Raw genomic sequence first — 55,922 nt, 5'->3', positions numbered from 1 at the left:
CGGGCCGAGCGGTGCGAAGGTGTCGCTCGAACTGCGAGCCAAGACCTGAGAAAGCAGAGACGAAATCAGAGATTTCGACCGGCTCCGACAGGTCAAGATTGAAAACGATTGCGATGCCTTCTTCACTCATAAGGCGAGCATACGGGTGAAAATTCATTTGTCATCACCCCCAAAGCGAATGCCCGCCACCCGTGGTTTGGCTGACACACAGCGCAAGACGAACCTAGTTATGTCGTGGCGTTGACTCGTTGTGCCCCACTTCCGGTGATCTGAAAAACATAGGGAACACTGTGGCACCAACGATTGCGTTGAGAGAAGCCGCCCCCCCGTTTGCGGTGCGTGCAAAATCAGAAAAACGCCGCTTCATCAATCTATTCCTCTGCCGGACGACTTGGGGCGAAGGGTTTCAAGTAGCGCCTGCAAAGTCGAAAGATCGTCGGACCCGCGTTGCTCGCACACGGAGCGCTGTTGTGCCTGACCAATCGAAGCGTCGCGGATAAGACTTCGCCGCTCCGACCGCGGTACGCCGCATTGCGCAAGCAAAGAATCGAGACGCCGGCGCGCGTTGATCTCGGGGTGCGCGCGCGCCTTCGTTTTGTCCGAGGTCAACCCGTCAACGATGGCATCCGCGAAACCAAACGCGACTGCCTCCGATGCGCTGAGGTAGGTTTCAGCATCGAGCAGCCTCTCGATCTCGCGTCGATTTAGACCAGTTCGGGCCGAGAAGATTTCAATCTGAGCCCCGTCGATCTTCTCGAGGATACCAATCGACGCACTGAGATCGTGGCGATTTCCAATCACCATTCCCCACGAGTTGTGCACCATCATGAAGGATGCTCGCGACATGGTGATCTTGTCGCCGGACATCGCGATGTACGCGGCAGCGCTAGCGGCGATGCCCATAATCTCGACATGGATCCTTTCGGGATGCTTGCGCAGCTCATTGTAGATCGCGAAGCCTTCAAATACGCTGCCTCCCGGGGAATTGATCTTCACGGTAATCGGACCGGGATCGGCGGATGCGAGCGCGGATGCGACCCGTTTTGCCGTACACCCCTCCCCCGACCAATCGCATTCTCCGATCACGTCGTAGACCTCGATCGTATTGAGCCCGCCATCACTGGCGACGGGCAATTCCGACCACCGGGCAAGCGCGTCAGACGGCACGTCCCAACGAAACCCGGCAGGCTGCTTAAGAGCCTTGATCTCTGGCAGATTTCTCAGCGTCATGGTGATCTCCTAATCCTTCGTTGCGATCGCCCCGCATGGCTGAGACCAAGCGGGGCGATGTTTCGTCAGGGCTCGGTTCCGAAGACGATCGCCTTGAGCGCTTCGCTATCCGAGAGCGCGCCGCCAACGCGCTTGTACGCGTAGAAGATCACGTTCGGCTTGTTCGTGTAGGGATCGCGCAACAGCCGGATCCCCGGCTTCTCCACGATCAGGTAAGCCGAACTGAAATCGCCAAACCAGATCGCGCTGGCGTCGGCGCCAATGTCCGGGACATACTCGTCGATCTCGACAGGATATCCGAGAAGCAACGGCGGTTGACCGGCTGCCAATGCATCGGCCCAGAGGAACCTGCCAACCGAATCCTTGAACTTTCGTACAACTCCAGCCGTTTTCGAGTTCATGACCCACTTTCCGGCCCCGCGGAACTGCGCTTGCAGGCTGTAGATCGTGTCGACAAGAATGTCCGCCGGATCGCTGGCCGCGAAGTCACCAGAAACGCCGGTGTAGTGAGCCTGGATAGTTCCGAACGGCCGCGTGTCATCGTCTGCCGACGACATCGGATAGGTCGTGATGCCGCGCGGCTTGTTCACGCCGTCACCGATCATGAACGCTTCACCCGACTTCCGGCCAAGCTTGTCGGCAATACGCTCCGACAGCCAGGCGCCAAGATCGTATAGTGAGTCGTCAAGGAGTCGCTGCGTGATGGTCTGAGATGAGTAGACCTCGTTGGCGTACACCGACAGCAAGCGAAACTTCGCTGTTGGCGTTGCCGGCCGTGACTCCCGCTCTCCGACCCAATCCGCGCCGGGCTCCCCGATATCCATCGGCTCTTCAAAGCTGTCGCCCGTATCGATATCTACCCGCCGCGCAAGACGCGCGAGAGCGGACTGCGCAAACTGTCGAACACGGATCGTCTCCGAGACCGCCGGGAACACCGTGGCGCCACCATCAGGCAGCGAGTCTCCCGAAAGTGCCGCGCGAAACTCTCCCGTCCGGCCAAACTCCGCGAGAGCCCGGTGCTCCGCCGCAACGTCAGAGACTTCCGTCGGCAAGCCGCCACCGCCGAGGCGGAGCGCCGCAAGGCTGCCCTGCAGCGACCTCACATCCGAGCTGAGTGTCCTGATCTCCGCTTCCTGATTGCCGCGGATTTCGGCGATCTCCGAATTGATCTGCGCGACGATGGAAACGACGTCGCTATTGGCCCCCGCCGCGAGAAGGCCGCGCCGCCGGGTCGGCTTGGTAGCAGGAATATTCATGAAAGCGTGATGCGTCATCGCTCACTCTCCTGGTTCACCCAGATGGGCAGTTGTGGATTTGGTGGACAAAGACGCAGCGTCATGCATGCGCGGCGCTCGGCCGATCGCCGAGCCTGGCTCAATCGCGCAGCGCTAGGCGTACAAGATCGAGCCGGGATGAAAGGATAGCGCGTAGCATATCCTGCCATCATGAAGATCGTAGCCACCAGGTATTGCGATGTCAATTTGGTCTTTGCTCCACAAGCAGAGGCCGCTCGATCTCATCCGCCACGTACCTCAACCATTCGACGGCCATTGCGCGCCCGTTCTGCTCCCGCGCGATTTCGGCTCCGATCGAACAGAATGCAGAGGCGATCTGGCGAGGTGTGAAGCCTGCTTCCTGTAGCATCCCCGCAGCCTTTCGCAGGTTGTTCACCATCTTGACCTCCTTAGGAGTCAACTCGTCTTCTACCGACGCCTCGATCTCTTTACTCATGTTCAGGTTCTCCTTTGCTGGTTTCAGGCGCTTGCCGTCTCGGGCCTAGGCCGTGCGGGTTCCAATGAGGCGAGGTAAAAAAATACCTCTTTAGCGTGGATATCGAGATGCCGAGACGTTTCGATATTCCCACTTGCGTAAAGCCCTGCCTTAGCATCGCATCAACAACCCATTGTTTTTGTGTTGTTTTATCAAATGATGGGCGACCTCGCCCTCGGCGCGGCGGGATCACGTCGGGTGGGAATAGCTCCATCTGTCCTGCAGAACGCTCAGCCATGCCCGGATTTCCCCTGCCGTGAGAAAAAAATCCGCACGTGAGAGGACCGCGGGTCTAGCGGCGACCGACCTTCAAACTTTTGACCCACCCCCCTCACCGCTGATCCTCCCAGGGCGGAAAGCCGGGCCGCGCACAGTGTCGAGCTAGCTCATCCAGCATGCATCTCTCGGCGCGCCGTCGATCGGGGATCGTGCGGCCCTCAACGTCCAGGTATCGCAGGCAGTAGGTCGCGCTCGCCGCCGCATCCAGCCCCACCGCCAACCAGGGAAAGCCCGTGATCTCCTGTGCCGCAGGTTGGCGTGGGAATGCGCTCGCGGCATCCACCGTCAGCCGCAGCACCTGCGCTTGGCCACGCGCCCGCATCATGCGCGCAAAGCCGCGCTCTAGGGCCTGCACGGCACGCGGATCCTTCACCGCCCGCAGCTGGCCTTGCCTGTCGTAGTCGAGACAGCATAGCGCCAACGTGCGCGCGACCTGATCGGCCTTCGCCGCCATCCTGCGCCACTGGGATCGGTTCAACCCTGTCAGCATCTCGGCAGCACCCGCGAAACCGATGTAACCGTTGTTACCCATTTTCCTGATTGCCCCCATACGCGCGCGCGCACACGTAAGAGACATACGGAAATTCCGGTTACATGCGTTACACGGTTACGCCGTGTCATAAGTCCACCTCTCGCAGTGCAATTCCGCGCCAAACCTTTGCCACCTTGCCGTTGACGCGCTCGGGCCCGTTCTCGAGCCCTTGACGCCGCAGTCGAGCTCCGAGTGCCTTCGCAGTCCCTGGGCGCTCGCCAGCCGCTTCCGCAAACACTTTCCACGACGCGAAGAGCTGAGACGCAGGCGTAGCGTCCCCTGTGCCGCCTAGGAGGCACTTTTCCGAAAGCCATTCCCCAAACAGGTCCATGTCGGAGAAGTAACTGTCCGTTGCAGCGCGGATCGCCGCCGGTCGCGGCAAGCCCTCCTCCTGCCATTCCAGACAGCCGCGGATAGCCCACTGCAGGATCTGTGGCGCCTCGGCCCAGAGTTTTTCCTCGAGGTCCGGATCGGGGCGCGCCGGAGTCCGCGTGAAGGGCACGATCAGGAACCGACGGCGTATCGCCGGGTCGACGTTGCGGAGCATCGGTTGATGATTGCCGCTCAGGATCAACTTGAACTGCGGCCGGAAGGTGAAGTTGTCCTGCCGCATGAACCGCGCCGTGATCGGATCCCCACCTGTCAGCGACTTGATGCGTGGCTCGTCCCAAGAACGACCCTCCTGCGTCTCGCTTGCGGTCACCAGACGCGCCCCTGCGAGCATTGCGAGCTCAGTCAGGTGCCGTTCACCGCGCGCAGCGACGAACGTATCCATCGCTGACGTCACGCCGTACTCGCCGAGCATCCGCGTCACGATGTTCAGGAACACGGACTTCCCATTGCCACCCGGTCCGAAGAAAAACACGAGCACATGCTCAGAGGTTCGGCCCGTCAAGATGTAGCCGATCAGCACCTGGAAGAAGCGCAGCATGTCATCATCGCCCCCGCTGGCCTCGAGCAGGAATTGAATGAAGCGTGGGCAGGGACCGTCTTTCGGAGCGACGCCGGCTTTTCGAGTGATCAGAGCGGTCGGGTCTGGAGGTCGTTGCCGCCCTGTCTCCAGGTCGACGTAGCAGCCTGAGCAGGAGAGGATCATCGGATTGGCGTCAAGCATGTCCGCGGTGACAGCGACGCGAGTGTCGGTCCTCGCCAGGCGCTCCACACCTGAGACGAACGCGGCCTTTCGCGCAGATCGCCGCTCGTTGCCCTTGCTCTCGGCCGACGCGGCCCGGACAACGCGCTTGATCATCTCCATGCAGAGACCCGTCTCGTCGCGCCGCCAACGATCGCTGTCCCAGGCCAGCCAATGCCCCGCAGTGCAGTTGTACCGAAGCCGGTCATGGAACGCGTTGACAAAGGCGTCCGCCACGCTGACCTCAGTCAGGTCGACAGCGCCGAACGTAGCGGTGCCGGCCGCCATCTCATCTGGCAGGTCAACATACTCTGCCCGACCCATCAGGCTGCGAACCTCTTCGAGACTCACCGCGCGACCTCCCGAAATGGCGGTTCGAGCAGCTCGACGGCATGCGTCTCGCGCGACCAGTGGAAATCGGTCCGGATCGGCGCTGCAGTATCCTGCACGCCCGAATCCTGCCCCTCTGCCTCGTCTGCGGGATTCTCGCCCATCTCGTCAGCTGGCTGCATTGTCAGGCCTTCACCTCGGCCTTGGCCTTTTCCCAGGCTTCGATATCAGCCAGCTTCCAACGGGTTACGTTAGCCGACAGCTTCACGGGTTGCGGAAAGCCCTCGACGGATTTCGCCAGTCGCCACGGAGTGACGCGGTGAACGCCCCACCTCTCGGCGATCTGCTTGTCGGAGATGTAAGTCATCGACGCATCCTTTCGCTTCCGGATGCGTCCGTTATCACTCCGTAACGCCTTGATGTCTAAAGACATTACTAGGGGTCATGCGCCCCCTACTTTTGTCCAACGGCCCGATTGATCCATTTTTCGAGCGCCTGGCGGCTATGTTCGCCGTGCACTCCGAGCGCCTTGATCAGATTGGCGAATTTCGAACAGTCGACATCAGACAAGGCGTGCCAAATTTCGTTGGCTAGCATCCGCCGCGACTCTGCTTCAGTCGGGATCTCGCGTAATTCTGGCGCCGCACGCTCTACGATTACGAGCGCATTCAAGATGCGGATATATGCTTCCTTCAGCATCTTGTTGGTATGCGGGGTGGCGACTAAGCCCTGCTGGCGTCCATAATGATCGCTTGCCTCGCGCAAAAACTCTCCGTGCTTCTTGGCGCGATCAATTCGCTTCAAAGCCTCTTCCAGATCTCGCACAACGCTGGACTGGCGCGCCGACCAACTTTTGGCATCATCCTTTTTCGCGGAGGCCTTGGAAGCGTTCAGATCGTCGCGGCGCCGCCCCCACTTGGCGAAGGCCTGGTTAATGCTGCGCCATGCTTCATCTGAAACTGCCGAGCCCAGAACGATCTCGACCTCTGATCGCGGAATGGGGCACTGCTCCACGAAACCGCTGAGCGCCCGTGATGCGGTCTTGATCCTGCTCACCGCAGCCCCTCCATGCTGATCACGATCGGCGCCGCCTCGCCACGCAGGAACCGGCCCCATGCCGCCATCATGGCCCGGCGCTTCTCGACCATATCCCCACGCCGGTACGCACGTTCGACTTCGCTGCCGATGTTGTGGGCCAGCGCCATTTCTGCCATGTCGCGCGGATAGTCAGTCCTCTCGGCCGCCCAGTCTCGGAACGTCGAGCGCAGTCCGTGCGGCACCGCCGCGCGACCGGAGCGCGCGTCGACGTATCCCGTCTGTCCTGCCGCGACTTCAGCCTCGTGAATGCGTTTCATCGCCGCCGACAGGCTCATATCACTTAGCACGCCACCGCGCGCCGCGGGAAAGACGAAGTCACTGCCCGCCATTTTCGGTAGTCGGCACAGGAGCTCGACCGCCGCATCAGTTAGCGGTACGCGGTGTTCGCGCGCCGCCTTCATCCGTTCCTTTGGAACAACCCATAGACGGCCTTGCAGGTCTATCTCGTTCCATGTCGCGCCGCGAACCTCGCCGGAGCGCGCCGCTGTCAGAGCGGCGAATTCCAGCGCCCGAGTCGCCATTCCGGATCGCTTGCGAAGATCCGCGAACCATCGCGCCGCGTCGGCGAGCGCTAACGCCGGGTGATTGTCGCCGCGCGCCACCTTCCCGGGCTTAGGCAGTATTGCGTCTAGGTTGCCCTTCCATCGAGCCGGATTGTCGCCCGTCCGATGCCCGGCGACGGTCGCCCAGGCCAAAACATTCTCGATCCGCCCCCGCAGCCGCGATGCCGTCTCGGTCTTTTCGGTCCATATTGGTTGCAGGGTGCGAAGAATGTCGTGCACGTCGATCTCATGCACGAGCATGTCGCCGATCGCCGGGCCGGCGTACATGTCGAGAGTCGACCGCCACTGCTTCCGGTGCTTCTCGTTGCGGAACTCATCGAGCTTGCCAGCGAGGAACTTGTCGACGGCCTCGGAGAATGTCAGCCCGCGCTTCTGCGCCGCCACCAGCGCCGCCCGGGTCGCCTTGCGCTGCTCCACCGGGTCGACGCCCTGACGGATCGCGTCCCGTGCGTCGCGGGCCCGCTCTCGGGCCATGGCGAGCGTCACGTCGGGATAGCCCCCAAGACCGATCCAGCGCCGCCTGTCGCCCACCGTCGCCCGCAGGAGCCATGACTTTGCGCCGCTCGGCGTTACCTGCAACATGAGCCCGGAAACGCCCCCGACGGCAAAGGAGACCGGATTATCGCCGCCCGGATGCGCGAGGCGCTTGACCTCGATCGGCGTCAGTTCCTTGGCCTGCCTCGGCATCTGTTCCCCGAAAAGTTCGAATCCGATCTTTTTCTACCTGCCATCCTATAGGCCAAAAGAAATAGCATTGGAGGGCAAGGCTAGCAACGCCCTGCAACATGCCATTTGCAACTTATTGCATTATTTCAGATATTTCCGAACGGCGGGCAACGCGCTGCAACAGCGCGTTGCCCGTCTGTCTCTCCGCCATATCACCTAAATATCTCTATTAAATTCAATGAATTGCCCCTGACCGGCTGCATTCAATCCGCCATTTTGACCGCCATTTTAATTCCGCATGACCTTGGACGCGGCGATAAAATGTTGCGGGTTATGCTCGCCCAATTCCCGCACCGGTCCCAAGCCAGCAGGTCACAGGGATTGACCCCACCCCCGGTAGTCCATAGTCACCCCGCCACTGATTTCCTCTGATTGTTTTGGCCATGCCTGCAAACCGTGCCCGTCAGCCTTGCGGACAAAGCGGACCTTGACGGTCCAGGTCTGCACGGAACCTCGCCATGATGGTCCAACCACGCACGGGCGGCATGGGCGCTCGGGGTCAAATGAAGCAGCCGGACTTGCCAGATATGCCAGGCCGTGAAATCGTCGGCCCATGGATGATCCTGCTTCAGTCCTTGCACCCGCGGGTCGGGAATATCGTGGTTCGACCACCGATCCTTTGCGTTGGACGACCTGGAGCCCAAGAAAAGGCGACATCCTTGTCTGCACGCCGCCCAAGTGTGGAACGACCTGGACACAAACCATGCTTGCGATGCTTGTCAATGGCAGTGCGGATCTGCCGGACAAGGTACCGGTGCTGTCTCCGTGGGTTGACGCGGACCTTGGGGTTTCCGCCGATGAAGTGGCGACGACGCTGGCGGCACAAAAGCAGCGGCGGGTGGTGAAGACGCATACACCGGCAGATGGGTTTCCGATCTGGGAGGGTGTAAAAGTCATTGCTGTATACCGACACCCACTGGATATCTTCTTTTCCCTACGCAAACACGAAGCCAACAAAAGAGTTGTCACGCCGGATCACCCGATGAGCTTGCCTGTCCCGGATTCCATCCGTCGGTTTATCAATGATCCAGTGGACCCGGACGATTTTGACAAAGACACATTGGCGTCCTTGACGCTGCACTATTCCGAAACGGTCCTTTCAGGACGCTATCCAAACCTGGACGTCTTTCACTATTCGGACATGTTGCGCGACGGTCACCGCACTGTGCAACATCTGGCCAAGGCTGCTGGCATTGAGGCCAGCGCAGAATTGATTGATCAGGTCGCAGCAGCCACGGTTTTCGGGGCCATGAAGGCTAGAGCAGTCGACTATGCTCCCGTGGGCGGTACCGGCTACTGGAAATCCGACGCCGGATTTTTCGACTCCGGTAGCTCTGGCAAGTGGGAAGGCCAGCTCTCGCCAGCAGAGATCGACCTTTTCAATACACGCCTTGCTGAACTTGTGCCCGACGAAAAGGCGCGAACTTGGCTGCTCGCGGGCGGCAGTTAGAGAGAACAGCCGACTCGGTTGCTCTGAGCTCGGCGTGGTCAATGACGCGGTCGAAAACTGGTAATCGCACTTCCAGTGATCATGTGTCCGATGAAACGTCCGCTCCGGGCTCGAAGCGGACCAACACGGTTTCGAGACATGGCCATTATTCTGGTGCTGCCCGCTCGGCCCGCCATCGCGCCCAGCGCAATCGTTGGGCCTCGGCAATCCGGGCCACCCCCTTCGATGGTCTCGGCCCCGTGCTCTTGCCCCCGTGGAACCGGCATCGCTTCCGGCCCGGCTCAGACTTCGCCCGGCACGGCGTGCCTTTGCGCGTCTTGGCGCCGCAGATGACGCGGCGGTTGACCATCCGGCGCAGCCGTCGCCGCAGCGCCCCCGCGAAATAATGGTCTATGGCGGCAAGCTCCGCCTCGCGGTCTAAGACCCCATATCGCGCGCGTGCTTAGTGGTGCGGGGAAATGCGCCAGCCGAACGCCCGCGCGATTGCCTGGACGGCATGGGCGAGTGGATCGATTTCCGCTTGCCCTTCCCAATACTGCACCGAGCGATGATGCAGCCCGGCGCGGCGGGCCAGGTCGCGCTGCTCCATCCGCGTTCAAGCCGTTCCCGTTTCAAGTCATCGCCTGTCATGCGTGCCTCGCCTTTGCATTGAACCTCGCCCGCTCTGCCTATGGCTAGATGTAGATATGTCCCAACTATCCGGACAGGCTCGCGGCCGAATTGGCCGAAAGCGTGCGGAAATCTCGGACGGTTGAGCCGCCAGAAGCCCCGTTGACGCTGTCACCGTCCGAAATTTCGAGGCGGGTCGTGCGGGACTTTCGGACGGGGTTCTGTTTTTCCTCCTGCCAGCGCATGAACGATTTGGTCGCGGGTTTGCCATCCCGCGTCGGTTCCTCCTCCAACGCCCACTTCGCCGCCTTGCCGATGCCGGACGGGCCGAGGTGCCCGCCCTCCGTCAACCGGATGAAGCCGCGCGCGATCAGGTCTCGGAACGCGGCGTGCGCCGTGTCCTTGCTCACGTTGAGCGCCCGCGCGGCGCCTCGCACCGAGAGGAAGATGTCGCCGTTGTTCGCGCCGTTGAAGCGGCGGCGAAGCTCGATGTAGAGCGCGCGCGGCGTCGGCTTCATCGTCGCCCATCGGTCAGTGTCCCTGCGGAGGCTGAATCACGTCGCAGATCCAAGATCAATGGGTCCTGACCCAAACGTGGACATATGCGCAGTTGCGGATTACAGAACTTGGTCTTGAACAATTGCCGTCAATTCGCTCAAGGAAAACGGCTTCGGTAGGAACACCGAGTTCGGAATTCGCTCCCTTGTTTCGGTCAGGCTCTCTTCCGAGTAGCCGGAAACGAACACGACCCGTGTGTTCGGTCGCGCCTTCAGAGCCTCCCGTACCCATGTCGGACCATCCAAACCCGGCATGATCACGTCCGTAACAAAGACATCGACTGCGAGCGTTTCATCCTCGAGCGTTTTGAGGGCGTCTTCAGCGCTCTCTGCCTCGATCACGGTATAGCCACGCATCCGAAGTGCCCGGCTGGCAAACGCGCGCACGGGCGCTTCATCCTCCACCAGGAGAACGACACCTTCCCCCGATTGCGAACGGCGACGTGGAGTGGGTGTCAGCTCCGTCGCCGCAACCTCCACCTCCTCTGCCTCGAGAGCAGGAAAGTAGAGCGTGAACGTCGAACCCTGCCCCACCACGCTGTCGCAGAAAATGTATCCTCCGGTCTGCTTGACGATTCCATAGGCTGTAGAGAGACCTAGACCGGTTCCTTCGCCCTGCCGTTTCGTCGTGTAGAAAGGCTCGAAGATCTTCTGCAGCTTGTCGGGGGCGATCCCGACACCGGCGTCGGTCACCCGCACCGCGACGTAGTCGCCCGGAGGAATGGTGGCGCGGTCCCGCTGGAACTCATCGATGATCGTCTGCATCTCGGTTTCAATCCGGATCTCGCCGCCGTCCGGCATCGCGTCCCGGGCGTTCACGACAAGGTTCATGATCACTTGCTCAAGCTGCCGCTTGTCCGCACGGATCGTACTCAACGATGGGTCGTGAATCAGGCTCAGGTGGATCCGCTCGCCGACAAGACGGTTGAGCAGATGCGCGAGGTCGGACAATGCGTCGCGCAGGTCGATCACCTGCGGCTTAAGTGTCTGCTTGCGGGAAAAAGCGAGAAGCTGACCGACGAGACTCGCCGCGCGGTTCGCGTTCTGATTGATCTGAACCAGATCCGCATAGTCGGGGTCGCTCCGATCGTGGCGCAGAAGCAGCAGGTCGCAATGCCCCGATATCGCCGTCAGCAGGTTGTTGAAATCATGCGCCACGCCGCCTGCGAGCTGGCCGATCGCCTGCATCTTCTGGCTTTGGACAAATTGTGCCTCAAGCGTCTTCAACTGTGTAGCGTCCGACAGCACCGCCACCAGCGCCGGGCGTCCGTCCTCGATGGTCCGCGTGAGCGTCACTTGCAGGTAGACATCAGCGTCGGCATTCCGCACGCGCAAGACCTCCGGTCGCCGGTCGGCGCGCCCCGCCAGAGCGTCGGCGAGCCAGTCGTCGACGGGGCGTCCCAGTCCTTCAAGCAGAGCGGCAAATCCGGTTCCCGGCGCGATCTCGCCCAGGAGATCGCGGGCTTCCCGGTTGGCCTCTCGCAATTCCCCCGCCGCGCTCAAACGCAGGAGCGCGACCGGGACGGTCTCGAAGGCCGTCGGATCACTGGTTAACGACGGGGTCCCGTCCGACGCCGGAAGCAGGTAGATCTCGCGCCGCCCCCCGGCGCTCTCGATCTGCGCGGCGACCGCGCGGATCGGGCCTTCGGCGCCGGCGACCACATGCTCCTGCCCCGGGCGCACGGGCAGGTCGCTGAAGATCCTGTCGATCGTCTTGACCCTGTCACCGAGCAGCCGCCGCAGCGCGTCGTTCATGAAAAGAACCGTCCCGCTCTTCGATACCGTCATCATCGGCAGGCTGATCGTTTCCGCACCCCGACCGCCGACCAATCGCTCGGCCATGTCTTCGAGCCGCCACAGGAACGCCCCCTCGCCGATCCGATGTACGGCGAGACGCACATGCCCCCGCCGGGTCACCAGATCCTCGCGCGCCGAACCGAGAGCCTCGGCCCGGTTCTGCATCCGGTGCAGGAGCGCGGCGGGGTTTGCGATGACCTCGCCGAGGGTTCGGGTCAAGGACTGGCCGCCGCGGCTACCGAACCGTTCCAGCGCGGCACCGTTCTGCGTGCCGATCTCGCCGTCGCCGTCGGTGGTGAAGCTTGGCGAGGCGTCGTTGGCAATGAAATCGGCGATCTGCTGATGCAGGTCAGACCGGGCATGGCCGTGACGCAGCGCAAGGCCGCCGATCAGGGCGGAAAGCGCGGCGAAAGCGCCTGCGGCGGAAATGACGGCGATACCCGCGACGTGATCGGCGACGAGCCAGGCGATGACGGACGACAGTGCGGCAGCGGCGACAAGATACGCGTTGCGCGGCGCAAGCCGCAGCGCCGTGCGGGTCAGCGGATGCGGAGAGAGCGCCCGATGCGACACAAGCGTGACTCCTTTCAGATTCGGTTCCCGCAATTGGGGTCCGAAATGCTTAAGTCGCAATTAATCGGCACAGAACACAACCATTAAGTGTGTTTTGTTGCCCTCAGTCGCGCATTAGCAAGGCGCCGAAAAACCCGTCGCTGTCGTCCAGTGGCGAATAGAGACGGTTCGTGACCAGCCGCCATCCGGGCGTGCGGGCGAGGAATGCGGCGACCTGCGCCCGGTTCTCTGCGCCCAGCAACGAGCAGGTCATGTAGGCCAGCGATCCGCCGGGCGCGACATGGCGGGCGGCGGTGTCGAATATCCGGGCCTGAAGGCCGACAAGCTCCGCAAGCCGATCCGGCCCAAGCGTCCACTTCGCCTCAGGCGCCCGGCGCCAGGTTCCACTGCCGCTGCAAGGCACGTCGATCAGCACGAGGTCGAACGCGCCGGTCGCGAGCTGCGCGCTGTCGCGGATCTCGATCCTCGCACCGGCGCGGCGGGCGCGCAGCGGCAGATCCCGCATCCGGGAGGGGGCGGCGTCATGGGCGACGTAGTGCCCGCGATTGCGCGCCGCCATCGCGAGCGACTTGCCGCCACCGCCGGCGCAGAAGTCGAGAACGCGCATCCCCGGCTTGAGCGGAAGCGCCTCGACGGCCGCTTGCGGGGCCGCGTCCTGTAATTCCACAAGGCCGTCGGAATAGGCACCTGAATTGCGGATTTTCTGCGCGTTTCCAGTCACTTTCAGCGCATGGTTCGCAAGCGGATGCGGGATACTCTCGATCCCTTCGCGTGCCAGAGCCTCACGAATCTCGGCGCGGCTGCCGCGGGCCGCGTTGGCGCGGAGGATCACAGGCGCGCGGTGGCGCATCGCTTGCATCACTTGCGCGAAATCCTCGCCGAGCGCATCGCGGAGCGCGGGCGCGAGCCAGTCCGGGCAGTCGAGTGCCACGAGCTCCGCCAGTGCTTCGTAGGATGGGGCCGAGGCGAGGTTGGCCGCTTCCTCCGCACTGAGCGGAGCCGGTGCGTAGCCGTCGCCGGAGAACACTTCACCGACCGGTCGTCCCTCGGCCCTGAGCGCGCCGATCATCAGCGCCCGGCCGCTTTCGGCGCCCCCGGACAGGGCCACGAAGGACCGCCGGCAACGCAGCGCGTCGAAAACCTGATCGCGGATGGCAGCACGGTCACCGGAACCGGCGAAACGGTTCGCCCGCGCCCAGCCCGTCAGCGCCTGCTCGGCCGCCGCACCGCCAAGGATGCGGTCGAGGATCTCGATCGCCGCGCCGATCCGGGCCGCAGGGGTCATCGCCGTCCATCCGCTTCGCTGTGGGACCGCCGCTCGAACGGTGTGCCCTGGAAAATGCCACGGCCGCAGGCTCGGGCCGTCGCGCCGCATCGGCGCGGGCGCAACCTATCGCGGTGCTCGGCCGGAGGGAAGCCGCGCCGGCCCGACGGTGCACAGCGGGCGGTCATCGACGTGTGGTGCGCCGAACCGGGATCCGCAATCCCAACAGGCTCGCGGTCGCGAAGCCCATTCTATCCATGAGGGAGAGGCAGACGCTGTCCCTGATGTCAGAGATCCCGGACCCTGTCGGCTCGAAGCGGGCAGCAAAGATAGACGCCGAACTCCCGGCCGATATCGGCGCTCACACGGGCATGGACGCGCCCCTGCCGGTCGAGGAATCGCTGCTCGTCCTCCACCGGAAACACGCCTTCGTGCCAGATGCCGGCATGGATGTAGATGCCCTTGGAGCCGTCGCCCCAGAAGGCGACGACCTTCTCGGGCGAGAGGTTGTCGCCGGGCAAGGCCGCGGGCACGATGAACGGCTTGCGGTCCAGGGGATAGAAGAGCTGCCCGCCGTCGGGATGGTAGTTCATGTGCCACAGCAGCACCTGGTCCCGCGCGGCCGTCCGCCGGTCGGTCCGCGCCTGTTGCGGATCGGCCGACCAGCCGAGGACGTAGTGCCCGTTCACGGCCTCGTTCTCGCCGTAGAGCACGTCGCCCCGCCAGTCGCATCTGAACGTGCCCTCGACATACCCGCCCTCGTCGCCGGTGCCCTCGTCGATCGGCCGCCAGCCCTGCTGCGGCCAGCGGGTGATCCCGATCTCGAAATCGTCGGGATCATCGACGAGGCAGCCGTAGCCCCTGAGCGAGACGTCGGTCGCCCGGATGAGCGGCACTTCGTGCCAGGGCAGCGAGGGCTTGCTCGACGCTTCGAAGATGTACTCGGGCTTGCTCACGCCCCGGCTCCGCAATGGGCATCGACGATGCGCTGCACCATCGGCGCGAAGTGACGGAAGGGCGGCGTCGCCATGTCCGCCCGCTTGCCCGCCTCGTCGAGATAGCGGACCTGGATGATCTGCTTCAGGTTCGGGTTCTTCTCGAACTCGGCGACCTCCTCGGGGCTCATCGGGCCGCCCTGAAGGTTCAGCGAGTGGATTGAAGCCTCCGACAGGCGCTTGAAATACTCCGGCTTCGTCGCGCAGAGATAGCGCTTGGCGGCGACGTGGTAGCGGACGCAATCGGTCACGACGGTCGGGAAGAACTGCTCCAGCACCTTCGCGCCGGCCTCCTCGTGGTAGCGGTCCTCGGTGTCCTCCATCGTGAAGGTACCGAATTCGCTGGTGAAATGGCCGATATCGTGAAGGAGTGCGGAGACGATGATGATCTCGTCCTGGCCGTTCTCCTCGGCTATCGTCGCGCCCTGCAGCATGTGCTCGGCCATCGTCACCGGCTCGCCGAGATACTCCTCGCCGCCGCGGCGCTCGAAGATGTCCTCGAGGAACGCGACGATGTTCGCAGGCGTGAGCGTGGAGAAATCCGGCCGGGTCATTCGGCGGCCTCCGCGAACGAGCCGCTGAGTGCGGCGAGCTTCGACAGGAGCCCGTCCTTGTCGGCGTAGCAGCCCTGAAGCCAGCGGGTTCCGGTGCCGGAATAACCCTTGCGGGCATGGAGGACGCGGGTGTTGTCCACCACGAAGCTCTCACCGGGATTGAGCCGGAAGGTCACCTCCATCGTCGGGTCGTCGATGATCTCGCCGAAGCGGCGATAGGCGGCGTAATAGGTTTCCATCTCGTCGAAAGGCACGTCGGTGATCGCGGCGGTGGAGCGGTTGTTGAAGCGCACCGCGACCAGCTCGCCATCCGGTGCAAGCTCGATCATCGGTCGGCGCGAGCGCAGCACGACGCCCTCGGAGCCGGCATATTCGAACCGGGCGCAATGGCGCGAGAGGACGTCGAACCAGTCGGGGTTCTCCGCCTTCAGCCTCTCGGCCGCACGGAAGCCGTCGACGACCATGTTCTCGCCGCCCGCAGCCGAGCTTTCGAGGCAGTAGAGCACCTGCACCGAGGGCACCGGATCGCGGTACGGGTTGTCGGTATGGGCCTGCAGCCCGAGCCCGGTATAGGCGAGATTGGTCGGGTTGACCTCGGTCCGGACCTCGAAATGGCGGCCGTAATTGGTCTCGCGCACATAGCCGAAGAGATCGACCACGTCGAAGAGCGCGCCGTCACGAACCGGGCCGTTCGTGAGCTTGCCGAAGCCATAGCGCGCGACTTGGGCGAGCCAGCCGCGCAGGGCGGCGGGGTCGGATTTCACGACGGCGAAGTCTGCGACCGGAACGGCGCTCATCAGGCCGCTGTCCCAGGTCTCGATCCGCGGCGCGGCCCGGCCCCTGCCCTGCGCATGGGCGCGGTCATAGGCATGAGCAAGAAGCCAGGCGATGTCGTAATCGACCGTCTTGCCCTCGGGCGTGAAGGTCACGCGCAGCTTGTTGCCCGCGACCTCGGCCGATGCGATCGCCGTGTCGGCGGGAATGTCGCGGAGCGCGATCAGCCGCTGGCCATTGCCCGGCGAGCGGGTCTCGGGATCCCAGGCGTTGTCCCTGAGCCAGATCGCGTGGAAGCGGACGGGGGCGGTGGTGCCAGCGGACAGCGCGATGGAACGCGCGTCGGCGGCAATGGTGACGTCATACATGGCGAAGCTCTCTCGTGTTCGCGGGGAGTGTTTCCGCTGGCACTGTCCCCGGTTTCATGCATAAACACAATTAAGCTGTTTCCGCACCAAGGGAACGTTTTCGTTATGCCTTCTGCCGCGCTCGACAACTTGCCGCTGGAATGGATCCGCGCCTTCGAAGCCGCCGGACGCTCCGGCAGCTTCACCGCCGCAGCTCAGGAAACTGGCCTCACGCAGGCGGCGATCAGCCAGCGCATCGGCCATCTCGAGGAGCGGATCGGCGCGCGGCTCTTCACCCGCAAGCCGCGCGGCGTGGCGCTGACCGTCGAGGGCGAGGCCTGGCTGCCCTATGTCACCAATGCGCTGACCATGCTCCGGCAGAGCTCCGACGATCTCTTCGGCGTGCGCCACCGCAAGATCGTGATCCTGGCCAGCGCCTCAGTGATCCAGCTCTGGCTCGCGCCCCGCCTCGCGGCGCTCGATCCCGGCGCGCGGCTCGATATCTCGTTCTCGACCATGATCCTGCAATCCGATTTCGACGAGCAGGACGCAACGGTCGAGATCCGCTACGGCGACGGCAACTGGCCCGACCGCTACCGGGTCCGGCTCTTCGCAGAGAGCCTGAGCCCGGTCGCCGCGCCCGCGCTCGCGACCGGGGAATCGTGGCATGACCTGCCGAAGATCGCCCTCTCAGGCCCGCGCTCCGGCTGGCAGGAATGGGCGCGCCAGACCGGCGATCCGGCGACACCGGTGCCGACGCTCCGGTTCGACAGCCACGCGGCGGCGCTGGCGGCCGCCGGCTGCGGCCTCGGCGTGCTGCTGGCCTCGCTGCCGCTCGCTGCCGAGGCGCTCGCGGCCGGGCGGATCGTGCGGTTGAGCGAGCGGACGCTCGCGCCGCGGGAAAGCTACTGGATGACCGCCAGCAAGAGCGCCATCAGCAAGCGCCAGTGGGAGAGCCTCGCGACGGCGTTCGGAAAACCCGGCTAGCCGACGAACTACCCCGCCATTCGGACCGTGCAAAGGAAAAGGGGGCCAGCTGGCCCCCAGTTTCGCCGTCCAGGCTCATGATTGATACCGCTCGGTTTTTTGCCTGCGTCCTGAACGTCGGTGAGGGGCGAGCGCACCCGCCCCGGAAGAGAGTGGGAAGGGCTTATCCGCCCCCCCCTATTTGAGCCTATCCCTTCGGAGGATAGGGGTCGTCTCCATACGTGTTGCGCTCACGAATTCGACCGTTGCGACCCTGGAGAAAGGCCTCTCCGCCAGTCTCCCGAGCACGTTCGCGGGTATAATCCCAAGCTTCCTGTTGGGTATCAAAGACTCGGGAAGCTCGCTCGCCTCCCTCCCTTTGCGCTTCCCAGCGCCCATCGTCTCGGGGCGACGTCCAGAAGTTGTCTTTGTTGGGCATATCCCAACTCCTCTTGTTCACAGGTTAGTCCAATTTGCTGTGGACATCCCTGTTGGTAAGTCAGCACACCATTGAACCCGTCACCCGAACGTTGTCTTTGGTCGCCATCGACCCAATGGGCCGAGTTTCGGTTGTCCCGCACGGTGCTGATCAGATGCGGGGCGGCCGGGGCGCGGAGTTGCACCTCCGCGCCCCAACCCTCAATTCCTCAGCTACACCCGCTCGTACCGCCGCAGGTGTTGCACTTCATGCAGGTGCCGTTGCGCACCAGCGTGTAATTGCCGCATTCGCCGCAAGGATCGCCCTCGTAGCCCTGCATCTTGGCCTTGGTGCGGGCGTCCATCGACACCGTGCCCGTGGCGATCGCCGTGGTGGAGGCCGCCAGCACCGCCTGCCCTCCCGGCACCAGCGTGTTGAGCGCCGCGACCGGATCGCCGGCAAGCGCAGTCGCACCCATGCCGCCCTGCAGCACGATCAGTTCCTGCGGCAGGCGCTTCCTCAGATACCCGGTCGAGGAGATCTGCTTCAGCACCTCGAGCGATTTCGACGCGGTCTTCTCGCTCACCTCGGCGAGGTTCGACTGGCCTTCGTCATTGCCGCCGCCGAGATCGTCGAAGCTGGCACCCTGCGGCTTCACATGGGCGAGGTCGGTGCGGTCGAGATAGCTCACCGCCAGTTCGCGGAAGATGTAGTCGAGGATCGAGGTCGCGTTCTTGATCGAGTCGTTGCCCTGGACCATGCCCGCGGGCTCGAACTTGGTGAAGGTGAAGGCGTCGACGAATTCCTCCAAGGGCACGCCGTATTGCAGGCCGACGGAGACCGCGATGGCGAAGTTGTTCATCATCGCCCGGAAGCCAGCCCCTTCCTTGTGCATGTCGATGAAGATCTCGCCCAAGGAGCCGTCCTTGTACTCGCCGGTGCGCAGATAGACCTTGTGGCCGCCGACGATGGCCTTCTGGGTGTAGCCCTTGCGGCGCTCCGGAAGCTTCTCGCGATGCGAGCGGACGATCTCCTTGACGAGGATCTTCTCGACGATCTTCTCGGCGAGCACGGCGGCCTTTTCCTGCGCCGAGCCGGTGGCGAGGATCTCCTCGGCCTCCTCGTCATCCTCGACCAGCGCCGATGCGAGCGGCTGGCTGAGCTTCGAGCCGTCGCGGTAGAGCGCGTTGGCCTTGATGCCGAGCGACCACGACAGTTCGTAGGCCGCGAGCGTGTCCTCGATGGTCGCGTTGTTCGGCATGTTGATCGTCTTGGAGATCGCACCCGAGATGAAGCTCTGCGCCGCCGCCATCATGTAGATATGGCTGTCGACCGAGAGGAAGCGCTTGCCCTTCTTGCCGCAGGGATTGGCGCAGTCGAAGACAGAGTAATGCTTGGGATCGAGATGCGGCGCGCCTTCCAGCGTCATCGTGCCGCAGACATGGTCGTTCGCCTCTTCGATCTGGCGGCGGGTATAGCCGAGGTGGCGCAGCAGGTCGAAGGTCGGATCGTTCAGCTTTTCCGCCGGAATTCCAAGGGTTTCCTGGCAGAACTTCTCACCGAGTGTCCACTGGTTGAAGACGAAGCGGATGTCGAAGGCCGAGGGCAACGCGGCCTCGATCTTGTCGAGCTCCGCCTGGCCGAAGCCATGGCCAATGAGGGAAGTGTGGTTGATGCCGGCGCAGTTGCCCAAGGACGCGTGGCCGACGGCATAGGCGATGATCTCCTCGATCTCGGCCGAGCCGTAGCCGAGCGTTTCCAGCGCCGCCGGCACCGAGCGGTTGATGATCTTGAAGTAGCCGCCGCCCGCGAGCTTCTTGAACTTCACCAGCGCGAAGTCCGGCTCGATCCCGGTCGTATCGCAGTCCATCACGAGGCCGATCGTGCCGGTCGGCGCGATCACCGTCGCCTGCGCGTTGCGGAAGCCGTGTTTCTCGCCCAGAGCCAGCGCCTCGTCCCAAGCAGATTTCGCAAGTTCCACAAGGGTTTCGTCGGGGCAGTTCGCGTGGTCGAGCGGCACCGGCTTGACCGCGAGATCCTCGTAGCCACCCGTGCGCCCGTGGGCCGCGTTGCGGTGGTTGCGGATCACCCGCAGCATGTGTTCGGCGTTCTTCTTGTAGGACGGGAAGGCGCCGAGCTCGCCCGCCATCTCCGCCGAGGTGGCGTAGGAGATTCCGGTCATCAGCGCGGTCAGGGCGCCGCAGAGAGCCCTGCCCTCGTCGCTGTCGTAGCCGAGCCCCATGTTCATCAGGAGCCCGCCGATATTGGCGTAGCCGAGGCCCAGCGTCCGGAAGTCGTAGCTGCGCTGGGCGATCTCCTTCGAGGGGAACTGCGCCATTAGCACCGAGATTTCCAGCGTCACGGTCCAGAGCCGCGTGGCATGCACATAGGCCTCGGCGTCGAAGCGGCCCTCCCTGTAAAAGGTCAGGAGGTTCATCGAGGCGAGGTTGCAGGCCGTGTCGTCGAGGAACATGTATTCCGAGCACGGGTTGGAGCCCCGGATCTGCCCGTCGGCCGGGCAGGTATGCCAGGCGTTCACCGTGTCATGGAACTGGATGCCGGGATCGGCGCAGGCCCAGGCGGCATGGCCGATCTGCTCCCAGAGATCGCGCGCCTTCACGGTCTTGGCGACCTTGCCGTCGGTGCGGCGGATCAGCTCCCACGGTGCGTCGTCCTTCACCGCCTTGAGGAAGGCGTCGGTCACCCGCACCGAGTTGTTGGAGTTCTGGCCGGAGACCGAGGCATAGGCTTCCGAGTCCCAGTCGGTGTCGTAGGTCGGGAACTCGATCGAGGCATAACCCTGCTTGGCGTAGTCGAGCACGCGTTTGACATAGGTTTCCGGGATCGCGACCTTCTTGGCCGACCTGATCGCGGTTTTCAGCGCCTCGTTTTTCGCCGGATCGACGGCATCCTCGGTCGAGCCGTCCCACTGGCGGATCGCCGCAAAGATCTCGTTGAGCTGGCGCTCATGCATCTTCGAGCCGGCGACGAGGGCCGCGACCTTCTGCTCCTCGATGACCTTCCAGTTGATGAACTGCTCGATATCAGGGTGATCCATGTCGCAGATCACCATCTTGGCCGCGCGCCGCGTGGTGCCGCCAGACTTGATCGAGCCCGCCGCGCGGTCGCCGATCTTGAGGAACCCCATCAGGCCCGAGGACTTGCCGCCGCCCGAGAGCTTCTCACCCTCGCCGCGGAGCGAAGAGAAGTTGGTGCCGGTGCCCGAGCCGTATTTGAAGAGGCGCGCCTCGCGGACCCAGAGGTCCATGATGCCGCCGTCGTTCACGAGGTCGTCCGAGACCGACTGGATGAAGCAGGCATGGGGCTGCGGATGCTCGTAGGCCGAGTTCGACTTCACCAGTTCGCCCGACTGGAAATCGACATAGAAATGGCCCTGGCTCGGACCGTCGATGCCGTAGGCCCAGTGCAGGCCGGTGTTGAACCACTGCGGCGAGTTCGGCGCGGCCATCTGCTCGGCCAGCATGAAGCGCATCTCGTCGTAATAGGCGCGGGCATCGGCCTCTGTCGAGAAATAGCCGCCCTTCCAGCCCCAGTAGGCCCAGGCGCCGGCGAGCCGGTCGAAGACCTGCTTGCCCGAGGTCTCGCCGGTGAAACGCTCCTCCTCGGGCAGCTTGGCCAGCGAGTCCGCATCGGGAACCGACCGCCACAGGAACTCCGGAACGCCCTTTTCCTTGACCTTCTTCAGCCGCGCCGGAACGCCCGCCTTGCGGAAGTACTTCTGCGCGAGCACGTCGGAGGCGACCTGGCTCCAGCCCTCGGGCACCTCGACGCTGTCGTTGCGGAAGACGACCTTGCCATCGGGGTTGCGGATCTCGGAGACCGTGGTGGTGAACCCGATCTCGGAATAGGCGTCGGCCCCTGCCTTCGTGAATTTGCGTTCGATCTTCATGTCTGCCCCGTCTTCCGTCGCGTTATCACTTGCACGGCACGCCCTCTGGGGAGCTTGGCCGCAACCGGTGCCCGAGGATGAGCGGAGGGACAAGAAAGCCTTGGCGGCGGATCGCTCCACTGCACAGGGGCCGTATGATCGTGCGGCCGTAATCGCTGATGTTCTGTCCCCGTCGCGTCAGCCACTAAATCTTGTGGCTACCCCGTCGGCTCATACAAACTGGCGTATGGAGCGGGTGCGGGTCAACAGAATTTTGAGGTTTTTTCCGAGAGATTTCGGTTGACCGACAAAGCCGCCCGACCGGCCTGCCCGGGCTTCCGATTCACCCACAGCAGGACAACGCCGACTGGCCGGCGGAAAACCGCTTGTATGCAAGGACTTTGGCGCACCCGGCCACGCGATACGCACAAAAACATCCACAGCCGGCAAGCGCGCTGGCACCCGCCAGTCTGCCCGTGTCCCGTGACAATTTGACGACGGTCGAGCGGCAGTTCGGTCTGTTCAAGCTGGATGGTGGGGGCGAGAAGATTCGAACTTCCGACGGTGACGTCCCCGGTGTTGGTGTAGGTGTCGGTGGCCGTCTTGCAAAGTCGCGGTTCCATCGAGAGTTATGTCTGTATCTGGAGCATCCGCAGGCCGGATGCGTGAATCGAAGTTCATAGGCGCATCGGCCGCGCCGAATGGATATTGTTTGAGTATCGTCCTTCCGTCGATCTGCTCTGTCATCTATTTCTTCGTCGAGAACGTCATATACAGAATATCCCCGCAAGTACTTAGGAGGCCGTGAGCGGAGAATGTATCGCCCGTTCCATCGGGGTCTTCATAGTTGAAGTAAACCAGAAGTCGGGGGCGCTCCAAAAGACGTCGCCACCAGCTAACGTTGTCTTTCTCTGTGTCGTCCGCCCAAGGGTTTTTCTCCGGATCCGAAACAACACCGCAACACGCCGGATCCGCCGATTGCATCTGCTCCATGCTTGGTATTTCCAGGTTTCTTGCAGAGACCCAGTTACTTTTTATTGATGTTCGGAGTGTAGCCAGCAACTCTTGATCGTAAAGTCGTCGCCCGAGTTTGGGACAATCAAAATCGGACTCCCGCCATCCTTCAGATAGTGTCGAACTCGGGGTAGCGATCATTAGCATCGCAAACGCACAGACGGAATGTGTTCGCACTTGAACTCTTGTCCTCTAACTGTGCGCAGATTCATCGAGATTGGCCAGAAGAAGCGAAATCGTCAGGGTATAGTCAGCAAGAATAACACAACCTTAAGCCGTCGAGCGCAGTAAGAGACGGGATTCGGATTCAGTCAAGCGGAACATGTGGATGGGTCGGCGGCTTCGGCTGGTGCCATGCTGCCATGAGAGCATCCGGAGTTCGCGCCTTGGGACCACCACGCCGTCGAGACCGAGCTTCGCATCGTTGCCCTCGGCTAAGGAGAGGATGTCGAGGACTTGTCCGAGTCGCGCGAGTTCCGCCTCGGAGTGCGCCTCTTCGGGCGAGATGTTGACGACATGGCCGCCCGCGATCCCGGCGACCGGAAGCCGGTCTAGGGGGGCCAAGAGTGATTTAGCGGGGTTCCCGGGCGGTGCCGACATTGAGGCGGGCCGCGTGGATGTCGCGGCCGCCCGCGCTGAAGGCGGCGATGTCGGCTTGGGGAAGCCCGTTCTGTTGTTCCCTGTCAAGAAAATGGATTGGATTGAATCAGACGGTCGGCTCGGCGGCAGGCGGTCAGTATGCGGACTTTGCAAACCAACCTGCAAACCGGGGGCACAAATCGGCGCGGCCGGGACGGATGGAAGCCCGCAGGCCATTAAAGTTCCTTGGAAAAAATGGTCGGGGCGAGAAGATTCGAACTTCCGACCTACGGTACCCAAAACCGTCGCGCTACCAGGCTGCGCTACGCCCCGACGTCTCGTCTCTAGCGGCTTGGCACGCCAAGGGAAAGAGCTAAGGTTGCCCGCAGGGCCAGAGCGCCGTCGCCTGGACGAGCCGGGGATGGCGAAGTTCCGCGCCTGGCACGAGGCCGAGTTCGGCCGCGCGCCCCCCAGCGATCTCGAGAACCATAAGCGTCTCGGGTGGTCCGGGAATCGGGGTCTCGTCGCCGGGCACCGCCATCGCGTGGACGCCATTGACCCGGCCGTCGGTGCCGATGAAGACCATGTCGAGCGGAATGAGCGTGTTCCTCATCCAGAACGCGACCGCCTGCGGCCGCTCGTAGATGAAGAGCATGCCGGCATCGGCCGCGAGCGCCTCGCGGAACATCAGGCCGCGGGCGCGTTCCTCCGCATCGTCGGCGATTTCGATCGCGAATTCGGCGGCACCGCCCGGCCAGCGGAATGCCGCGACCTCGTCGCCGCAGCCGGCCGTTGCCGGTCCTGCAAGGCACGCAGCGATCTGGAATGCGGCGACTGCCCTCGGCGTCATCTCTTCTCGCGCTGGGCGGCTTCCCAAGAGGCGACCTGCGCGGCCATCCGCCCACGCTTGCCCTCGATCACCCTCAGGCAAACCGCCTCGCCGGGCTGGAGGTCGGCGAACCCCGAACGGCGAAGGATCTCGATATGGATGAAGACGTCCTCAGGGCGGCCATAGACATTGGCAAAGCCGAAGCCCTTGGCCTTGTCGAACCACTTCACGCGCGCCGGTTCCAGCGGCAGCGCCGCGATCTCGGCGGCATCGCTGTCGCCCAGGTCCTCGATCGGCACCATATGCTCGTTTTCCGGCGGCAGGATCTCGCGCACCTCGACGGCCTGCGCGCCGCGCGCTGTCTGCTGGACGATCACCGTGATTCGCGCGTTGTCTGCGACCGAGCTCTGGCCGAAGTTCCGAAGAACATTGGCGTGAAGCAGGATGTCACCGCCGCTGCCGTCGGCGATGATGAAACCAAATCCCTTCGCTGGGTCGAACCATTTCACGCGGCCGATGACCTCGTGCTGGCTCTGTTCTTCTTGCGTCATAGTCCGTTATTTCCCATCCCGGCCCGCGTCTCGCCGGCGGCGATCAGAGGGTCGGTTTCAAGTTCACGCACATAAGGTCAACTCACTGGCAAAGCACCAAACGACGATCAGGGGCTCAACCGTGTTACGGTCCACTCCTCCTCAATAGCCGCACGGCGCCACTGGAAGCGGTCGTGCAGCCGAAAGGCCCCATCGGCCCAGAACTCAATCTCCAACGGCTTGAGCCTGATTCCGCCCCAGAAGGGCGGCCGCTCGGGTGCGACACCATGCACCGCCGTCACTCGTGCCACTTCGGCCATCAACCTGCCCCGAGAGGCAAGCGGTTGCGACTGACGCGACGCCCAGGCGCCGAGCCGGCTCTGCAACGACCGTGAGGCGAAATACTCGTCCGCCATTCGCCCCTCTTCGCGACTGGTCAGACCCCGTACACGGATCTGCCTGCGAAGTGATTTCCAGTGCATCACGAAAGCCGCCTTCCCGGCAACATCAATTTCGCGCGCCTTGGCCGAACCATAGTTCGTGTAGAAGAGAAAGCCGTCCGCCTCAATCTCTTTCAGGAGTACCATGCGGGCATTCGGCAATCCCCCGCCGTCGACCGTGGCCAGGGCGATCGCGTTGGGATCGTTCGGTTCCGTCGACTCGGCCTCGGCCAGCCAGGCGCGCGCGATGGCGAACGGGTCATCGCCGGCGAAGATGCCGCTGCGGTCGGTCATGGACTGCCTCTCCCTCTCCGGTCGCCCGCCGGTTCCCCGGTCTGTCGTCGGTTGTATTCTTGGCCGCTCCGCCCTGCCCTTGAAGCAGGTCTGAACTTAGCCTAATGCTTTCGCACTCGATACTAAAGTAGCCGGGAGCAGAAATGGCGACCAAACTGATGGCCGGTAAGCGCGGCCTGATCATGGGAGTGGCGAACGACAAGTCGATCGCCTGGGGGATTGCCAAGGCTTGCGCCGAGCAAGGGGCCGAGATCGCCTTCTCCTACCAGGGCGAGGCGCTGAAGAAACGCGTTGAGCCGCTTGCCGCCGAGATCGGCTCCACCGAGATCATCGAGTGCGACGTCTCGGACGCCGCCTCGCTCGACGCGCTCTTCGCGCGGCTCGAGAAGGTCTGGGGCAAGCTCGACTTCGTCGTCCATGCGATCGGCTTTTCGGACAAGACGGAGCTGCGCGGCCGCTACGTCGACACCGGCGCCGAGAACTTCCGCATGACGATGGACATCTCGGTCTATTCCTTCACCGCCGTCTGCAAGCGCGCGGCGGCGATGATGCCGGACGGCGGCTCGCTCCTGACGCTGACCTATTACGGCGCCGAACGGGTGATGCCGCATTACAACGTGATGGGCGTCGCCAAGGCCGCGCTCGAGGCCTCGGTGCGCTACATCGCCGAGGATCTCGGCAAGGACGGCATCCGCTGCAACGCCATCTCGGCCGGCCCGATCAAGACGCTCGCCGCCTCCGGCATCGGCGATTTCCGCTACATCCTGAAGTGGAACGAGCTCAACTCGCCGATGCGTCGCAACGTCAGCCAGGAGGATGTCGGCAAGTCGGCGCTCTATCTCCTGTCCGATCTCGGCTCGGGCGTGACCGGCGAGACCCACCATGTCGATTGCGGCTATCACGTCGTCGGCATGAAAGCGGTGGACGCGCCCGACATCGACGTCGTGACGGGGCGCGGAGGCAAGGAGGCGGCGCAATGAGTGATCGGCTGCCGCACGAGAAGGGCTTCCATGTCTCCTGGGACCAGATCCACCGCGACGCGCGGGCGCTGGCCTGGCGGCTCGACGGCAAGGGTCCGGACGGCGGCGCCTGGCGATCCGTGGTGGCGATCACCCGGGGCGGCATGGCGCCGGCGATGATCGTCAGCCGCGAGCTCGACATCCGCGTCGTCGACACGATCTCGGTCAAGTCCTACAACCACCAGGACCAGAGCCAGCCGCGCGTGATCAAGGCGCCGCAGGCCGAGATCATGGGCACCGACGGCGAAGGCGTGCTCGTGGTCGACGACCTCGTCGATACCGGCAAGACGCTGGAACTGGTGCGCAACCTCTATCCCAAGGCGCATTTCGCGACGGTCTATGCCAAGCCCGCGGGCCGGGCGATGGTCGACACCTATATCACCGAGGTGAGCCAGGATACTTGGATCTTCTTCCCCTGGGACATGGCGCTGCAATACGTCCAGCCCTATCGCGGCGCGGACTGACGCCTGCGCCCGGCCGGACCTGCGGATGCCTCCGGCGGGGGTATTTTAGCAATGAAGAATGGCCGGGGGCAGCCCGGTCTCTCACGTGGCCACCCTGCCGGTAACGGTCGCAAACCGATAGGCCGCAGATCCTGCCTGAACCTCCAATCCGCGACCAGATCAAGGCGGTCGCCTTCCCGGTGCGGCTCAAGCCCGAGGAGTGGCAGTCGGGCAGCATCAACTGGCTCCTCGACGTCATCTCGCCGGATCGCAAGACCGCGGGCTGGGTCATCGCCAATTTCCGTCAGGTGGTGAGGGAAGGTGAGCTCCGGATGCATCCGCATATCGGCGGGCTTGTGGAGAAGGAGATGCTGGAGAAGATGCGTGAGGGGCAGGCGGCACCGTCTGCGGGTGCAAAACCCGCGTAGAAAGCAGTGCGACTGCCCCTCTCCGGGTCGGCGGGGGCAGTCGCGGGGTCGGCCGATCATCTTCTGACTGGCGCAAACAGAATCTAAGGAGCGGACAAATGGGGATCATCATTGGCGTCGACATCGACAGGCCCGACCGGTCGCTGGATACGCCTGCGGGCGATGCGGATCGGCTGACCAAACGGATTGGCGACTATCTTGGGAATCTCAAGAGCGAAGAATGGAAGGCCAAGGCGTGGAGTGGCCGGGAAGCCAGAAACGCCGCGCGTGCCGCAGGCCTGCCGGTGCCCGAGATCGACAATACCGCCGACATCCGCGCGCGGGTGCCGGAAGAGATGTATCCACCGCTGCTGATTGCTGACAACAACGTGACCTTCCAGGACTACGAGGGCGGGATCGGCTATACCGGCCCCATCGTCAGCCAGGCCTTCAGGGACGCGGTCGAGAGCCTCGACAAGGATGTGCATCAGTTCGTCCCGGTCGAGATCCGCCGCAAGGATGGCGGGCTGCATGAAAGACGGCCGTTCTATTTCATGCGGGTCACCCGGCTCTTGAACACGATCAATTTGAACGCAAGCCCGCAACTGCAGCGGGTGGGCGGCAAGCCAACCGATCCTGTGACCGACACGACCACTTTTCATTTGGGACACACCGCCTTTGCCGTTCACGCCGACCGGATCGCGGGGATGGGGCTTTGGCGAGACGTCAGAAGTGACATGCACATTTTCGCATCCCAGCCGCTCGTCGACCTCATCAAGGCCCGTGGCCTGACCGGGTGGCGCGCCTGGTCCACTTTCACCGAACTCTGATTTCCGGGAGGCGTTGATGATGTGCTGCGCCCCGAGCGTCTTGAACACATTCTGCCGAAGACAGGCTCCGCGGAGGACGTGGATGCCACCTGCCAATTCATGGCAGCAGGCGCGCCATTGGCTCCACAATGAGCGCGGCGGCGCTTGCCGCCGGGACGCCGGGCGTATTTAACTTCGGGGCGCGCTTAAGCCGGAGGACCGATGCCCCTGCCCCTCAATCCCGACATGGCCCGGACCTTCCCGCCCCCGGTGATGGAGGCCCGGCGCTGGCTCGACGGCGTCACCTTCCCGCCCGACCGGCCCTTGATCAATGTCAGCCAGGCCGCGCCGATGGAGCCGCCGCCGGAGGGGCTCCGGCAGGCGCTCGCCGAGGCCGCGATCAACGATCCGGCGGCGCATCTCTACGGGCCGGTGCTCGGCCTGCCGGCGCTCCGGGACGAGGTGGCGGCACAATGGTCGGCGGCCTATGGCGGCGAAATCGCGGCGGGCGAGGTTGCGATCACCCAGGGCTGCAACCAGGCCTTCTGCGCGGTGATGGCGACGATCGCCCGGGCCGGGGACGAGGTGATCCTGCCAACGCCGTGGTATTTCAACCACAAGATGTGGCTCGACATGCAGGGGATCGCTGCGGTCCCGCTTCCGACCGGACCCGGGCTGATCCCCGAGGCCGAGGCGACGGCGCGGCTCGTCACCGAGCGCACCCGCGCCATCGTCCTTGTCACCCCGAACAATCCTGGCGGGGTCGAGTACCCGGCCGCAACGCTGCGCGCCTTCTACGAGCTGGCGCAGGCGCGGGGCATCGCGCTGATCCTCGACGAGACCTACCGCGATTTCGACTCGCGCGCGGGTGCGCCGCATGACCTCTTCGCCGATCCGGACTGGCGGGGCACGCTCGTCCATCTCTATTCCTTCTCGAAGGCCTACCGGCTGACCGGCCACAGGGTTGGCGCGATCGTCGCCGACCGGGCTCGGCTTGCCGAGGTCGAGAAGTTCCTCGACACGGTGGCGATCTGCCCGAGCCAGCTCGGCCAGATCGGCGCGCTTTGGGGGATGCGCAACCTCGGCCAGTGGGTCGCGGGCGAGCGCGCCGAGATCCTCGCCCGCCGTGCCGCCATGACCGCTGGGATCGCGCGGCTCGAGGGCTGGCGGCTCCTGGGCTGCGGCGCGTTCTTCGCCTATGTCGAACACCCCTGCCCCGTCGCCGCGCCCGAGCTTGCGCGGCGGCTGGTGCGCGAGGCGGGCGTGCTCCTCCTGCCCGGCACGATGTTCATGCCCGAGGGCGATCCGGCCGGCGCGCGCCAGCTCCGTATCGCCTTCGCCAATGTCGGGGTCGCGGGCGTCGGCGCTCTGATCGACCGGCTGGCCGCGTTCCGCGCCTGATCGGTCACACGACCGGAGAGAGGCCGGCAGCGGCCGGGGCCGCTCCCATCAGACGCCTGAGGCGCGGGGCGACGATGAGGAGCGCGCCCGCCATCGCGAGGCCGAGCGCAAGCGCGTAGAGCCCGAGGAACCCCGAAAGGCCGAGCGCGCTGGCGAGCGGCTTCGCGACGCCGAGGAAGCTCGCGTAGAGCCAGGACACCGAGGACACCGCGCCGAGAAGGCACGCCGGCACCGCGCAGCGCCGGCTCCCGCCGCGCGGTCCCTTGAGCATCGGGAACAGGATCCAGTGCAATGCCGCCCCGTTCAGCGCGAGGACGGCGACGACGGTGATCTTGGCCACGAGCTTCGGCCGTGCCGCGATCTCGGTGGGCGAAGATCCGGTGTCGAGCCAGATCACCGCGGCCCCGGTGACGAAGAGCGCGGCGAGCGCGCAGGAAGCGGAGATCCTCGCTCATCACGAGGTAGAGCGCGGCGGCGAAGACCATAAGGTGGCCGAGGATCAGAAGGACGCGAAGGGTTTCCTTAGGGGTTCCGCTAATTCGTGAGTGTTTTAATCGGGTATTTTCTTCCCGATACCCTGTCAAGGCGCGCCCGGCCCGTGACGAGCCTTGCCCCGCCCTGCCCGCTGGCCTAAACACCGGGGGAACTGGTCTTTCGGGAGAACCGCCGCCATGTCGAACCCGCTGCGCAGCAAGAAGCGCGGAAACACCATCATCTGGATCCTCATGGCGATGCTGATCCTCGGCCTTGGCGGTTTCGGTGCGCGCAATTTCGGTGGCTCGGTCCGGACGATCGGCACGGTCGGCGAGCGCGAGGTCGACCTGCGCGATTACGCCCGCATGCTGAACCGCGAGATCGCCGCGGTCTCGGCCCAGATCGGCCAGCCGGTGAGCTTTTCGCAGGCGCAGTCGCTCGGCATCGACCGGTCGGTGATGGCGCGGGTGATCGCCTCGGCCGCGCTCGACAACGAGGCCGACCGGATCGGCCTCTCGGTGGGCGATGGCGAGGTACGCAAGCGCATCCTCGGGATCGAGGCCTTCCAGGGGCTCGACGGCAAGTTCGACCGCGACGCCTATGCGCTCACGCTGAAACAGGAAGGGCTCGGCGAGGCCGAGTTCGAGGCCAAGTTGCGCGACGAGACGGCGCGGACGCTCCTGCAAGGCGCGCTCCTCGGCGGCACCGCGGCACCGGAGGCGGCGGTCGACCGTGCCGCCGCCTGGCTGACCGAGACCCGCAGCTTCACGCTGGCCGAGCTTGCCGCACCGGACCTCGCCGAACCGGTCCCGGCTCCGGCCGAGGCCGAGATCCAGTCCTATTACGAGGCCCATCCCGAGGCCTTCACCCGGCCCGAGACCCGGCGCATCAGCTATGTCTGGCTGTCGCCCGACATGCTGGCGGACAAGGTCGAGCTCGACGAGGAGGCATTGCGCGCCAGCTACCAGGAGCGGATCGACGAATTCGTCACGCCCGAACGGCGGCTGGTCGAGCGTCTGGTCTACCCGGACGAGGACGCGGCCAAGGCCGCCAGGGCAAGGTTCGACGCGGGCGAGGCGACGTTCGAGGACCTTGCGCGGGAGCGTGGGCTGACTCTCGCCGATACCGATCTCGGCGAGATGTCCGAGGCGGCGCTCGGCGCGGCCGGCGCGGCGGTCTTCGCGCTCGGGGAGCCGGGCGTGGTCGGACCGCTTCCGTCGGAACTCGGACCGGCACTCTACGCGATGAACGGCATTCTCGAAGCGCAGGAAGTGACCTTCGAGGAGGCCCGTCCGGACCTCGCCGCCGAGGCTTCGGCTGACCGGGCGCGGCGGATGATCGCGGACCGGACCGACGCGATCGAAGACCTGCTGGCGAGCGGTGCGACGCTCGAGGAGGTCGCCGACGAAACCGAGATGGAGCTTGGAGAGGTCGCGTTCGACGCCACGACCGAAGACGGGATCGCCGCCTATGGCGCCTTCCGCGATGCCGCCCAAGCGGCGACCGACGCGGACTTCCCCACCCTTACCGCGCTCGACGATGGCGGCGTGTTCGCGCTCCGGCTTGACGGGATCGACGCACCGGCGCTGCGACCGCTCGACGAGGTCAGGGAGGCCGCCGCCGAGGCCTGGACCCGCGACGAGACCCACAAACGCCTCGTGGCGCGCGCCGAGGAGATCAGGACCGAGCTTGCGGCGGGCAAGGCGCTTGACGCGACCGGGCTCGTGACGACTCGCTACGAGGATTTCGCCCGCGGCGGCTTCATCTCCGGCGCGTCGGCCGAGGTCGCCGAACGGGTGTTCACGCTTGCCGAGGGCGAAGCCGCTGTCGTCGAGGCGCCCGACATGGTGCATGTCGTGGCACTGACCGGGATCACGGCGGCTTCCGCCGACAGCCCTGAGCTGACCCGGGCGCATGACGCGCTCGAGGCGCAGTTCGGCCAGTCGCTGGCACAGGACATGTTCGAGCTCTTTACCGGAGCCCTGCAGGCCGAGGCCGGCATCCGCATCGACCAGGCGGCCGTCAATGCCGTCCACGCCCAGCTGAACTGAAGGAACCGCCCGTGGCTCTGATCTCGACTTTCGAGGCCTTCGAGGCCGGCTGGGCACGCGGCGAGAACCAGCTTGTCTTCGCCCGTCTCGCGGCCGATCTCGACACGCCGGTCTCGCTGATGCTGAAACTCGCCGACGCGCAGGCGATGAGCTTCATGCTCGAAAGCGTCACCGGCGGCGAGGTGCGCGGGCGCTACTCGGTCGTCGGGCTGAAACCGGACGTGATCTGGGAATGCCGCGGCGAGCGGAGCCGGATCAACCGCGAGGCGCGGTTCGACGCCGAAGCCTTCGAGCCGCTCGACGGCCATCCGCTCGAGACGCTGAGGGCGCTGATCGCGGAAAGCCGGATCGAGATGCCCGAGGGCCTCCCGGCGATCGCGGCGGGGCTTTTTGGCTATCTCGGCTACGACATGATCCGGCTGGTGGAGCACCTGCCGAACGTCAAGCCCGACCCGATCGGGGTGCCCGATGCCACGCTGATGCGCCCGACCATCGTCGCGGTGCTCGACGGGGTGAAGGGCGAGGTCACGGTCTGCTCGCCGGCCTGGGTCGGCTCGGGCCTCTCGGCGCGCGCGGCCTATGCGCAGACGGCCGAACGGGTGATGGACGCCGTGCGCGACCTCGAACGCGCGCCTTCGGGCGAGACGCGCTCGCTCGGCACCTCCGCGCATCTCGGCCCGCTCAGTTCCAACTTCACCCCCGAGGGCTACCGGGCCGCGGTCGAGAAGGCCAAGGACTACATCCGCGCGGGCGACATCTTCCAGGTCGTGCCCTCGCAGCGCTGGACCGCCGATTTCCGGCTGCCGCCCTTCGCGCTCTACCGCTCCTTGCGCCGCACCAATCCCTCGCCATTCCTGACCTTCTTCAATTTCGGAGGCTTCCACATCGTTGGCGCCTCACCGGAGATCCTCGTACGGCTCCGCGGCGGCGAAGTCACCGTGCGCCCGATCGCGGGCACCCGCCCACGCGGCGCCACGCCCGAAGAGGATCGCGCGCTAGAGGCCGATCTTCTGGCCGACAAGAAGGAACTTGCCGAGCATCTGATGCTCCTCGACCTCGGCCGCAACGATGTCGGCCGGGTGGCGAAGATCGGCACCGTGCGCCCGACCGAGAAGTTCATCATCGAGCGGTATTCGCACGTCATGCACATCGTCTCGAACGTGGTCGGCGAGATCCGCGAGGGCGAGGACGCGCTCTCGGCGCTTCTCGCGGGCCTGCCGGCCGGCACGGTTTCGGGCGCGCCCAAGGTGCGGGCGATGGAGATCATCGACGAACTCGAGCCCGAGAAGCGCGGCATCTACGGCGGCGGCGTCGGCTATTTCGCGGCCAATGGCGAGATGGACATGTGCATCGCGCTGAGGACCGCCGTGGTCAAGGACGAGAAGCTCTACATCCAGGCCGGCGGCGGCGTCGTTTACGACAGCGACCCGGAAGCCGAGTTCCAGGAAACCGTGAACAAGTCCAAGGCGTTGCGGCGTGCAGCTGAAGACGCAGGCCTGTTCGCCCGACGCGGAAACTCCTGATACCGGTCTAGATTGCGGCCGCGAGGCGCCGCGGCGCGGCGCCTACTTCCCTCCCAGCATGATCGCCGAAACCGGAGCGACGGCGGAGCCCTTGGCCCCCGCCTCGATCCATGTCTTGAGCGCCTCCAGCGTTTCCGGCGCGGTGCTCGCGACAATCGTGACCGCTCCGGTTCGCGACGCCTCGAACCCGGCACGGTCGAGGCTCCGTTCGATCACCGCCGCGCTCTCGCCCTGAGCATCGAGCGCGCGATAGACTTCGACATGCGGAAGGTTCGCGGTGACCGCAGCCTGGCGTGCCGGGTTGAGACCGCGGTCATAGGTGATCAGACCGCGCCCCTCGTCGGCTAGCAGCGCCGCCAGATGCTCGGCAACGTCGCGGTCGTTCTGAAAGGCCGCGTCGGTTTCTCCGATCAGCGCCACCGCCTCGGGCAGCGCCTGAACCTGGCTCTGATAGCTGACCTCGAGGTCGCTGGCCGTCGCGCCCGAGGGAAGTTCGGGCGCAAGGATTGCGACTTCGTGGCCGGCGAGCCGGTAAAGCTCGGCCCGCCTGGAGGCATCGGGCAGTGTCGGGTCGATGGCGATCGTGACCTTCATGCCGAGCGTGGCAAGCGCCGCGGGCTCCAGACCGCCCGACGCAGGGCCGCGGTCGAGCAGGACCACCGCCAGAAGCGGCTTCTTGTCGGGATTGAAGAACGGGGCGGCGAAGGCGGCAAGCGTGATTTCGGTCTCCGCAGGATCGGCAGCGGCCTCCTCCGACTGCGGTTCGGTTGCCGGGTCTTCGGTTGTCGTCGGGCGATTGACCGTCACCCCGGTTGCACCCTCGCCAAAAACCGGCTGCCGCGCGGCGTCGGCTCCGAAGGAGGGCGCCGGCTTGAAAGCCCCCGAACCGGACTCGGCCTGAGCCAACTCAGTCTCTGCAGCTTCGGACGGCTGGACATCGCCGGCGGAACTCTGCTCGTCGATCCGGCCCGCGCGAAGCACCACCGGCGCTTCCTCGGTCACCGCCGGATCGAGCTGCGGCGTTACGGCTTCGCCCGGGGGAGGAACCGGAATCGCGGCTTCGGGGGCGGGCGCATCGGCCACCGACGCCACGAGGATCGGTTCGGGAATCCCGAGCGCGGTTGGCGCTGCCGACTGGCCTTCCGGAATACCGGCGGAACTGCGATCCGTGAGCGCGAGGACGGGCTCCTCTTGAGGGGCCGCCACGACAGGCGTCTCCGCCTCGGCGGGAGCCGGTTCCGTCCCGGGCAGGACCGGATCTTCTTCCGGCTTCGGCCGTGCGAACTCCGATCCGGCGGGGACTTCGACCACCGGCGTCTCCGGGACGTCGGATTCTCCCTCTGCGGCCGTATCTGCGACATCGGACTCCACCGGTGTGCTCACCGGTTCGGCCTGCATCGGATCGTTCTGCGGCTCGGGCTGGGACATCGGCTCGGGTGCCGCGTCGGCCGCCTCGGGCACCGCCGCGACCGCAGGCGATTCTGGCGCCGCTTCCACCACCGGAGCCGGCTCCGCCGTGGCTTCCGGCGCGGCCAGTCCGGCCGGGGCGGGTTCCGGCTCGGAAGCCGGTTCAAGGGCGGCAACGTCCGGTGCCGGCGCCGTAGCGGGCGGCGCCATAAGCGAAATCACCGCGAGACTTGCGACCGAAGCGAGCGCCCCGTACAGCAAACCGAAAAGATATCCTCTGCCCACGCCTGCCTCCGACGCCTGTATGCTGTCTTTGACCGCTTCTTGCCTTGACCAGGCCTTGCGGCTCTGACCATGTATAGCCCGTCCCGAGGGCACGTTCACCCCCTGATCGCGCCCGGCACGCACGAAGGTCCGCCGATGTTGCTCCTGATCGATAACTACGACAGCTTCACCTACAATCTCGTCCACTATTTCGGCGAGCTTGGCGCCGAGGTCACGGTCCACCGCAACGATGCGCTGAACGTGCAGGAAGCAATGGCGTTGAAGCCGCAGGCGATCGTGCTGTCGCCCGGTCCCTGCGACCCCGATCAGGCCGGAATCTGTCTCGCGCTGACCGAGGCCGCGGCCGAGACCCGGACGCCGCTGCTCGGCGTCTGCCTCGGGCATCAGACCATCGGCCAGGCGTTCGGCGGCAAGGTCGTGCGCTGCCACGAGATCGTGCACGGCAAGATGGGCGCGATGCACCATGCCGGAAAGGGCGTCTTCGCGGGCCTGCCATCGCCCTTCCAGGCGACGCGCTACCACTCGCTCGTGGTCGAGCGGGCAAGCCTGCCCGATTGCCTCGAAGTCACCGCCTGGCTCGAGGACGGCACGATCATGGGGCTGCGCCACCGCGAGCTGCCGATCGAAGGCGTGCAGTTCCACCCCGAATCGATTGCCTCCGAACACGGCCACCAGATGCTGAAGACCTTCCTCGACAACGCGGGCGTGCCGCTGAAGGAGCCGGCATGACCGAGGATATCCGCCCGCTGATCGGCCTCGCCGCCGACCGTCCGCTGACGCGCGCCGAGGCCGAGGCAGCCTTCGAGGCGTTGTTCGAGGGGGCAGCGACCCCGAGCCAGATGGGCGGCCTCCTGATGGCGCTCCGCACCCGCGGCGAGACCGTCGAGGAGATCGCCGCGGCGGCGCGGGTGATGCGGGCGAAATGCCACAAGGTCCGCGCGCCCGAGGGCGCGATCGACATCGTTGGCACCGGCGGCGACGGCAAGGGCACGCTCAACATCTCGACCGCGACGGCCTTCGTGGTGGCTGGCGCGGACGTGGTGGTGGCCAAGCACGGCAACCGCAACCTGAGCTCGAAATCCGGGGCGGCGGATGCGCTGACCCAGATGGGCGTCAACGTGATGATCGGCGCGGAAGCCGTTGAAACGGTTCTGGAAAGATGCGGTATCGCCTTCATGATGGCGCCGATGCACCACCCCGCGATCCGCCATGTGATGCCGACCCGCGCCGAGCTTGGCACCCGCACCGTGTTCAACCTGCTCGGACCGCTGACCAACCCCGCCGGCGTGAAACGCCAGCTCACCGGCGCCTTCTCGCGCGCCTGGATCCGGCCGATGGCCGAGACGCTGGCGGCACTCGGCTCCGAGCGCGCCTGGCTGGTACACGGATCGGACGGGACCGACGAGTTGTCGATTGCCGGGAAAAGCTGGGTCGCGGCGCTCGAGGATGGCGCGGTGCGGGAGTTCGAACTGCATCCCGAGGAGGCCGGCCTGCCGGTCCATCCGTTCGAGGCGATCATGGGCGGAAGCCCCGAGGAAAACGCCGCAGCCTTCCGCGCGCTGCTTGCCGGCGACAAGGGCGCCTACCGCGATGCCGTGCTGCTGAACGCCGCCGCCGCACTCGTCGTGGCGGGCAAGGCGGCGGAGCTGAAGGAAGGCGTGGCAATCGCCGCCGAGAGCATCGACAGCGGCCGCGCGAAGGCGAAGATCGAGGCTCTGGCCGAGGCGACCCAGACGGCATGATCCCGCCCGCCTGGGCCCACCTGCCCTTTTTCACGCGCGACTGGCCTCGCATCGAGGCCGCCCTCGCCGCCGATCCGCGCGAGGTCCTGCCGCCTGAGCCCGAACGCTTCGCCGCGCTCGATCTCGTGGCGCCCGAGGCGGTGCGGGTGGTGATCCTCGGCCAGGACCCCTATCCGACGCCCGGACATGCGCATGGCCTGGCTTTCTCCGTGGCGCCGGAGGTGACACCCCTACCCCGCTCACTCAACAACATCTTCAAGGAGTTGCAGGACGATCTTGATGTGCGCCCCGCAACCGGCGACCTGCGCCTCTGGGCGCGGCAGGGCGTGCTTCTCCTCAACACCAGCCTTAGCGTTCCCGCCGGCAGCGCCGGTGGCCACGCCCGCCTCGGCTGGCAGCGCCTCGCCGAGGAGATCCTCGCCGAAATCTCCGACAGCCCGCGTGCGTTCCTGCTCTGGGGCGCGCATGCTCAGAAGCTGAAGCCACAGATCCGCCCCGGCGATCACCTGATCCTCGAAACCGCCCACCCGTCACCGCTCTCGGCGCGGCGCGGATTCTTCGGCTCGCGCCCCTTCAGCCGGGTGAACGGCTGGCTTGCGGCGCGGGGCGAGCCGGCGATCGACTGGGGCAGCTGATCCATCGCGGCTGAGGGTCGCACCCCCGCCTCCGGGCAGGTTATTTCGGCACTGCGCGGGCTCTGGGGCTTTTCCGGCCCGCATGCGGCGGGTAAGAGGGAGCATGGACATTCTCGAGAAGATCAAGGCCTACAAGCTCGACGAGATCGCCGCCGCCAAGGCGGCGCGTTCCCTCGCCGAGATCGAGGCCGAAGCCCATGCCGCGAGCGCGCCGCGTGGTTTCGCCACTGCACTCACCAACGCCGCAAGGCGCGGGTACGGGCTAATCGCGGAGATCAAGAAGGCGAGCCCGTCGAAGGGGCTGATCCGGCCCGATTTCGATCCCCCGGCCCTCGCCCATGCCTACGAGGCGGGCGGCGCCACCTGCCTTTCGGTGCTGACCGACCGGCCCTCCTTCCAGGGCGCACCCGGCTTTCTCACCGCGGCGCGGGCCGCGGTGACGCTACCGGTCCTGCGCAAGGACTTCATGTATGATCCCTACCAGGTCGCTGAGGCCCGCGCCCTCGGCGCCGATTGCATCCTGATCATCCTCGCCTCGGTCTCGGATGCGCAGGCGGCCGAGCTCGAGGACGCGGCGTTTGGTTGGGGCATGGACGTGCTTCTCGAAGTCCACGACGAGGAGGAGCTCGACCGCGCGCTCGCACTGAAGTCACCCCTCATCGGCGTGAACAACCGCAATCTCAAGACTTTCGAGGTCACTCTTGAGACGACGCGCCGGCTCGCGCCGCGGCTACCGGCCGACCGGCACCTGGTCTGCGAGAGCGGGCTCTTCACGCCGGCCGACCTTGCCGAGATGGCCGCCTGCGGCGCCCGGAGCTTCCTCATCGGCGAAAGCCTGATGCGGCAGGAGGATGTCGCCGCGGCGACGCGGGCGATCCTCGCCGATCCCGTTCCGGCGGAGCTTTGACCATGGCGCTGACCCATTTCGACAGCGAGGGCCGCGCGCATATGGTCGACGTCTCGGACAAGGACGTGACCGATCGGGTTGCGGTGGCCGAGGCGCGCGTCGTGATGAAGCCGGAAACGCTCGCGCTCGTCACCGAAGGGCGGGCGAAGAAGGGCGACGTGCTCGGCGTCGCGCGGCTTGCCGGGATCATGGCGGCCAAACGCACCGCCGAGCTGATCCCGCTTTGCCATCCCCTGCCGATCACCAAAGTGGCGATCGAGCTCACTCCCGATACCACGTTGCCGGGGGTTCGGATCGAGGCCACCGTCAAGACGACTGGCCAGACCGGGGTCGAGATGGAGGCGCTGACGGCGGCTTCCGTGGCCGCGCTCACCGTCTATGACATGCTCAAGGCCGCCGAAAAGTCGATGATCGTCGACGGGCTGCGTGTGATCCTGAAAGATGGCGGTAAATCAGGACGTTACGAGGCGTCCTGAAAACATCGGAGGCTCTTGCATGATTTCCGTCGACGAGGCCCTCTCCCGGCTCTTCGCGCTCTCGGCGCCGCTCGGCTCGGAGACCGTGCCGCTTCGCCACGGCGCCGGGCGGGTGCTCGCGGAACCGGTCGTCGCAGGGCTCGACCAGCCGCCCTTCGCCGCCTCGGCGATGGATGGCTACGCGATCCGGGAGACCGATCATCGTCCCGGCGTGTGCCTTAACGTCATCGGTTAAGCCGCTGCTGGCCTTGGATTTTCCGGAACCCTTTCCCACGGGGAGGCGGTGCGGATTTTCACCGGCGCGCCGGTGCCAGAGGGCGCCGACCGGGTCGTGCTTCAGGAGGATGTCAGCCGCGAGGGCGATCGCATCACGCTCACCGGGCCGCTCGAGCATGGCGCCAATATCCGTGCCGCCGGGCAGGATTTCCACGCAGGCGACCGGATCGAGGTACCGCGCCGTCTGTCGGCGACCGATCTCGCCCTCATCGCGGCGATGAACGTGGCCGAGCTCCGGGTGGCGCGGCGTCCCATTGTGGCAATCATGGCGACCGGCAACGAACTTGTTATGCCCGGAGAGGCACCGGGGCCGGACCAGATCATCGCCTCGAACGGCTATGCACTCGCCGCGATGGCCGAGGCGGAAGGCGCCGAGGTGCGGATGCTGCCCATCGCCCGCGACAGCGAGTCGTCCCTGCGCCACACGCTGGCGCTGGCCGAGGGCGCAGACCTCATCGTGACCATCGGTGGCGCTTCGGTGGGCGACCATGACCTCGTCGGCAAGGTCACCGCCGACCTCGGGATGGAGCGGTCCTTCTACAAGATCGCAATGCGGCCCGGAAAGCCGCTGATGGCCGGGCGCCTGGCCGGCTCCACGCTGCTCGGCTTGCCGGGAAATCCCGTATCTTCTGTCGTTTGTGGCCATGTCTTCATGTTGCCGATGCTGCGCGCGATGCAGGGCTTGCCGGCGGCGCCCGCGCCGGTCCGGCGCGGCGTTCTCGCGGCGCCCGTCGAGGCGAACGGACCGCGGGCGCACTACATGCGTGCGCGGGTCGAGCAGCGCGACGGTGCTTGCCTGATCCATCCCTTCGAGCAGCAGGACAGCGCGCTTCTCACGGTCCTTGCCGAGGCCGATGCGCTCCTGATCCGGCCGGTCGGGGACGGGCCGCAACCGGCTGGCACGGCTGCGGAATTCATTCCGATCTGAGCGGCGCGGCCGAATACCGGCGGATTGACACAAAAAGAGAACACGCGTAGAACATCCCTTGAACAGCACCGACATCGACAAGGGGATGATCGCAATATGCTGACCCGCAAGCAGCTGGAACTACTCGACTTCATCCAGAAGCGCATGGCGCGCGACGGCGTGCCGCCCTCTTTCGACGAGATGAAGGACGCGCTCGACCTGCGGTCGAAATCCGGCATCCACCGCCTGATCACCGCGCTCGAGGAGCGTGGCTTCATCCGCCGCCTCGCCCACCGCGCCCGCGCGATCGAGATCGTGAAACTGCCGGAGGCGATGGAGAAACCGGGTTTCTCGCCGCGGGTGATCGAGGGCGACCGAAAGGCGCCGCCGCGGGGCGCGATGGCGGTCAGCGAGATCCACGCGCTGGAACTGCCGGTGATGGGGCGCATCGCCGCGGGCGTTCCGATCGAGGCGATCTCGGAAGTCTCGCACCATGTCGCGGTGCCAGGGTCGATGCTCTCTGGCAAGGGCCAGCACTACGCGCTCGAGGTGAAGGGCGATTCGATGATCGAGGCCGGGATCAACGACGGTGACATCGTGGTGATCCGCGAACAGTCGACGGCGGAGAATGGCGATATTGTCGTGGCGCTGGTCGAGGGCCACGAGGCAACGCTGAAGCGCTTTCGCCGCCGCGGCGGGATGATCGCGCTCGAAGCCGCGAACCAGGCCTACGAGACGCGGGTCCTGCCCGAGGATCACGTCAAGGTGCAGGGCCGCCTCGTCGGATTGATCCGCAGCTACTGAGCCCTGGCGGCGCGGCTGCGCCGTTCGGGCCTGCGGTTCCAGAGCCGCTCGCCGGACGCCTCGCGCGCGGTGACGATGCGGAGCCCGTCCGGCCCGGCATGGATCGCGAGCGCCCCGGTGGCGCGCAGTCTGGCGGCATCGTAGATCCGGCAGTCGCTTGCGGGCGCACCGCTCCAGTTCTCCGACAGGAAGACGAGCGCCCCCCCGCTGCAGGATCCGGCCGCGCGCTCCGCTGCCCCCTTGCCGGTGAAATGCAGCGCCGTGACGCCCGCCAGTTCGGCCGAAAGTGCGCCCTTGACACCCGCGAACCCGGGCCGCGCGTAGGCGACTTCCTGCAACGCCATGTCGCCGTCATCCTCGAGCCAGCTCTTGGCGACGAAACCCGCGCCCTTGGGCTTCGAGAGCGCCCGTCCCGCCTCTCCCATCAGCCCGACGATGGCGCCGTCGCCGGAAACGAGGAGCGTCGGCCGTTCCGCACCGGCCCAGAGCCCGAGCGCGACCGCCACGAGCGCCGCGCCGGTTCCACGCAGCCACAGAGCCCGGCCGATCAGCGCCGCGATGCCACCGAGGGCGATCAGCGGCAGCGCCGCATCTGGCGGCGTCGACACAGCCACGACCGCACCGTCAAGGCCCGCGACCCAGTCCGCGACCGCGAGAATGAGCGCACAGCCCTTCTCCATCGCCCAGAGCGCCGGCGCCGCGAGGCCGAGAGGCGCGAGCAGCGCCGCGACGACTCCGGCCGGCATCACCACCATGCCCATGATCGGCACCGCGAACATGTTGGCGAGAAGACCATACTCCGCGATCCTGTTGAAATGTGCCGCCGCGATCGGCGCGGTGGCAAAGCCCGCCGCCGCCGAGGACAGGATCATCATCGCCACCGGCCGCAGCGGCCGCGGCACCCGGTTCTGGACCCGCGTCCAGGGCTGGAAGGCGACGATCAGCGCGACCGTGGCGCCGAACGACATCTGGAAGCCGGGCTCGACGAGGCTCTCCGGCTCAAGCACCAGCACGATCAGCGCCGCCAGCGCCACTGACCGGAGCGAGATCGCCCGGCGGTCGGCCAGTACGGCGACCAGCATCACCGCCGCCATGATGAAGGCGCGCCGGGTCGCGACGTTCGGACCGGCGAGCACGAGGTAGAACGAGGCGGCCAGCAATGCGACCCAGGCCGCGATCTTCTTCGAGGGCAGGCGTAGCGCGAGCGGCGGCGCCAGCGCGAGCCCGTAGCGGCAGGCGGCGAAGACGAAGCCGGTCAGGAGCCCCATGTGCAGCCCCGAGATCGAGATCAGGTGCGACAGGTTCGAGCCCCGAAGTGCATCGTTCGTAGCCGCCGAAACCCCCGACCGGTCGCCGGTCATCAAGGCCGCTGCGAAGGCTCCCGCCTGCCCCTCCATCCGCGCCTGCATCGCGCCCGAGAGCGCCATCCTGAGCCGGAACGCCAGAAGCGCCATCCTGCCCTCGGGCGCTTCCAGCGCCAGAACCGGTGTGCGGGTGTAGCCGACCGCGCCGAGTCGCGAGAACCATGCCAGCCGCTGGAAGTCGAAGCCGCCGGGCTCGACCGGGCCTTCGGGCGGCGAGAGATGCGCGGTCAGGATCACCCGGAGGCCAGGCTGCGGATCGATCTGCTGCTGCATGCCATGCAGCGCAACCCGAACGCGCGTCGGTGTGCGGTCCGGCGCCACGTCCTCGAGCACGACCCGGTCGAGTGTCAGCCGTGGCTGATCGGAAAACGAGCGGTCGATGTCGACGATGCGGCCCTCCACGGGGCCGTAGTAGCGGAAGGACAGGACCGGCGCGGCCACCAGATGCGACCGGACGGCGGCGAGGACCAGCCCCGCGACCAGGAGCGCGAGCGCCAAGGCCGGCGCGCGCCAGAGATCCGGCCCGCGCAACGCGGCAACCGTCAATGCCACCGCGATCAAGACCGCGGCCGATAACAGCGCCGCGCTGGGCTCGGACCCGAGCGTGAAGTAAAGACCGATGCCGCAGCCAAGGAGCACCGGCGCCCAGGGCATCACACCGCCCCGCGCCAGGTCGAACCCCTCCCGCATCGCCGCCACCAGCCGCACCTTGTTTCCCTGTCCGGCTTTGCCTAATGAACGCGGACCAGCCTGAACGCTCATGGTTTCCGAAAGGTTAATCCGTCCATGTCCGAGATCGTCACCCGCTTCGCCCCCTCGCCCACGGGTTACCTCCATATCGGCGGCGCCCGGACCGCGCTCTTCAACTGGCTCTATGCCCGCGGCCGCGGCGGCAGGTTCCTCCTGCGCATCGAGGACACCGACCGCGAGCGGTCGACGCCGGAAGCGACGGCGGCGATCCTCAAGGGGCTGACATGGCTCGGTCTCGACTGGGACGGCGAGGTGGTCAGCCAGTTCGAGCGCCGCGACCGCCATGCCGAGGTGGCGCGCGAAATGCTGGCGCGCGGCGCGGCCTACAAGTGCTTCTGCAGCCAGGACGAGATCGAGGCCTACCGCGAGGCCGCCCGCGCCGAGGGCCGCTCGACGCTGTTCCAGAGCCCCTGGCGCGACGCCGATCCGGCGACCCATCCCGACGCGCCCTATGTCATCCGGCTCAAGGCGCCGCGCGAGGGCCAGACCGTGATCGAGGACGCGGTGCAGGGCACCGTCACCTTCGGCAACGACCAACTCGACGACATGGTTTGTTTACGCTCCGATGGTACGCCCACCTACATGCTGGCGGTCGTCGTCGACGACCACGACATGGGGGTTACGCATGTGATCCGGGGAGACGACCACCTCAACAATGCCGCGCGGCAGGTGCAGATCTACCGGGCCATGGGCTGGGCCGAGCCGGTCTGGGCGCATATTCCGCTGATCCACGGGCCCGACGGCAAGAAGCTCTCGAAGCGCCACGGCGCCGTGGGCCTCGAGGAATACCAGGCGATGGGCTATCCGGCGGCGGGGATGCGCAACTACCTCACCCGGCTTGGCTGGGCGCATGGGGATGCGGAGTTCTTCACCGATGCCGAGGCCCGCGAGTGGTTCGACCTGAAGGGAATCGGGCGGGCACCGGCACGGCTCGACTTCAAGAAACTGGAGAATCTCTCGGGCCAGCACATCGCCGCGACTCCGGACGCAGAACTTCTGCCTGAAATTGAGGCATATCTGGAGGCCGCAGGCGCCCCAAAGCTTTCGCAGGCGCAGAAAGACGGTTTGTCGCGGGCGCTCTACTGCGTCAAGGATCGCGCCAAGACTTTCCCGGAACTCATTGAAAAGGCGTATTTCGTTCTGGGAGAGCGCCCCTTCGCCCCGGACGAGAAGGCGGCCAAGGCACTGGATACGGTATCCCGTGGTATACTGAAAGAATTGACGCCGCACCTGCAAAATGCTAGCTGGGAGCGCGACATGCTGGAGGCCACAGTGGCCGGCGTCGCCGAGACTCACGGAATGGGACTCGGCAAGATCGCCGGACCGCTCCGGGCGGCCCTGTCGGGGCGCTCGGTCAGTCCCAGCGTTTTCGACATGATGCTCGTGATCGGGCGCGAGGAGACCATCGCCCGGTTGAAGGATGCAGCGGCCTGACCGCGCCTCTGGCGCCACGGTCGCGAGGGAGACCCCCGTCCGGCGTTTCCGGGCGGATGATGGCAAGGGAGCTGGGATGGACAAGATGATCAAGACCGCGACGCTGAGCTTCAACGGCAAGAGCATCGAACTGCCGATGCTGCAGCCCACCGTCGGGCCGGAGGTCATCGACATCCGCAAGCTCTACGCCGAGGGCGACGTCTTCACCTACGATCCGGGCTTCACCTCGACGGCGGCCTGCGACAGCGCGATCACCTATATCGACGGCGACAAGGGCGAGTTGCAGTATCGCGGCTACCCGATCGAGCAGCTTGCCGAACAATCGCATTTCCTCGAGGTCTGCTACCTGCTTCTCTACGGGGAACTGCCGAACGCGGCCCAGATGCAGGACTTCGAACACCGCGTCACGAACCACACGATGGTGCATGAGCAGATGCACTATTTCTTCCGCGGGTTCCGGCGTGACAGCCATCCGATGGCGACCATGGTCGGCGTCGTCGGCGCGATGTCGGCCTTCTACCACGACTCGACCGACATCTCCGATCCCTGGCAGCGCGAGGTCGCGGCGATCCGGATGATCGCCAAGCTCCCGACGATCGCGGCGATGGCCTACAAGTACTCGATGGGTCAGCCCTTCGTGTATCCGAAGAACTCGCTCGATTACGCTTCGAACTTCCTGCACATGTGCTTCGCCGTGCCCTGCGCGGACTACGTCGTCGACCCGATCCTGTCGAAGGCAATGGACCGGATCATGATGCTGCACGCCGATCACGAGCAGAACGCCTCGACCTCGACGGTGCGGCTCGCGGGCTCCTCGGGCGCCAATCCCTTCGCCTGCGTCGCGGCCGGTATCGCCTGCCTCTGGGGCCCCGCCCACGGCGGCGCCAACCAGGCCTGCCTCGAAATGCTGCGCGAGATCGGTACGGTCGAGAACATCCCCGAGGCGATCCGCCGCGCCAAGGACAAGAACGATCCGTTCCGCCTGATGGGCTTCGGCCACCGGGTCTACAAGAACTTCGACCCGCGCGCCAAGGTGATGAAGGAATCGGCCGACGAGGTGCTCGACCTTCTCGGCATCCACGACAACGAGACTCTGAAGGTCGCGAAGGAGCTTGAACGCATCGCGCTCGAGGACACGTACTTCGTCGAAAAGAAGCTCTACCCGAATGTCGACTTCTATTCGGGCATCATCCTCGAGGCGATGGGCTTCCCGACCTCGATGTTCACGCCGATCTTCGCGGTCAGCCGCACCGTCGGCTGGATCTCGCAGTGGAAGGAGATGATCGGCGATCCGACACAGAAGATCGGCCGGCCGCGCCAGCTTTATATCGGCCAGACCGCACGTGACTACGTCGCGGTCAACGATCGCTGAGTTCTGAGGCGGTTCCCGATTGGGAAAACCGAACACCGGAACCTGCCCGCGCGAAGCGGGCAGGTTCTTTCGTTTCGGCATCTGCGTCGAGGCCGAACCTGCCGGCCCGGTCCTGCGTCGCAACGCGTCGCGCCACAGTCGTCCGACGTCTGCGTCTACCAATAGGCCGGGTTGTCAAAGGCGGCGACGCGGCGTGACGGCCCCTTCATCGGATCGAGCGGCCCCGCGGTCAACGACTGTGCGAGCCAGCCCTCGGGCTGGCTGAGCCTCAACGGCGCCCGCGCTTGGTCCTCCGTGATCGGCAGGAACCCGACCCGGGCGTAGTATCGCGGATCGCCGTAGGTCATGGCGACGTCGACGCCGCGGCGCCTGAGCGCGTCCAGACCGTATCTCAACAGGCTCTGCCCGATTCCCCTGCCTTGCCGGCCGGTCTCGACTGCAACCGGACCGAGGAGAAAGACCGTGCGGCCATCCTCAGCGTAGGTCAGGCGGGTGAAGAGGATGCACCCGGCAAGCGCCCCGTCGTCCAGCGCCGAGAACACGTAGAGATCGTCGTCGGGCGTCGTCGCGATGAGCTTCGCCACCAGTTCGCCGATCAGCCGGCCTTCGTCGGGTCCTTCCGACGCCGAGAAGGTCGCCGCAAAGAAGGCGATGATCTCGTCGGTCCGGTCCTTGTAGTCTGAGGTGAAGTCCATGCCCGTCTCCATCCGCTCGGGACACCGGGCATAGCTTTGTCCGCCGCAGATAGCAACAAAACGCCCGACCTTCGGCCCCGCTCAGGCCAGCGTCGTGCGGTGGCTGAGCGGCGAGATACCGAAATGGCTGCGGAACACCTTGGAGAAATGCGACGTCGAGTTGAAGCCGCAGGCCATCGCGATCTGGGCGATGGATTCCTCGGTCTGCACGATCAGGTTGCGCGCCCGGTGGAGCCGCATCTCCACCACATAGCGTTTAGGCGAGGTGTTGAGGTACTTGCCGAAGAGCCGCTCGAGCTGGCGCGTCGAGATGCCAAGCTCCTCGGCGATCTCGCACGGCGCGAGCGGATCCTCGATACTGTCCTCCATGAGCTGGATCGCGCGGGTCAGATGCGTGTTGCGCATCCCGTGGCGCGATTGCAGCGAGACGCGCTGCGCGGCCGAGCCCTCGCGGACCGCGTTGTAGACCATCTGGTCCGCGACCGCGGTGGCGAGCCCGGTGCCGTGGTCGCGGGCGATGAGGTGCAGCATCAGGTCCGCCGCCGCGGTGCCGCCCGAGGCGGTGACGAATTTCTGGTTGGCGACGAAGACGTTGCGCACCAGCGGCACGGCCGGGAACTTCTCGGCGAAGAGATCGTGGAACTCCCAATGGATCGCGGTCTCGACGCCGTCGAGGAAGCCGGCCTTGGCGAGCACATAGGCGCCCGAGCAGATCGCGCCGATCTGGGTTCCGCTCGCCCGTTCGCGGCGGAGATAATTCAGCACTGCGGGCGTGGTGTGGTTCTGGACATGGATGCCGGAGATCAGGAACAGCCGGTCGTCGCGCTCCAAGGGCTCCAGCCCGCGGTCGACCAGCGTCACCGCCCGGTTCGACGAGGTGGCCGAGGTGCCGTTCTCGGAGGCGAGCGACCAGCGAAAGAGCGGCTTGCCGGAAACGAGGTTGGCGATGCGCAGCGGTTCCAGCGCGCAGGAGAACGCGAGATGCGAGAAGTTCTCGAGGAGAAGGAAGACGAAATGCGCGGTCTGGGTCATCGCCGTGGTCCTTGAGAAAAGGGGGGCGCCCGGCAAGGCGCCCCCGGAGGTCAGGTCAGTTGGCGGCCGCGCGGGCGGCTTCGAGCCAGCCGTCATATTCGGCCTGGTGGGATTCGATCCAGGCCGCGACATGGCCGTCGATCGCGTCCGAGCTGTCCTCGCCATCGGCGATCAGCTTGTTCTGGGCCGAGATGTCGTTGATGTCGATCGTGGCAACCTCGAAGAGCTTCGCAGCGGCCGGATTGGCCTCGAGGAAGTCGTTGCGCGCCACGATCCGCAAGCTGTCGAGGGCGAAGCCGAGGTTCTTGCCTTCGAACTCGGTTTCTCCGGTCGCGCCGTCCGGCAGCGAGGTATAGGGCACCGAGAGCCATTCGACGTCCTGGCCCGGGACCAGCGCGCCCGAGACCCAGTAGGGCGTCCAGGTGTAGTAGAGAACCGGCTCGCCGTTCGCTTGGCGGGCGATCGTGTCGGCGATGATCGCGTTGTATTCGCCTTGGTTGTGGTTGACGGTATCGCGCAGACCGAACTCGGTCAGCTGGTGCTCGATCACGCGCTCGCAGCCCCAGCCCGGCACGCAGCCTGCGAGGTCGGCCTTGCCGTCGCCATCGGCGTCGAACTTCGCGGCAATCTCGGGATCCTTGAGCATGCCGAGGTCGGTGATCCCGGCATCGTAGCTCGCCTTGTCGACAAGATAGCCCTGGAGCGCGCCCTCGACCATGGTGCCGACCTTGGTCATTGCGGCTTCGCCGCCCGCTTCCTGGAAGAAGGAATCGTGAAGCGTGTTCCAGTGGACCGGATAGAAGTCGGCGTCGCCGGTTCCGACTGCCAGGTGCGCGGTCTGGGCGGTGACCTCCTGCGGCTCGGCCACCGTGTAGCCGAGATCCTCGAGCGCGCGGTAAAGGACGCGGGCCTGGAAGAATTCCTCGATGTAGGATTGCACGACCGGGCGCACGGTGACGCCTTCGCCAGGCCTTTCATTGGCCATGAGCGGCGACGCGGTAAGCGCCAGCGCGAGGGCGGTCGAGATGGTGAAGTGTTTCATGTGTCTCCTCCGGGTTGAACGTGTGAATTCGGGTGGGTCAGCCGCGCCCCTTGACGAGGCCGACCACCAGCCCGACCGGGCCGGCCTGCCACCAGTGGCGATGCCCGCGCGCGCGCCCCGACCGGCCCAAGCCTTGCGTGATGCGGTCGAGCACGATGGCGAGGATGACGATGCCGAGGCCGCCGACGATCGCCTTGCCGGCATCGAGCCGGCCCATGGCGCGCAGGACCTCGTTGCCGAGACCCTTGACCGAGATCATCGAGGCGATGACGACCATCGACAGCGACAGCATGATCGTCTGGTTGAGCCCGGCGAGGATCGTCGGCGTTGCGAGCGGCAGTTCGACCTTGAACATGATCTGGTTGGGCGTGGCGCCAAAGGCGCGGGCCGCCTCCACGACGCTCGGGTTCACCCCCCGGATGCCGAGCGAGGTGAGGCGCACGAGGGGCGGCAGCGCAAAGATGATCGTGACGATCACGCCCGAGACGTTGCCGATGCCGATGAGCATCACGACCGGCACGAGATAGACGAAGGCTGGGATCGTCTGCATCGTGTCGAGGACCGGGCGGATCGCCGCCTCGAACCGGTCGGACTTGCCGGCGAGGATGCCCAAGGGAAGGCCGATGATCACGCAAAGGATCACCGACGAGATCACGATGGCGAGCGTCGTCATGGCCAGAGACCAGGCCGCCGGATCGAGGAAGCCGAGCGCCACGAGGCAGGCCGCGACAAGGATCGCCACGCGCCGCCCGGCGGCCTGCCAGGCGATCAGTACCAGAAGCACCAACATGATCACCGGCGGCACCGCCTGAAGCGCGGCCTCGATCCGGATGATCAAGCCGTCGAAGAAGCCCTTGATCGGCTGGATCGCCTCGCGGTTCGCGATCGCCCACTGCTTGATGCCGTCGGTGCGGCCGTCGACGTCGAGATCGACGGAGGAGAACGGATCGAGCCAGTTGAAGGTCTTGTCCTCGGCCATCACGCCACCTCCATTGCGGCGTCTTCACGCCCTTGAATCCCGCGCAGAAGCGCCTTCTTGGTCACCACGCCGACATTGGCGCCATCCGCCTTGACGAGGATCGGGTGATCGGTGCCGATCGCCAGATCGACGAGCGCGTTGAGCTTGTCCTCGGGCCGCGCCACCGGCCAATGCGCCGGATCGCCGTCGCCGTTCATCTGGCGGTACTGCGCGAAGGGCTGCATGACGCGCGCCGCTGTCACCAGGTCGAGCTTGGAGATGCCGGCGACGAAATCGGCGACGTAGTCGTCGGCGGGTTCGGTCACGATCTCCTCCGGCGTGCCGATCTGCACGAGCACCCCGTCCTTCATGATCGCGATGCGGTCGCCGATGCGGATCGCCTCGTCGAGGTCGTGTGTGATGAAGACCGTGGTCTTGTGCAGTTCCGCGGAGAGTTCCATGAACGTCGTCTGGAGCTGTCGGCGGATGAGCGGATCGAGCGCCGAGAAGGGCTCGTCCATCAGAAGGATCGTCGGGTCGGCGGCGATGGCGCGGGCAAGGCCCACGCGCTGCTGCATGCCGCCCGAGAGCTCGTCGGGGTATTTCTGGTCCCAGCCCGTGAGGTCCACAGCGTCGATCGCGCGCTTGGCGACCCGAACCCGCTCCGCCTCGTCGATGCCGCGCACTTCGAGCGAGAAGACGACATTGTCGCGCACCGTGCGGTGCGGCATCAGCGCCATGTTCTGGAACACCATGCCGATCTTCTGCGCACGGAGCGCACGCAGTTCCTTGGCCGACATCGCGTTGACGTTCTGCCCCTCGATGAAGACCGACCCGGCGGTCGGCTCGATCAGCCGGTTGATATGGCGGATCAGCGTCGACTTCCCGGAGCCCGAGAGCCCCATGATGCAGAAGATCTCGCCGCGCCCGACGCTGAAGGAGGCGTCGCGCACGCCGACCACGCAGTCGAAACGGTCGCGAATCTCCTCCTTCGACAGGCCCTGCTTCAGGACAGCGTCCATCGCCTGACGCGACTTCTCGCCGAAGATCTTCCAGATCCCGTCGCAGCGGATAACGGCTTCTCGTGATGTCTCGGTCATGCGGTTCCTCCCCGGCCGGACTAAAAGCACAGATTTTAATTGTAGACAATATGTATTTTATGAGACTACAAGATGCACGCGGTTACTGTCCGAACCAATCGAGTGTCGGACAGGCAGGAGGCAGCGGTGAGCGACGAGACGAGAAGCAAGAAGGCGATGTGCGCGGAGGATCTCCGGCGGCGGATTCTGACCCAGGCGCTGGAGCCGGGCAGCTATCTCGACGAGACCGAGATATCCGAGGCTTACCAGATCTCGCGCCCGCCCCTGCGGGAGATCCTGCGTCAGCTTGCGGGCGAAGGCTATGTGGTGCTGCACGAGAATCGCGGCGCCCAGGTCGCGCCGATGACCCACAAGACGATGCGCAACTTCTTCGTCGCGGCGCCGATGATCTATGCGGCTGTGAGCCGTCTTGCCGCCCAGCACGCGACGCCGGCGCAGATCATGCGGCTGAAGGATGCCCAGCTTCTCTTCCGCGCCGCGATTCGAGACGGCGACGCCGCGACGCGCGCGCTGATGAACGAACGCTTCCACGCGATCATCGGCGAGATGGCCGACAACGAATACCTGGCGCCAAGCCTCCGCCGCCTGCTGATCGACCACACGCGGATCGGCATGACCTTCTACAGCCCGCGCAACCGGGCACTGGCCGAGCAGCGCGCGGTTGCGGCCGACCAGCATGACCAGTTCATCGCGCTGATCGAGGCGGGCGACGCCGATGCCTCCGCCGATCTGGCGATCGCGCATTGGGAATTGTCGCGGGCGGAGATCGAAAGCTTCGTCACCCCCGCAGGGATGCAGATACCGCTCGGCCGCGCGCCGGGCGCCGAGCCAGAAAGAGGAGCCTCATGAAGTTCGAGGGCATCTACACGCCCGTCATCACGCCGCATCGTGACGACGGATCGATCGACCGCGACGCGTTTGCGGCGCAGATTGAGCACCTGATCGCCGCCGGCGTTCATGGCCTGATCAACGGTGGTTCCACGGGCGAATACTACGCCCAGTCGATGGCGGAGCGGGTCGAACTTGCGGCCTTTGCGAAGGAGGTCATCGGCAAGCGGGTGCCCCTGATCGTCGGCACCGTGGCAATCCGGCTCGAGGACTCGATCATCATGGCCGACGCGGCCGCCAAGATCGGTGCCGATGCGCTGCTCGTGGGCTCGCCGCCCTACTCGGTGCCGACCGAGCGCGAGAACGCGCTGAACACGCTCGCCATCGACCGCGCCGCCGACCTGCCGGTGATGCTCTACAACTACCCCGGCCGCATGGGCATCAACATGGGCGAGGAGTTTCTCGACCGCGTCTGCCGCAGCCGCAACATTGTGGCGATCAAGGAAAGCTCGGGCGACATCAACCGGGTCCACCTTCTGGCCCGCGACTATCCGCATATCCAGATGTCCTGCGGCATGGACGACCAGGCGCTGGAATTCTTCGCCTGGGGTGCCAGGAGCTGGGTCTGCGGCGGCTCGAACTTCCTGCCGGCCGAACATGTCGCGCTCTGGCAGGCCTGCGCGGTCGAGGGCAATTTCGACAAGGGCCGCCGGATCATGTCGGCGATGATGCCGCTGATGCGCGTCCTAGAGCAGGGCGGAAAATTCATCCAGTGCATCAAGCACGGGGTCGAGATGGAAGGCCGCTATGCCGGGCCGCCGCGCCCGCCGCTGAAGGCGCTCAACAAGGATGACAAGCGGCAGTTGGAACAGGTGGTGCGGGTCCTGAAGCGCACCGTGGCCGAGATCGAAGCGGAGTAACAGCGATGAGCGACCTTCTGACCACCGAGGAATACAAGGCCATCGCCGCTGGCCTCACCCTGCCCACGCAGGCCTTCATCGACGGCAGCTTCCGCCCGGCGAAGTCGGGCAAGACTTTCGACACCGTGAACCCCGCGACCGGCGCCGTGCTCGCCAAGGTCGCCGCCTGCGATGCGGCGGACGTGGATTTCGCCGTCGAGAAGGCGCGCGACGCCTTCGAGGACGGCCGCTGGTCGCGCCTTCATCCGGGTGAACGCAAACAGGTTCTCATCCGCCTCGCCAAGCTCATCAAGCGCAACGCGCGGGAGCTGGCGGTGATGGAAAGCCTCGACAGCGGCAAGACCATCTACGACTGCGAGACGGTGGACGTGCCTGAGACGATCCACTGCCTGACCTGGCATGCCGAGCTCATCGACAAGATCTACGACCAGGTCTCGCCCGCCTCGGACAACCATATCGCGATGGTGGTGCGCGAGCCCGTCGGCGTCGTCGGCCTCGTCCTGCCGTGGAACTTTCCGCTCCTGATGCTCGCCTGGAAGATCAGCCCGGCGCTCGCCTCCGGCTGCTCAGTCATCGTGAAACCGGCCGAGGAAACCTCGCTGACCGCGCTCCGAATCGCCGAACTCGCGATGGAGGCGGGAGTGCCGGCGGGCGTTCTCAACGTCGTCCCGGGCAGCGGACCGGAGGTGGGCGAACCCCTCGGCCGGCACATGGACGTGGACGCGCTCTCCTTCACCGGCTCGACCGAGACCGGGCGTCGCTTCCTGCGCTACGCGGCGGAATCGAACCTCAAGGAAGTCACGCTCGAGATGGGCGGCAAGAACCCCGCCGTGGTGCTCGATGATGCCGAGAACCTCGACCGGATCGCCGCGCATGTCGTCAACGGCGCCTTCTGGAACATGGGCGAGAACTGCTCGGCCTCCTCGCGACTGATCGTGCAGAAGGGGGTGAAGGACGCGCTTCTGAAGCGCATCCTCGCCCATGCCCGCGAATGGCCGATGGGCGACCCGCTCGATCCCGTGAACCGGGTCGGCGCGCTGGTCTCGCCCGCGCATTTCGACAAGGTCTGCTCTTACCTCGGCAAGGGGCCAAAGGTGCTGATGGGCGGCAAGGCCAAGGACGGCTTCGTCGAGCCGACGCTCCTCGACATCGACGACCGCAAGGCGGTCCAGGTGCGCGAGGAGATCTTCGGGCCGGTCCTTTCCGTCCTCACGGTCGACAGCGCCGACGAGGCGATCGCGCTTGCGAACGACACCGAATACGGGCTCGCCGCCTCGATCTTCACCTCGAACATCAAGCGGGCGCTGCGCGGCGCGCGGGCGATCCGGGCGGGGACGGTGACGGTCAACTCGTTCGGCGAGGGCGATATCTCCACCCCCTTCGGCGGCTTCAAGTCGAGCGGCTTCGGCGGGCGCGACAACGGCATCCAGGCGCATGACCAGTACACCCAAATCAAGACGATCTGGATCGACCTCTCCGACGACCGGGACGAGGCGGTCGACTGATGGCGCGCATCGGTTTCATCGGTACCGGCGAGATCGCGGCCGCGATGGTGCGCGGCCTCGCCGGTCAGGGGCACGAGATCCTCGTCTCCGAACGGAATGCCGACATGGCAGCGCGGCTCGCGACCGAGGTCGCGGGCGTCCGGATCGCCTCAAACGAGGAGGTCGTGGCCGGATCGGACACCGTCTTCCTGTGCCTCCTCGCGCGGGTTGCGGAGACGGTGCTGCCCGGCCTGCGCTTCCGCGAGGATCAGGCGGTGATCTCGGTCATGGTCGACGTGGCCCTCGCCCGACTCAAGGCGCTCTGCGCGCCCGCGACCGAGATCTCGATCACCATCCCCCTGCCCCCGATCGCCACCGGCGGCTGCCCGCTGCCGGTCTATCCCGCCTCGCCCGCGCTCGAGGCGCTTTACGGCGCGCGAAACATGGTCTTTGCGGTCCGCGACGAGACCGCGCTCAACGCCCATTTCGGCGCAACCGCGCTCTGCTCGCCGCTTCTGGAACAGATGCTGACCACCGCGACCTGGCTGGCCGGATTCACTGGCGATGCCGATCGGGCGGAAAAATACGTCAGCGCGGTGATCCGCGGCTATCTGCCGGAGCGGCCCGAGGGCGGGATGCTGGCCGAAGCCCTGCGCAACCTCTCGACCGAGGGAGGGCTCAACGCTACGCTCCGTACGGCGATGGCACCCGCGAATGCCGACCTCAGGTCGGGCCTCGACGGCTTCCGCGCGCGGCTCGGCCTCGACAGGGGCGAGGCATGAGCAAGTACCACGCGCGGCGGCTGCCGGTTCAGCTCGGCCCGGCCGCCTGGAACGCGATCCTTGGCCAACAAGGTGCCCCCCGGCCGCTCGACGGCGACCGCACCGCCGATTTCGTGGTCGTCGGCGCGGGCTTTGCCGGCCTGTCGGCGGCTCGGCGTCTGACCGAGCTGCAACCCGGCGCGCGGATCGCGATCCTCGAGGCGGGCCGGGTCGCCGAAGGCGCGGCGGGCCGCAATTCCGGCTTCATGATCGACCTGCCGCACGACCTCGCCTCGGACGACTATGCCGGGTCGGGCGACGACCGGGCGATGATCGGCCTCAACCGCCAGGCCATCGCCTTCGCCCGCGCGGCGGTCGAGGATTACGGGATCGACCCCAACTATTTCGACCCCGCCGGCAAGGTGAACGGCGCAGCGAGCCCTGCCGCCGAGGCGCATAACCGCAGCTATGCCGGCCACCTCGCCTCGCTCGGCGAGACGAGCGAGATGCTCGACCCGGCCCAGATGCACGAGCTGACCGGCTCGCGGCACTACCTTTCGGGCCTCTACACGCCGGGCACGGTGATGCTGCAACCGGCGGGCTATATCCGCGGCCTCGCGGCGGGGCTTTCGGCGCGGGGCGTCGATGTCTTCGAGGAAAGCCCGGTCACGGGCTTCGCGCCCGAAGGCGGTGGCTGGCGCGTCAGGACCGCGAAGGGCAGCATCAGCACCCCCCGCGTGATCCTGACCGTCAACGGCCATCTCGAAAGCTTCGGCGTCGAGCGCGGTCGGCTCATGCAGCTTTTCCTCTACGCGGTGATGACGCCGGAACTCGATCGCGCGGCACTCGACCGGCTCGGCGGACGCCCGCGCTGGGGTGTCACGCCCTCGGACCCGATGGGCACGACCGTCCGCCGGATCGACATCGGCCAGGGCGGCAACCGTATCGTCACCCGCACCTGCGCGACGCTGAGGCCCAACACCGTGCCGCGCCAGTCCGACCTGACCCGCGCGGCGAAGGTCATGCGGCGGAAGTTCGACGAACGCTTCCCGCAACTCGCCGGCCTGCGGATGGAAC

The 55,922-nt window shown here is 65.7% G+C and carries 55 protein-coding genes, 1 tRNA gene and 1 pseudogene (2 of these 57 only partly in view); 24 read left to right on the top strand and 33 right to left on the bottom strand.

What is annotated here, in order from left to right; all coding sequences use genetic code 11:
* From OM960_RS01580 to OM960_RS01535, 10 genes are all read right to left on the bottom strand, one after another.
* Positions 1 to 130, bottom strand: partial view of a hypothetical protein gene (locus tag OM960_RS01580; protein ID WP_264770849.1) — the start only. It extends 680 nt beyond the left edge of the window; 130 of the gene's 810 nt are visible here — the first part of the coding sequence; the start codon lies at positions 128 to 130; its stop codon lies beyond the left edge, outside the window.
* 236 nt (positions 131 to 366) lie between these two features.
* Positions 367 to 1,230 (bottom strand): head maturation protease, ClpP-related, encoded by an 864-nt coding sequence (locus OM960_RS01575; protein ID WP_264770848.1) that lies wholly within the window; start codon positions 1,228 to 1,230, stop codon positions 367 to 369.
* Between the two features lie 65 nt (positions 1,231 to 1,295).
* Entirely contained in the window at positions 1,296 to 2,504 is a 1,209-nt protein-coding gene (locus OM960_RS01570; protein WP_264770847.1) for a phage major capsid protein, read from the bottom strand.
* Positions 2,505 to 2,706: 202 nt separating this feature from the next.
* Positions 2,707 to 2,961 (bottom strand): hypothetical protein, encoded by a 255-nt coding sequence (locus tag OM960_RS01565; protein WP_264770846.1) that lies wholly within the window; start codon positions 2,959 to 2,961, stop codon positions 2,707 to 2,709.
* 370 nt (positions 2,962 to 3,331) lie between these two features.
* The gene (locus OM960_RS01560; protein WP_264770845.1) at positions 3,332 to 3,811 is read right to left on the bottom strand and encodes a hypothetical protein; all 480 of its coding nucleotides are present in this window, start codon (positions 3,809 to 3,811) and stop codon (positions 3,332 to 3,334) included.
* A gap of 85 nt (positions 3,812 to 3,896) precedes the next feature.
* The gene (locus OM960_RS01555) at positions 3,897 to 5,294 is read right to left on the bottom strand and encodes a phage/plasmid primase, P4 family (RefSeq protein ID WP_264770844.1); all 1,398 of its coding nucleotides are present in this window, start codon (positions 5,292 to 5,294) and stop codon (positions 3,897 to 3,899) included.
* Positions 5,291 to 5,455, bottom strand: coding sequence for a hypothetical protein (locus OM960_RS01550; RefSeq protein WP_264770843.1), 165 nt, complete (start codon positions 5,453 to 5,455; stop codon positions 5,291 to 5,293). Before OM960_RS01550 ends, OM960_RS01555 begins: the two co-directional genes overlap by 4 nt.
* A 2-nt stretch (positions 5,456 to 5,457) precedes the next feature.
* Positions 5,458 to 5,640, bottom strand: coding sequence for a helix-turn-helix transcriptional regulator (locus OM960_RS01545; protein ID WP_264770842.1), 183 nt, complete (start codon positions 5,638 to 5,640; stop codon positions 5,458 to 5,460).
* Positions 5,641 to 5,726: 86 nt separating this feature from the next.
* Positions 5,727 to 6,329, bottom strand: coding sequence for a hypothetical protein (locus OM960_RS01540; RefSeq protein ID WP_264770841.1), 603 nt, complete (start codon positions 6,327 to 6,329; stop codon positions 5,727 to 5,729).
* Positions 6,326 to 7,621, bottom strand: a complete 1,296-nt coding sequence (locus OM960_RS01535) for a tyrosine-type recombinase/integrase (protein ID WP_264770840.1) — start codon at positions 7,619 to 7,621, stop codon at positions 6,326 to 6,328. Before OM960_RS01535 ends, OM960_RS01540 begins: the two co-directional genes overlap by 4 nt.
* Positions 7,622 to 8,213: 592 nt before the next feature.
* Here OM960_RS01535 and OM960_RS01530 point away from each other — a divergent pair.
* Positions 8,214 to 9,110 carry a sulfotransferase domain-containing protein gene (locus tag OM960_RS01530; protein WP_264770839.1) on the top strand — a complete coding sequence of 299 codons (897 nt, stop codon included), beginning with the start codon at positions 8,214 to 8,216 and terminating at the stop codon, positions 9,108 to 9,110.
* A 145-nt stretch (positions 9,111 to 9,255) separates the two neighbouring features.
* On the opposite strand, the gene OM960_RS25400 is transcribed toward OM960_RS01530, so the two are convergent.
* The 8 genes from OM960_RS25400 to tmpA form a co-directional block, all read right to left on the bottom strand.
* The gene (locus OM960_RS25400; RefSeq protein WP_290428495.1) at positions 9,256 to 9,459 is read right to left on the bottom strand and encodes an HGGxSTG domain-containing protein; all 204 of its coding nucleotides are present in this window, start codon (positions 9,457 to 9,459) and stop codon (positions 9,256 to 9,258) included.
* Between the two features lie 93 nt (positions 9,460 to 9,552).
* On the bottom strand, positions 9,553 to 9,699 hold the full coding sequence (locus OM960_RS01525; RefSeq protein ID WP_264770838.1) for a helix-turn-helix domain-containing protein: 147 nt from the start codon (positions 9,697 to 9,699) through the stop codon (positions 9,553 to 9,555).
* 106 nt (positions 9,700 to 9,805) lie between these two features.
* Positions 9,806 to 10,237, bottom strand: a complete 432-nt coding sequence (locus tag OM960_RS01520) for a helix-turn-helix domain-containing protein (RefSeq protein ID WP_264770837.1) — start codon at positions 10,235 to 10,237, stop codon at positions 9,806 to 9,808.
* 99 nt (positions 10,238 to 10,336) lie between these two features.
* On the bottom strand, positions 10,337 to 12,646 hold the full coding sequence (locus OM960_RS01515; protein WP_264770836.1) for an ATP-binding protein: 2,310 nt from the start codon (positions 12,644 to 12,646) through the stop codon (positions 10,337 to 10,339).
* 103 nt (positions 12,647 to 12,749) lie between these two features.
* Entirely contained in the window at positions 12,750 to 13,931 is a 1,182-nt protein-coding gene (locus OM960_RS01510) for an RsmB/NOP family class I SAM-dependent RNA methyltransferase (RefSeq protein ID WP_264770835.1), read from the bottom strand.
* Positions 13,932 to 14,197: 266 nt separating this feature from the next.
* Positions 14,198 to 14,866 carry an ureidoglycolate lyase gene (locus OM960_RS01505; RefSeq protein WP_263332529.1) on the bottom strand — a complete coding sequence of 223 codons (669 nt, stop codon included), beginning with the start codon at positions 14,864 to 14,866 and terminating at the stop codon, positions 14,198 to 14,200.
* Positions 14,863 to 15,459: a (R)-1-hydroxy-2-trimethylaminoethylphosphonate oxygenase gene (tmpB, locus tag OM960_RS01500; protein ID WP_263332527.1), complete on the bottom strand. Its 597-nt coding sequence runs from the start codon at positions 15,457 to 15,459 to the stop codon at positions 14,863 to 14,865. The genes OM960_RS01505 and tmpB overlap by 4 nt, the downstream gene beginning before the upstream one ends.
* Positions 15,456 to 16,601: a 2-trimethylaminoethylphosphonate dioxygenase gene (gene tmpA, locus OM960_RS01495; protein ID WP_264770834.1), complete on the bottom strand. Its 1,146-nt coding sequence runs from the start codon at positions 16,599 to 16,601 to the stop codon at positions 15,456 to 15,458. Before tmpA ends, tmpB begins: the two co-directional genes overlap by 4 nt.
* Positions 16,602 to 16,706: 105 nt before the next feature.
* Between tmpA and OM960_RS01490 the strand changes: the two genes are divergently transcribed.
* Positions 16,707 to 17,567, top strand: coding sequence for a LysR family transcriptional regulator (locus OM960_RS01490; RefSeq protein WP_264770833.1), 861 nt, complete (start codon positions 16,707 to 16,709; stop codon positions 17,565 to 17,567).
* A 187-nt stretch (positions 17,568 to 17,754) separates the two neighbouring features.
* On the opposite strand, the gene OM960_RS01485 is transcribed toward OM960_RS01490, so the two are convergent.
* The 7 genes from OM960_RS01485 to pdxH all read right to left on the bottom strand — a co-directional run bounded on the left by OM960_RS01485 (position 17,755) and on the right by pdxH (position 25,539).
* The gene (locus OM960_RS01485; protein WP_264770832.1) at positions 17,755 to 17,985 is read right to left on the bottom strand and encodes a DUF2188 domain-containing protein; all 231 of its coding nucleotides are present in this window, start codon (positions 17,983 to 17,985) and stop codon (positions 17,755 to 17,757) included.
* Positions 17,986 to 18,193: 208 nt separating this feature from the next.
* Positions 18,194 to 21,874 carry a vitamin B12-dependent ribonucleotide reductase gene (locus OM960_RS01480; protein ID WP_264770831.1) on the bottom strand — a complete coding sequence of 1,227 codons (3,681 nt, stop codon included), beginning with the start codon at positions 21,872 to 21,874 and terminating at the stop codon, positions 18,194 to 18,196.
* A gap of 1,263 nt (positions 21,875 to 23,137) precedes the next feature.
* Positions 23,138 to 23,431, bottom strand: a complete 294-nt coding sequence (locus OM960_RS01475; RefSeq protein ID WP_264770830.1) for a hypothetical protein — start codon at positions 23,429 to 23,431, stop codon at positions 23,138 to 23,140.
* Positions 23,432 to 23,702: 271 nt separating this feature from the next.
* A tRNA-Pro gene (locus tag OM960_RS01470) sits at positions 23,703 to 23,779 on the bottom strand.
* 40 nt (positions 23,780 to 23,819) lie between these two features.
* Positions 23,820 to 24,296 (bottom strand): DUF192 domain-containing protein, encoded by a 477-nt coding sequence (locus tag OM960_RS01465; RefSeq protein ID WP_263332518.1) that lies wholly within the window; start codon positions 24,294 to 24,296, stop codon positions 23,820 to 23,822.
* On the bottom strand, positions 24,293 to 24,826 hold the full coding sequence (locus OM960_RS01460) for a cold-shock protein (RefSeq protein ID WP_263332516.1): 534 nt from the start codon (positions 24,824 to 24,826) through the stop codon (positions 24,293 to 24,295). The genes OM960_RS01465 and OM960_RS01460 overlap by 4 nt, the downstream gene beginning before the upstream one ends.
* A 107-nt stretch (positions 24,827 to 24,933) precedes the next feature.
* Positions 24,934 to 25,539, bottom strand: a complete 606-nt coding sequence (gene pdxH, locus OM960_RS01455) for a pyridoxamine 5'-phosphate oxidase (protein WP_264770829.1) — start codon at positions 25,537 to 25,539, stop codon at positions 24,934 to 24,936.
* A 143-nt stretch (positions 25,540 to 25,682) separates the two neighbouring features.
* Between pdxH and fabI the strand changes: the two genes are divergently transcribed.
* The 5 genes from fabI to OM960_RS01430 all read left to right on the top strand — a co-directional run bounded on the left by fabI (position 25,683) and on the right by OM960_RS01430 (position 29,618).
* Positions 25,683 to 26,519: an enoyl-ACP reductase FabI gene (fabI, locus tag OM960_RS01450; RefSeq protein WP_264770828.1), complete on the top strand. Its 837-nt coding sequence runs from the start codon at positions 25,683 to 25,685 to the stop codon at positions 26,517 to 26,519.
* Positions 26,516 to 27,022 carry a xanthine phosphoribosyltransferase gene (gpt, locus tag OM960_RS01445; RefSeq protein WP_264770827.1) on the top strand — a complete coding sequence of 169 codons (507 nt, stop codon included), beginning with the start codon at positions 26,516 to 26,518 and terminating at the stop codon, positions 27,020 to 27,022. The genes fabI and gpt overlap by 4 nt, the downstream gene beginning before the upstream one ends.
* Positions 27,023 to 27,201: 179 nt before the next feature.
* Positions 27,202 to 27,429, top strand: coding sequence for a hypothetical protein (locus OM960_RS01440; protein WP_264770826.1), 228 nt, complete (start codon positions 27,202 to 27,204; stop codon positions 27,427 to 27,429).
* Between the two features lie 98 nt (positions 27,430 to 27,527).
* Positions 27,528 to 28,238 (top strand): imm11 family protein, encoded by a 711-nt coding sequence (locus OM960_RS01435; protein ID WP_264770825.1) that lies wholly within the window; start codon positions 27,528 to 27,530, stop codon positions 28,236 to 28,238.
* A gap of 201 nt (positions 28,239 to 28,439) precedes the next feature.
* Entirely contained in the window at positions 28,440 to 29,618 is a 1,179-nt protein-coding gene (locus OM960_RS01430) for an aminotransferase (RefSeq protein WP_264770824.1), read from the top strand.
* Between the two features lie 4 nt (positions 29,619 to 29,622).
* Here OM960_RS01430 and OM960_RS01425 read toward each other — a convergent pair whose 3' ends face one another.
* Positions 29,623 to 29,958, bottom strand: a complete 336-nt coding sequence (locus OM960_RS01425) for a hypothetical protein (RefSeq protein ID WP_264770823.1) — start codon at positions 29,956 to 29,958, stop codon at positions 29,623 to 29,625.
* On the opposite strand from OM960_RS01425, the gene OM960_RS01420 reads away from it, so the two are divergent.
* From OM960_RS01420 to trpE, 3 genes are all read left to right on the top strand, one after another.
* Positions 29,951 to 30,163, top strand: coding sequence for a hypothetical protein (locus OM960_RS01420; protein WP_264770822.1), 213 nt, complete (start codon positions 29,951 to 29,953; stop codon positions 30,161 to 30,163). The genes OM960_RS01425 and OM960_RS01420 overlap by 8 nt on opposite strands.
* A 126-nt stretch (positions 30,164 to 30,289) precedes the next feature.
* On the top strand, positions 30,290 to 32,143 hold the full coding sequence (locus OM960_RS01415) for a peptidyl-prolyl cis-trans isomerase (RefSeq protein WP_264770821.1): 1,854 nt from the start codon (positions 30,290 to 30,292) through the stop codon (positions 32,141 to 32,143).
* Between the two features lie 11 nt (positions 32,144 to 32,154).
* Positions 32,155 to 33,666 (top strand): anthranilate synthase component I, encoded by a 1,512-nt coding sequence (gene trpE, locus OM960_RS01410; RefSeq protein ID WP_264770820.1) that lies wholly within the window; start codon positions 32,155 to 32,157, stop codon positions 33,664 to 33,666.
* Positions 33,667 to 33,708: 42 nt separating this feature from the next.
* Here trpE and OM960_RS01405 read toward each other — a convergent pair whose 3' ends face one another.
* On the bottom strand, positions 33,709 to 35,283 hold the full coding sequence (locus OM960_RS01405; RefSeq protein WP_264770819.1) for a divergent polysaccharide deacetylase family protein: 1,575 nt from the start codon (positions 35,281 to 35,283) through the stop codon (positions 33,709 to 33,711).
* 210 nt (positions 35,284 to 35,493) lie between these two features.
* On the opposite strand from OM960_RS01405, the gene OM960_RS01400 reads away from it, so the two are divergent.
* From OM960_RS01400 to lexA, 7 genes and pseudogenes are all read left to right on the top strand, one after another.
* Positions 35,494 to 36,087: an anthranilate synthase component II gene (locus OM960_RS01400; RefSeq protein ID WP_263332489.1), complete on the top strand. Its 594-nt coding sequence runs from the start codon at positions 35,494 to 35,496 to the stop codon at positions 36,085 to 36,087.
* Positions 36,084 to 37,100, top strand: a complete 1,017-nt coding sequence (trpD, locus tag OM960_RS01395) for an anthranilate phosphoribosyltransferase (protein WP_263332487.1) — start codon at positions 36,084 to 36,086, stop codon at positions 37,098 to 37,100. The genes OM960_RS01400 and trpD overlap by 4 nt, the downstream gene beginning before the upstream one ends.
* Positions 37,097 to 37,735, top strand: a complete 639-nt coding sequence (locus OM960_RS01390) for a uracil-DNA glycosylase (protein WP_264770818.1) — start codon at positions 37,097 to 37,099, stop codon at positions 37,733 to 37,735. The genes trpD and OM960_RS01390 overlap by 4 nt, the downstream gene beginning before the upstream one ends.
* A gap of 103 nt (positions 37,736 to 37,838) precedes the next feature.
* Positions 37,839 to 38,642 carry an indole-3-glycerol phosphate synthase TrpC gene (gene trpC / locus OM960_RS01385; RefSeq protein WP_264770817.1) on the top strand — a complete coding sequence of 268 codons (804 nt, stop codon included), beginning with the start codon at positions 37,839 to 37,841 and terminating at the stop codon, positions 38,640 to 38,642.
* 2 nt (positions 38,643 to 38,644) lie between these two features.
* A complete protein-coding gene (gene moaC / locus OM960_RS01380) occupies positions 38,645 to 39,118 on the top strand; it encodes a cyclic pyranopterin monophosphate synthase MoaC (protein ID WP_263332481.1) in 474 nt (157 codons plus the stop codon).
* Positions 39,119 to 39,137: 19 nt separating this feature from the next.
* Positions 39,138 to 40,322, top strand: a pseudogene (locus tag OM960_RS01375) (molybdopterin molybdotransferase MoeA).
* Positions 40,323 to 40,418: 96 nt separating this feature from the next.
* Positions 40,419 to 41,105 carry a transcriptional repressor LexA gene (gene lexA / locus OM960_RS01370; RefSeq protein ID WP_264770816.1) on the top strand — a complete coding sequence of 229 codons (687 nt, stop codon included), beginning with the start codon at positions 40,419 to 40,421 and terminating at the stop codon, positions 41,103 to 41,105.
* Here lexA and OM960_RS01365 read toward each other — a convergent pair.
* Positions 41,099 to 43,159, bottom strand: a complete 2,061-nt coding sequence (locus OM960_RS01365; RefSeq protein WP_264770951.1) for a ComEC/Rec2 family competence protein — start codon at positions 43,157 to 43,159, stop codon at positions 41,099 to 41,101. The two genes, lexA and OM960_RS01365, sit on opposite strands and share 7 nt — an antisense overlap.
* 96 nt (positions 43,160 to 43,255) lie before the next feature.
* On the opposite strand from OM960_RS01365, the gene gltX reads away from it, so the two are divergent.
* Positions 43,256 to 44,653 carry a glutamate--tRNA ligase gene (gene gltX, locus OM960_RS01360; protein WP_263332474.1) on the top strand — a complete coding sequence of 466 codons (1,398 nt, stop codon included), beginning with the start codon at positions 43,256 to 43,258 and terminating at the stop codon, positions 44,651 to 44,653.
* Positions 44,654 to 44,729: 76 nt separating this feature from the next.
* Positions 44,730 to 46,025: a citrate synthase gene (locus OM960_RS01355; protein WP_411709772.1), complete on the top strand. Its 1,296-nt coding sequence runs from the start codon at positions 44,730 to 44,732 to the stop codon at positions 46,023 to 46,025.
* Positions 46,026 to 46,180: 155 nt separating this feature from the next.
* Here OM960_RS01355 and OM960_RS01350 read toward each other — a convergent pair whose 3' ends face one another.
* The 5 genes from OM960_RS01350 to OM960_RS01330 form a co-directional block, all read right to left on the bottom strand.
* Positions 46,181 to 46,720, bottom strand: a complete 540-nt coding sequence (locus tag OM960_RS01350; protein WP_264770815.1) for a GNAT family N-acetyltransferase — start codon at positions 46,718 to 46,720, stop codon at positions 46,181 to 46,183.
* An 81-nt stretch (positions 46,721 to 46,801) separates the two neighbouring features.
* Positions 46,802 to 47,752, bottom strand: a complete 951-nt coding sequence (locus tag OM960_RS01345; RefSeq protein WP_263332470.1) for a GlxA family transcriptional regulator — start codon at positions 47,750 to 47,752, stop codon at positions 46,802 to 46,804.
* A 55-nt stretch (positions 47,753 to 47,807) separates the two neighbouring features.
* Positions 47,808 to 48,794 (bottom strand): glycine betaine/L-proline ABC transporter substrate-binding protein ProX, encoded by a 987-nt coding sequence (proX, locus tag OM960_RS01340; RefSeq protein WP_264770814.1) that lies wholly within the window; start codon positions 48,792 to 48,794, stop codon positions 47,808 to 47,810.
* Between the two features lie 37 nt (positions 48,795 to 48,831).
* A complete protein-coding gene (locus tag OM960_RS01335) occupies positions 48,832 to 49,773 on the bottom strand; it encodes an ABC transporter permease (protein WP_264770813.1) in 942 nt (313 codons plus the stop codon).
* Positions 49,773 to 50,852 (bottom strand): quaternary amine ABC transporter ATP-binding protein, encoded by a 1,080-nt coding sequence (locus tag OM960_RS01330; RefSeq protein ID WP_264770812.1) that lies wholly within the window; start codon positions 50,850 to 50,852, stop codon positions 49,773 to 49,775. The genes OM960_RS01335 and OM960_RS01330 overlap by 1 nt, the downstream gene beginning before the upstream one ends.
* Positions 50,853 to 51,008: 156 nt before the next feature.
* Between OM960_RS01330 and OM960_RS01325 the strand changes: the two genes are divergently transcribed.
* The 5 genes in view from OM960_RS01325 to OM960_RS01305 are tightly spaced (at most 5 nt apart) and all read left to right on the top strand, a layout consistent with a single transcriptional unit that may run on beyond the window.
* Positions 51,009 to 51,701: a GntR family transcriptional regulator gene (locus OM960_RS01325; RefSeq protein ID WP_290428513.1), complete on the top strand. Its 693-nt coding sequence runs from the start codon at positions 51,009 to 51,011 to the stop codon at positions 51,699 to 51,701.
* Positions 51,698 to 52,600, top strand: coding sequence for a dihydrodipicolinate synthase family protein (locus OM960_RS01320; protein ID WP_264770810.1), 903 nt, complete (start codon positions 51,698 to 51,700; stop codon positions 52,598 to 52,600). Before OM960_RS01325 ends, OM960_RS01320 begins: the two co-directional genes overlap by 4 nt.
* Before the next feature lie 5 nt (positions 52,601 to 52,605).
* The gene (locus tag OM960_RS01315; protein ID WP_264770809.1) at positions 52,606 to 54,105 is read left to right on the top strand and encodes an aldehyde dehydrogenase; all 1,500 of its coding nucleotides are present in this window, start codon (positions 52,606 to 52,608) and stop codon (positions 54,103 to 54,105) included.
* Complete coding sequence (locus OM960_RS01310; RefSeq protein ID WP_263332455.1) at positions 54,105 to 54,866, top strand: NAD(P)-binding domain-containing protein; 762 nt, start codon at positions 54,105 to 54,107, stop codon at positions 54,864 to 54,866. Before OM960_RS01315 ends, OM960_RS01310 begins: the two co-directional genes overlap by 1 nt.
* Positions 54,863 to 55,922, top strand: partial view of an NAD(P)/FAD-dependent oxidoreductase gene (locus OM960_RS01305; RefSeq protein ID WP_264770808.1) — the 5' portion only. It continues 281 nt past the right edge of the window; only the first 1,060 of its 1,341 coding nucleotides appear in the window; its start codon is at positions 54,863 to 54,865; its stop codon lies beyond the right edge, outside the window. Before OM960_RS01310 ends, OM960_RS01305 begins: the two co-directional genes overlap by 4 nt.

The sequence above is a fragment of the Defluviimonas salinarum genome, assembly GCF_026013545.1.
GTDB classification, from domain to species: domain Bacteria; phylum Pseudomonadota; class Alphaproteobacteria; order Rhodobacterales; family Rhodobacteraceae; genus Albidovulum; species Albidovulum salinarum.
This window is presented reverse-complemented; position numbering and strand designations above follow the sequence as displayed.

Excerpts from the sequence above, each read along its gene's own strand:
- OM960_RS01575 (WP_264770848.1), bottom strand. The coding sequence starts at position 1,230 with ATGACGCTGAGAAATCTGCCAGAGATCAAGGCTCTTAAGCAGCCTGCC.
- OM960_RS01570 (WP_264770847.1), bottom strand. The coding sequence starts at position 2,504 with ATGACGCATCACGCTTTCATGAATATTCCTGCTACCAAGCCGACCCGG.
- OM960_RS01565 (WP_264770846.1), bottom strand. The coding sequence starts at position 2,961 with ATGAGTAAAGAGATCGAGGCGTCGGTAGAAGACGAGTTGACTCCTAAG.
- OM960_RS01560 (WP_264770845.1), bottom strand. The coding sequence starts at position 3,811 with ATGGGTAACAACGGTTACATCGGTTTCGCGGGTGCTGCCGAGATGCTG.
- OM960_RS01550 (WP_264770843.1), bottom strand. The coding sequence starts at position 5,455 with ATGCAGCCAGCTGACGAGATGGGCGAGAATCCCGCAGACGAGGCAGAG.
- OM960_RS01545 (WP_264770842.1), bottom strand. The coding sequence starts at position 5,640 with ATGACTTACATCTCCGACAAGCAGATCGCCGAGAGGTGGGGCGTTCAC.
- OM960_RS01535 (WP_264770840.1), bottom strand. The coding sequence starts at position 7,621 with ATGCCGAGGCAGGCCAAGGAACTGACGCCGATCGAGGTCAAGCGCCTC.
- OM960_RS01530 (WP_264770839.1), top strand. The coding sequence starts at position 8,214 with ATGGATGATCCTGCTTCAGTCCTTGCACCCGCGGGTCGGGAATATCGT.
- OM960_RS25400 (WP_290428495.1), bottom strand. The coding sequence starts at position 9,459 with ATGGTCAACCGCCGCGTCATCTGCGGCGCCAAGACGCGCAAAGGCACG.
- OM960_RS01525 (WP_264770838.1), bottom strand. The coding sequence starts at position 9,699 with ATGGAGCAGCGCGACCTGGCCCGCCGCGCCGGGCTGCATCATCGCTCG.
- OM960_RS01520 (WP_264770837.1), bottom strand. The coding sequence starts at position 10,237 with ATGAAGCCGACGCCGCGCGCGCTCTACATCGAGCTTCGCCGCCGCTTC.
- OM960_RS01510 (WP_264770835.1), bottom strand. The coding sequence starts at position 13,931 with ATGACCCCTGCGGCCCGGATCGGCGCGGCGATCGAGATCCTCGACCGC.
- tmpB (WP_263332527.1), bottom strand. The coding sequence starts at position 15,459 with ATGACCCGGCCGGATTTCTCCACGCTCACGCCTGCGAACATCGTCGCG.
- tmpA (WP_264770834.1), bottom strand. The coding sequence starts at position 16,601 with ATGTATGACGTCACCATTGCCGCCGACGCGCGTTCCATCGCGCTGTCC.
- OM960_RS01490 (WP_264770833.1), top strand. The coding sequence starts at position 16,707 with ATGCCTTCTGCCGCGCTCGACAACTTGCCGCTGGAATGGATCCGCGCC.
- OM960_RS01485 (WP_264770832.1), bottom strand. The coding sequence starts at position 17,985 with ATGCCCAACAAAGACAACTTCTGGACGTCGCCCCGAGACGATGGGCGC.
- OM960_RS01480 (WP_264770831.1), bottom strand. The coding sequence starts at position 21,874 with ATGAAGATCGAACGCAAATTCACGAAGGCAGGGGCCGACGCCTATTCC.
- OM960_RS01465 (WP_263332518.1), bottom strand. The coding sequence starts at position 24,296 with ATGACGCCGAGGGCAGTCGCCGCATTCCAGATCGCTGCGTGCCTTGCA.
- OM960_RS01460 (WP_263332516.1), bottom strand. The coding sequence starts at position 24,826 with ATGACGCAAGAAGAACAGAGCCAGCACGAGGTCATCGGCCGCGTGAAA.
- pdxH (WP_264770829.1), bottom strand. The coding sequence starts at position 25,539 with ATGACCGACCGCAGCGGCATCTTCGCCGGCGATGACCCGTTCGCCATC.
- fabI (WP_264770828.1), top strand. The coding sequence starts at position 25,683 with ATGGCGACCAAACTGATGGCCGGTAAGCGCGGCCTGATCATGGGAGTG.
- gpt (WP_264770827.1), top strand. The coding sequence starts at position 26,516 with ATGAGTGATCGGCTGCCGCACGAGAAGGGCTTCCATGTCTCCTGGGAC.
- OM960_RS01435 (WP_264770825.1), top strand. The coding sequence starts at position 27,528 with ATGGGGATCATCATTGGCGTCGACATCGACAGGCCCGACCGGTCGCTG.
- OM960_RS01430 (WP_264770824.1), top strand. The coding sequence starts at position 28,440 with ATGCCCCTGCCCCTCAATCCCGACATGGCCCGGACCTTCCCGCCCCCG.
- OM960_RS01415 (WP_264770821.1), top strand. The coding sequence starts at position 30,290 with ATGTCGAACCCGCTGCGCAGCAAGAAGCGCGGAAACACCATCATCTGG.
- OM960_RS01405 (WP_264770819.1), bottom strand. The coding sequence starts at position 35,283 with ATGGCGCCGCCCGCTACGGCGCCGGCACCGGACGTTGCCGCCCTTGAA.
- OM960_RS01400 (WP_263332489.1), top strand. The coding sequence starts at position 35,494 with ATGTTGCTCCTGATCGATAACTACGACAGCTTCACCTACAATCTCGTC.
- trpD (WP_263332487.1), top strand. The coding sequence starts at position 36,084 with ATGACCGAGGATATCCGCCCGCTGATCGGCCTCGCCGCCGACCGTCCG.
- OM960_RS01390 (WP_264770818.1), top strand. The coding sequence starts at position 37,097 with ATGATCCCGCCCGCCTGGGCCCACCTGCCCTTTTTCACGCGCGACTGG.
- trpC (WP_264770817.1), top strand. The coding sequence starts at position 37,839 with ATGGACATTCTCGAGAAGATCAAGGCCTACAAGCTCGACGAGATCGCC.
- moaC (WP_263332481.1), top strand. The coding sequence starts at position 38,645 with ATGGCGCTGACCCATTTCGACAGCGAGGGCCGCGCGCATATGGTCGAC.
- lexA (WP_264770816.1), top strand. The coding sequence starts at position 40,419 with ATGCTGACCCGCAAGCAGCTGGAACTACTCGACTTCATCCAGAAGCGC.
- OM960_RS01365 (WP_264770951.1), bottom strand. The coding sequence starts at position 43,159 with ATGCGGGAGGGGTTCGACCTGGCGCGGGGCGGTGTGATGCCCTGGGCG.
- gltX (WP_263332474.1), top strand. The coding sequence starts at position 43,256 with ATGTCCGAGATCGTCACCCGCTTCGCCCCCTCGCCCACGGGTTACCTC.
- OM960_RS01355 (WP_411709772.1), top strand. The coding sequence starts at position 44,730 with ATGGACAAGATGATCAAGACCGCGACGCTGAGCTTCAACGGCAAGAGC.
- OM960_RS01350 (WP_264770815.1), bottom strand. The coding sequence starts at position 46,720 with ATGGACTTCACCTCAGACTACAAGGACCGGACCGACGAGATCATCGCC.
- OM960_RS01345 (WP_263332470.1), bottom strand. The coding sequence starts at position 47,752 with ATGACCCAGACCGCGCATTTCGTCTTCCTTCTCCTCGAGAACTTCTCG.
- proX (WP_264770814.1), bottom strand. The coding sequence starts at position 48,794 with ATGAAACACTTCACCATCTCGACCGCCCTCGCGCTGGCGCTTACCGCG.
- OM960_RS01335 (WP_264770813.1), bottom strand. The coding sequence starts at position 49,773 with ATGGCCGAGGACAAGACCTTCAACTGGCTCGATCCGTTCTCCTCCGTC.
- OM960_RS01330 (WP_264770812.1), bottom strand. The coding sequence starts at position 50,852 with ATGACCGAGACATCACGAGAAGCCGTTATCCGCTGCGACGGGATCTGG.
- OM960_RS01325 (WP_290428513.1), top strand. The coding sequence starts at position 51,009 with ATGTGCGCGGAGGATCTCCGGCGGCGGATTCTGACCCAGGCGCTGGAG.
- OM960_RS01320 (WP_264770810.1), top strand. The coding sequence starts at position 51,698 with ATGAAGTTCGAGGGCATCTACACGCCCGTCATCACGCCGCATCGTGAC.
- OM960_RS01315 (WP_264770809.1), top strand. The coding sequence starts at position 52,606 with ATGAGCGACCTTCTGACCACCGAGGAATACAAGGCCATCGCCGCTGGC.
- OM960_RS01310 (WP_263332455.1), top strand. The coding sequence starts at position 54,105 with ATGGCGCGCATCGGTTTCATCGGTACCGGCGAGATCGCGGCCGCGATG.